The 55,388-nt window shown below is 75.1% G+C and carries 59 protein-coding genes (2 of these 59 only partly in view); 22 read left to right on the top strand and 37 right to left on the bottom strand.

All coding sequences use genetic code 11. The features are described from left to right. A protein-coding gene (locus BD833_RS13755; protein ID WP_166533700.1) for an MFS transporter crosses the window boundary here: on the top strand, positions 1-539 show its 3' portion. 964 nt of this gene lie to the left of the window's left edge; only the last 539 of its 1,503 coding nucleotides appear in the window; its start codon lies beyond the left edge, outside the window; it ends in the stop codon at positions 537-539. A 44-nt stretch (positions 540-583) separates the two neighbouring features. On the opposite strand, the gene BD833_RS13750 is transcribed toward BD833_RS13755, so the two are convergent. The 5 genes from BD833_RS13750 to prfB form a co-directional block, all read right to left on the bottom strand. Then, on the bottom strand, positions 584-1,507 hold the full coding sequence (locus BD833_RS13750) for an NADP-dependent oxidoreductase (protein WP_166533699.1): 924 nt from the start codon (positions 1,505-1,507) through the stop codon (positions 584-586). A gap of 2 nt (positions 1,508-1,509) precedes the next feature. Continuing rightward, entirely contained in the window at positions 1,510-1,986 is a 477-nt protein-coding gene (gene smpB, locus BD833_RS13745; RefSeq protein WP_166533698.1) for an SsrA-binding protein SmpB, read from the bottom strand. Positions 1,987-2,345: 359 nt separating this feature from the next. After that, positions 2,346-3,230 (bottom strand): permease-like cell division protein FtsX, encoded by an 885-nt coding sequence (ftsX, locus tag BD833_RS13740; protein WP_166533697.1) that lies wholly within the window; start codon positions 3,228-3,230, stop codon positions 2,346-2,348. A gap of 60 nt (positions 3,231-3,290) precedes the next feature. Then, positions 3,291-3,971 carry a cell division ATP-binding protein FtsE gene (gene ftsE / locus BD833_RS13735; protein ID WP_208092669.1) on the bottom strand — a complete coding sequence of 227 codons (681 nt, stop codon included), beginning with the start codon at positions 3,969-3,971 and terminating at the stop codon, positions 3,291-3,293. A 205-nt stretch (positions 3,972-4,176) separates the two neighbouring features. Then, the gene (gene prfB, locus BD833_RS13730; RefSeq protein ID WP_166533695.1) at positions 4,177-5,289 is read right to left on the bottom strand and encodes a peptide chain release factor 2; all 1,113 of its coding nucleotides are present in this window, start codon (positions 5,287-5,289) and stop codon (positions 4,177-4,179) included. A gap of 46 nt (positions 5,290-5,335) precedes the next feature. Here prfB and BD833_RS13725 point away from each other — a divergent pair, with 46 nt between their 5' ends. After that, the gene (locus tag BD833_RS13725) at positions 5,336-5,623 is read left to right on the top strand and encodes a DUF6343 family protein (protein ID WP_166533694.1); all 288 of its coding nucleotides are present in this window, start codon (positions 5,336-5,338) and stop codon (positions 5,621-5,623) included. A gap of 7 nt (positions 5,624-5,630) precedes the next feature. Here BD833_RS13725 and BD833_RS13720 read toward each other — a convergent pair whose 3' ends face one another. Then, positions 5,631-7,451, bottom strand: coding sequence for a putative bifunctional diguanylate cyclase/phosphodiesterase (locus BD833_RS13720; RefSeq protein WP_166533693.1), 1,821 nt, complete (start codon positions 7,449-7,451; stop codon positions 5,631-5,633). A gap of 112 nt (positions 7,452-7,563) precedes the next feature. Continuing rightward, positions 7,564-7,890: a divalent-cation tolerance protein CutA gene (gene cutA, locus BD833_RS13715; RefSeq protein WP_166533692.1), complete on the bottom strand. Its 327-nt coding sequence runs from the start codon at positions 7,888-7,890 to the stop codon at positions 7,564-7,566. 90 nt (positions 7,891-7,980) lie between these two features. Here cutA and BD833_RS13710 point away from each other — a divergent pair, with 90 nt between their 5' ends. After that, positions 7,981-8,217, top strand: a complete 237-nt coding sequence (locus BD833_RS13710; RefSeq protein WP_166533691.1) for a hypothetical protein — start codon at positions 7,981-7,983, stop codon at positions 8,215-8,217. Positions 8,218-8,247: 30 nt separating this feature from the next. On the opposite strand, the gene BD833_RS22760 is transcribed toward BD833_RS13710, so the two are convergent. The 8 genes from BD833_RS22760 to BD833_RS13670 form a co-directional block, all read right to left on the bottom strand. Next, the gene (locus BD833_RS22760; protein WP_208092648.1) at positions 8,248-9,339 is read right to left on the bottom strand and encodes a hypothetical protein; all 1,092 of its coding nucleotides are present in this window, start codon (positions 9,337-9,339) and stop codon (positions 8,248-8,250) included. Next, entirely contained in the window at positions 9,336-9,785 is a 450-nt protein-coding gene (locus BD833_RS13700; RefSeq protein ID WP_166533690.1) for a hypothetical protein, read from the bottom strand. The genes BD833_RS22760 and BD833_RS13700 overlap by 4 nt, the downstream gene beginning before the upstream one ends. A 179-nt stretch (positions 9,786-9,964) precedes the next feature. Then, positions 9,965-10,159 carry a hypothetical protein gene (locus tag BD833_RS13695; RefSeq protein WP_166533689.1) on the bottom strand — a complete coding sequence of 65 codons (195 nt, stop codon included), beginning with the start codon at positions 10,157-10,159 and terminating at the stop codon, positions 9,965-9,967. Positions 10,160-10,590: 431 nt separating this feature from the next. After that, the gene (locus BD833_RS13690) at positions 10,591-11,070 is read right to left on the bottom strand and encodes a hypothetical protein (RefSeq protein ID WP_166533688.1); all 480 of its coding nucleotides are present in this window, start codon (positions 11,068-11,070) and stop codon (positions 10,591-10,593) included. Positions 11,071-11,211: 141 nt separating this feature from the next. Then, a complete protein-coding gene (locus tag BD833_RS13685; RefSeq protein WP_166533687.1) occupies positions 11,212-11,466 on the bottom strand; it encodes a hypothetical protein in 255 nt (84 codons plus the stop codon). Between the two features lie 150 nt (positions 11,467-11,616). Next, positions 11,617-14,142, bottom strand: coding sequence for an FtsX-like permease family protein (locus BD833_RS13680; RefSeq protein ID WP_208092647.1), 2,526 nt, complete (start codon positions 14,140-14,142; stop codon positions 11,617-11,619). Beyond that, complete coding sequence (locus tag BD833_RS13675; protein ID WP_166533686.1) at positions 14,139-14,900, bottom strand: ABC transporter ATP-binding protein; 762 nt, start codon at positions 14,898-14,900, stop codon at positions 14,139-14,141. Before BD833_RS13675 ends, BD833_RS13680 begins: the two co-directional genes overlap by 4 nt. Further along, positions 14,897-15,175, bottom strand: a complete 279-nt coding sequence (locus BD833_RS13670; protein WP_166533554.1) for a hypothetical protein — start codon at positions 15,173-15,175, stop codon at positions 14,897-14,899. Before BD833_RS13670 ends, BD833_RS13675 begins: the two co-directional genes overlap by 4 nt. 212 nt (positions 15,176-15,387) lie before the next feature. Here BD833_RS13670 and BD833_RS13665 point away from each other — a divergent pair, with 212 nt between their 5' ends. The 10 genes from BD833_RS13665 (at position 15,388) to BD833_RS13620 (ending at position 25,694) form a co-directional block, all read left to right on the top strand. Then, entirely contained in the window at positions 15,388-16,656 is a 1,269-nt protein-coding gene (locus BD833_RS13665) for a sensor histidine kinase (protein WP_208092646.1), read from the top strand. Next, complete coding sequence (locus BD833_RS13660) at positions 16,644-17,297, top strand: response regulator (protein ID WP_166533685.1); 654 nt, start codon at positions 16,644-16,646, stop codon at positions 17,295-17,297. The genes BD833_RS13665 and BD833_RS13660 overlap by 13 nt, the downstream gene beginning before the upstream one ends. Before the next feature lie 251 nt (positions 17,298-17,548). Then, positions 17,549-17,938 (top strand): helix-turn-helix domain-containing protein, encoded by a 390-nt coding sequence (locus BD833_RS13655; RefSeq protein WP_208092645.1) that lies wholly within the window; start codon positions 17,549-17,551, stop codon positions 17,936-17,938. A gap of 99 nt (positions 17,939-18,037) precedes the next feature. After that, positions 18,038-19,018, top strand: coding sequence for a hypothetical protein (locus BD833_RS13650; RefSeq protein ID WP_166533683.1), 981 nt, complete (start codon positions 18,038-18,040; stop codon positions 19,016-19,018). A 13-nt stretch (positions 19,019-19,031) separates the two neighbouring features. Then, positions 19,032-19,577, top strand: a complete 546-nt coding sequence (locus BD833_RS13645) for a hypothetical protein (RefSeq protein WP_166533682.1) — start codon at positions 19,032-19,034, stop codon at positions 19,575-19,577. A 46-nt stretch (positions 19,578-19,623) separates the two neighbouring features. Continuing rightward, positions 19,624-20,982 (top strand): hypothetical protein, encoded by a 1,359-nt coding sequence (locus tag BD833_RS13640; RefSeq protein WP_208092644.1) that lies wholly within the window; start codon positions 19,624-19,626, stop codon positions 20,980-20,982. A 6-nt stretch (positions 20,983-20,988) separates the two neighbouring features. Beyond that, the gene (locus BD833_RS13635; RefSeq protein WP_166533681.1) at positions 20,989-21,531 is read left to right on the top strand and encodes a hypothetical protein; all 543 of its coding nucleotides are present in this window, start codon (positions 20,989-20,991) and stop codon (positions 21,529-21,531) included. After that, positions 21,531-23,714, top strand: a complete 2,184-nt coding sequence (locus tag BD833_RS13630; protein ID WP_166533680.1) for a PASTA domain-containing protein — start codon at positions 21,531-21,533, stop codon at positions 23,712-23,714. Before BD833_RS13635 ends, BD833_RS13630 begins: the two co-directional genes overlap by 1 nt. A gap of 6 nt (positions 23,715-23,720) precedes the next feature. Next, positions 23,721-24,860, top strand: a complete 1,140-nt coding sequence (locus BD833_RS13625) for a hypothetical protein (protein ID WP_166533679.1) — start codon at positions 23,721-23,723, stop codon at positions 24,858-24,860. Positions 24,861-24,890: 30 nt separating this feature from the next. Further along, a complete protein-coding gene (locus tag BD833_RS13620) occupies positions 24,891-25,694 on the top strand; it encodes a trypsin-like serine peptidase (RefSeq protein ID WP_166533678.1) in 804 nt (267 codons plus the stop codon). Between the two features lie 6 nt (positions 25,695-25,700). Here BD833_RS13620 and BD833_RS13615 read toward each other — a convergent pair whose 3' ends face one another. The 7 genes from BD833_RS13615 to BD833_RS13585 all read right to left on the bottom strand — a co-directional run bounded on the left by BD833_RS13615 (position 25,701) and on the right by BD833_RS13585 (position 30,631). Next, complete coding sequence (locus BD833_RS13615; protein ID WP_166533677.1) at positions 25,701-26,168, bottom strand: hypothetical protein; 468 nt, start codon at positions 26,166-26,168, stop codon at positions 25,701-25,703. Then, on the bottom strand, positions 26,165-26,584 hold the full coding sequence (locus BD833_RS13610) for a TadE family protein (RefSeq protein ID WP_243737655.1): 420 nt from the start codon (positions 26,582-26,584) through the stop codon (positions 26,165-26,167). The genes BD833_RS13615 and BD833_RS13610 overlap by 4 nt, the downstream gene beginning before the upstream one ends. Beyond that, positions 26,577-26,786: a hypothetical protein gene (locus BD833_RS22755; RefSeq protein ID WP_208092643.1), complete on the bottom strand. Its 210-nt coding sequence runs from the start codon at positions 26,784-26,786 to the stop codon at positions 26,577-26,579. The genes BD833_RS13610 and BD833_RS22755 overlap by 8 nt, the downstream gene beginning before the upstream one ends. Positions 26,787-26,815: 29 nt before the next feature. Next, positions 26,816-27,757 carry a type II secretion system F family protein gene (locus tag BD833_RS13600; RefSeq protein WP_166533676.1) on the bottom strand — a complete coding sequence of 314 codons (942 nt, stop codon included), beginning with the start codon at positions 27,755-27,757 and terminating at the stop codon, positions 26,816-26,818. Between the two features lie 13 nt (positions 27,758-27,770). Beyond that, positions 27,771-28,634, bottom strand: a complete 864-nt coding sequence (locus tag BD833_RS13595; protein WP_166533675.1) for a type II secretion system F family protein — start codon at positions 28,632-28,634, stop codon at positions 27,771-27,773. A gap of 13 nt (positions 28,635-28,647) precedes the next feature. Next, complete coding sequence (locus BD833_RS13590; protein ID WP_243737654.1) at positions 28,648-29,868, bottom strand: TadA family conjugal transfer-associated ATPase; 1,221 nt, start codon at positions 29,866-29,868, stop codon at positions 28,648-28,650. Between the two features lie 253 nt (positions 29,869-30,121). Then, positions 30,122-30,631: an OsmC family protein gene (locus tag BD833_RS13585; protein ID WP_166533673.1), complete on the bottom strand. Its 510-nt coding sequence runs from the start codon at positions 30,629-30,631 to the stop codon at positions 30,122-30,124. 169 nt (positions 30,632-30,800) lie between these two features. On the opposite strand from BD833_RS13585, the gene BD833_RS23275 reads away from it, so the two are divergent. Further along, complete coding sequence (locus tag BD833_RS23275) at positions 30,801-30,935, top strand: hypothetical protein (protein WP_279536018.1); 135 nt, start codon at positions 30,801-30,803, stop codon at positions 30,933-30,935. A gap of 145 nt (positions 30,936-31,080) precedes the next feature. Here the strand turns inward: BD833_RS23275 and BD833_RS13580 are convergent, their stop codons facing one another. The 11 genes from BD833_RS13580 to BD833_RS13530 form a co-directional block, all read right to left on the bottom strand. After that, a complete protein-coding gene (locus BD833_RS13580; RefSeq protein ID WP_166533672.1) occupies positions 31,081-31,818 on the bottom strand; it encodes a DUF6572 domain-containing protein in 738 nt (245 codons plus the stop codon). A gap of 90 nt (positions 31,819-31,908) precedes the next feature. Then, positions 31,909-32,640: a hypothetical protein gene (locus BD833_RS13575; RefSeq protein WP_166533671.1), complete on the bottom strand. Its 732-nt coding sequence runs from the start codon at positions 32,638-32,640 to the stop codon at positions 31,909-31,911. 65 nt (positions 32,641-32,705) lie between these two features. Then, the gene (locus BD833_RS13570; RefSeq protein WP_166533670.1) at positions 32,706-33,371 is read right to left on the bottom strand and encodes a hypothetical protein; all 666 of its coding nucleotides are present in this window, start codon (positions 33,369-33,371) and stop codon (positions 32,706-32,708) included. Beyond that, positions 33,368-33,814 (bottom strand): hypothetical protein, encoded by a 447-nt coding sequence (locus BD833_RS13565; protein WP_166533669.1) that lies wholly within the window; start codon positions 33,812-33,814, stop codon positions 33,368-33,370. Before BD833_RS13565 ends, BD833_RS13570 begins: the two co-directional genes overlap by 4 nt. An 85-nt stretch (positions 33,815-33,899) precedes the next feature. Further along, the gene (locus tag BD833_RS13560; RefSeq protein ID WP_166533668.1) at positions 33,900-34,106 is read right to left on the bottom strand and encodes an EsaB/YukD family protein; all 207 of its coding nucleotides are present in this window, start codon (positions 34,104-34,106) and stop codon (positions 33,900-33,902) included. After that, positions 34,103-34,342, bottom strand: a complete 240-nt coding sequence (locus BD833_RS13555; protein WP_166533667.1) for a hypothetical protein — start codon at positions 34,340-34,342, stop codon at positions 34,103-34,105. Before BD833_RS13555 ends, BD833_RS13560 begins: the two co-directional genes overlap by 4 nt. A 405-nt stretch (positions 34,343-34,747) precedes the next feature. Beyond that, entirely contained in the window at positions 34,748-36,964 is a 2,217-nt protein-coding gene (locus BD833_RS13550; RefSeq protein ID WP_166533666.1) for an acyltransferase family protein, read from the bottom strand. A gap of 221 nt (positions 36,965-37,185) precedes the next feature. Then, entirely contained in the window at positions 37,186-38,436 is a 1,251-nt protein-coding gene (locus tag BD833_RS13545; RefSeq protein WP_166533665.1) for an MFS transporter, read from the bottom strand. 249 nt (positions 38,437-38,685) lie between these two features. After that, positions 38,686-40,161, bottom strand: a complete 1,476-nt coding sequence (locus BD833_RS13540; protein ID WP_243737653.1) for an esterase — start codon at positions 40,159-40,161, stop codon at positions 38,686-38,688. An 88-nt stretch (positions 40,162-40,249) separates the two neighbouring features. Continuing rightward, positions 40,250-41,788 carry an acetolactate synthase large subunit gene (locus BD833_RS13535; protein WP_166533664.1) on the bottom strand — a complete coding sequence of 513 codons (1,539 nt, stop codon included), beginning with the start codon at positions 41,786-41,788 and terminating at the stop codon, positions 40,250-40,252. After that, on the bottom strand, positions 41,785-42,102 hold the full coding sequence (locus tag BD833_RS13530; RefSeq protein ID WP_208092642.1) for an EthD family reductase: 318 nt from the start codon (positions 42,100-42,102) through the stop codon (positions 41,785-41,787). The genes BD833_RS13535 and BD833_RS13530 overlap by 4 nt, the downstream gene beginning before the upstream one ends. A gap of 242 nt (positions 42,103-42,344) precedes the next feature. On the opposite strand from BD833_RS13530, the gene BD833_RS13525 reads away from it, so the two are divergent. Next, positions 42,345-42,641 (top strand): WXG100 family type VII secretion target, encoded by a 297-nt coding sequence (locus BD833_RS13525; RefSeq protein ID WP_166533663.1) that lies wholly within the window; start codon positions 42,345-42,347, stop codon positions 42,639-42,641. Between the two features lie 85 nt (positions 42,642-42,726). Here BD833_RS13525 and BD833_RS13520 read toward each other — a convergent pair whose 3' ends face one another. Together BD833_RS13520 and BD833_RS13515 are read right to left on the bottom strand one after the other, a co-directional pair. Then, positions 42,727-47,115, bottom strand: coding sequence for an FtsK/SpoIIIE domain-containing protein (locus BD833_RS13520; protein ID WP_208092641.1), 4,389 nt, complete (start codon positions 47,113-47,115; stop codon positions 42,727-42,729). Between the two features lie 195 nt (positions 47,116-47,310). After that, complete coding sequence (locus BD833_RS13515; protein ID WP_166533661.1) at positions 47,311-48,246, bottom strand: quinone oxidoreductase family protein; 936 nt, start codon at positions 48,244-48,246, stop codon at positions 47,311-47,313. Positions 48,247-48,348: 102 nt separating this feature from the next. Between BD833_RS13515 and BD833_RS13510 the strand changes: the two genes are divergently transcribed. From BD833_RS13510 to BD833_RS13490, 5 genes are all read left to right on the top strand, one after another. After that, the gene (locus tag BD833_RS13510; RefSeq protein WP_166533660.1) at positions 48,349-48,867 is read left to right on the top strand and encodes a toxin-antitoxin system HicB family antitoxin; all 519 of its coding nucleotides are present in this window, start codon (positions 48,349-48,351) and stop codon (positions 48,865-48,867) included. Between the two features lie 95 nt (positions 48,868-48,962). Continuing rightward, complete coding sequence (locus BD833_RS13505) at positions 48,963-49,754, top strand: DUF4097 family beta strand repeat-containing protein (protein ID WP_166533659.1); 792 nt, start codon at positions 48,963-48,965, stop codon at positions 49,752-49,754. 12 nt (positions 49,755-49,766) lie between these two features. Next, positions 49,767-50,708 (top strand): ATP-binding cassette domain-containing protein, encoded by a 942-nt coding sequence (locus BD833_RS13500; protein ID WP_166533658.1) that lies wholly within the window; start codon positions 49,767-49,769, stop codon positions 50,706-50,708. After that, complete coding sequence (locus BD833_RS13495; protein ID WP_166533657.1) at positions 50,705-51,496, top strand: ABC transporter permease; 792 nt, start codon at positions 50,705-50,707, stop codon at positions 51,494-51,496. Before BD833_RS13500 ends, BD833_RS13495 begins: the two co-directional genes overlap by 4 nt. Positions 51,497-51,639: 143 nt before the next feature. Continuing rightward, positions 51,640-52,362 carry a DUF4230 domain-containing protein gene (locus BD833_RS13490; protein WP_166533656.1) on the top strand — a complete coding sequence of 241 codons (723 nt, stop codon included), beginning with the start codon at positions 51,640-51,642 and terminating at the stop codon, positions 52,360-52,362. A 79-nt stretch (positions 52,363-52,441) separates the two neighbouring features. On the opposite strand, the gene BD833_RS13485 is transcribed toward BD833_RS13490, so the two are convergent. Next, positions 52,442-53,641: an acyl-CoA dehydrogenase family protein gene (locus BD833_RS13485; RefSeq protein ID WP_166533655.1), complete on the bottom strand. Its 1,200-nt coding sequence runs from the start codon at positions 53,639-53,641 to the stop codon at positions 52,442-52,444. A gap of 185 nt (positions 53,642-53,826) precedes the next feature. Here BD833_RS13485 and BD833_RS13480 point away from each other — a divergent pair, with 185 nt between their 5' ends. Then, the gene (locus BD833_RS13480) at positions 53,827-54,303 is read left to right on the top strand and encodes a DUF4190 domain-containing protein (RefSeq protein WP_166533654.1); all 477 of its coding nucleotides are present in this window, start codon (positions 53,827-53,829) and stop codon (positions 54,301-54,303) included. A gap of 9 nt (positions 54,304-54,312) precedes the next feature. After that, the gene (locus BD833_RS13475; protein WP_166533653.1) at positions 54,313-54,990 is read left to right on the top strand and encodes a M23 family metallopeptidase; all 678 of its coding nucleotides are present in this window, start codon (positions 54,313-54,315) and stop codon (positions 54,988-54,990) included. A gap of 63 nt (positions 54,991-55,053) precedes the next feature. On the opposite strand, the gene BD833_RS13470 is transcribed toward BD833_RS13475, so the two are convergent. Beyond that, positions 55,054-55,388 carry the 3' end of an HpcH/HpaI aldolase/citrate lyase family protein gene (locus tag BD833_RS13470; RefSeq protein WP_166533652.1) on the bottom strand. It continues 619 nt past the right edge of the window, so the window shows 335 of its 954 coding nt (coding positions 620-954); the start codon falls outside the window, past its right edge — the gene reads right to left on this strand; it ends in the stop codon at positions 55,054-55,056.

Genomic DNA, 55,388 nt, shown 5'->3' with positions numbered 1-55,388 from the left:
TGGAGTCCGGGTTCGCGTTCCTGCCGTTCAGCGGGGGCATCATCATCGGCGCGGGGGTGGTCTCGCAGCTGCTGCCCCGCATCGGCCCGCGGCCGCTGATCGTCGTCGGGCTCGCCCTGAGCGTGGTCGGGATGCTCTGGCTGACCCGGATCGGCGAGACCAGCGCCTTCGTCACCACGGTGCTGCCCGCGGAGATCGCCCTCAGCTTCGGCATGGCGATGGTGTTCGTGCCGACGTCCAGCACCGCGCTGCTGGGGGTGGAGGAGCACGACGCCGGCGTCGCCTCGGCGATCCTGAACACCGCCCAGCAGGTCGGCGGATCGCTCGGCCTGGCGCTGCTGAACACCTTCTTCGCCTCGGCGGTCGCCGACCGGCTGGTGGCCGACCCGGCGGCGGGCCCTGCTGCGGCGCTCGTGCACGGCTACCACGTCGCGTTCGTGTGGGCCGCGGTCTTCCTCGCCCTCGCGCTGGTGATAGGCGCGGCGATGATCCGGGCCCGCCGGGACGAGCTGCCGAGCGAACTGGTGCTGGCGGCCTGACGTCGCGGGCCGGACGCCGATGTGGCGTCCGGCCCGCACACGCGTCAGCCGACGGTGACGACGACCTTGCCGCGCACGTGCCCGCCGGCCACCAGCTCGTGCGCCTCGCCGGTCCGCTCCAGCGGAAACGCCTTGGCGACGGCGACCCGCAGCTGGCCGGCGTCGGCCATGCGGGCGAGCTCCTCCAGGTCGTGCCGCTCCGGACGGACGAACACGTAGCGCCCGCCCATCGCATTCACCGACGGGTCGACGACGCTGACGATGCGGCTGGTGTCGCGCACCTGCTCCGGGGCGTCGGCCAGCGCGTCGCCGCCGTTGAGGTCGAGCACCGCGTCGACCTTCTCGGACAGCTGCGCGCTGATCGGCCCGGCCGAGTAGTCGAGCACCTCCGCGCAGCCGGCGTCGGTGAGGAAGCCGTGGTTGCGCGGGCTGGCGGTGCCGATGACGGTGGCGCCCAGGGCGACGGCGATCTGGACGGCGAAGAACCCGACCCCGCCCGCGGCCCGGTGCACCAGCACCCGGTCGCCCTCGCCGACGTCGAGGGCCTCGGTCAGCGCCTGGTAGGCGGTCAGCCCCGCGAGCGGGAGTGCGCCGGCCTCGGTGAACGACAGCGACTCCGGCTTGTGCGCGATGCACCGCTGCGGGGCGGGCACGAGCTCGGCCGCCGTCCCCCATTGGACGTCGTCGCGCCGCAGGTAGCCGAACACCTCGTCACCCGGGGCGAAGTCGACGATCGCGGGGCCGACCGCCTCGACCACGCCGGCGAGGTCCCAGCCGGGCACGATCGGGAAGCGGTGCGGGAAGAACGCGGAGAGCCCGCCCTCGCGGATGCCGATGTCGACCGGGTTGACCCCGGCGGCACGGGTGCGCACCAGCACGGTGTCCGGGCCGACCGGCGGCTCGGGCAGGTCGTCGCGCAACTGCAGGACCTCCACGCCACCGAACCGGTCGTAGGCGATCCCGCGCATGCTCAGCGACGTCCCTTCACGTACCGCCCGAAGGCCTTCTGGATCTCCCGGCGTGAGTCGCGCTCGGCGAGGTCGTGCCGCTTGTCGTAGGCCTTCTTGCCCTTCGCCAGCGCGAGCGTGGCCTTGACCTTGCCGTCCTTGAAGTACAGGTCCAGCGGGACGAGCGTCAGCCCGCCCTCCTTGGTCTTGCCCAGCAGCTTGTCGATCTCGCTGCGGTGCATGAGCACCTTCCGCTTGCGGCGGGGGGCGTGGTTGGTCCAGGTGCCCTGCACGTACTCGGGGATGTGCACGTGCTGCAGCCACACCTCGCCGTCGTCGATCGAGGCGAACCCGTCGACGAGCGAGGCACGGCCGGCCCGGAGGCTCTTCACCTCCGTGCCGGTGAGCACCAGGCCCACCTCGTAGGTGTCGAGGATCGAGTAGTCGTGCCGCGCCTTCTTGTTCTGGGCGATGAACTTGCGCCCTTGCTCCCGCGGCATGGAAAAAGGATCTCACGGCTCCGGCGGAGGCCGCCCCGCGAGGCGGCCCGAGGAGTGGGGGCCGGAGGCCTCCACGACGGGGGCCGGGATGGGCTCAGCGCCCGTCGGGGATGGCTCCTGGTCGCGGTCGTCGTCCGGAGGACGGCGGTGTCACAGCCGCGGTGTCGGACCCGGCGCGGGGCCCGGAGGGTCCCCGGCGGGTTCGACGGTGGGGCTCCACACCCCCGGGGGACGGCACCTGGCCGTGCCAGGGTCGGGCCCGAGTGGGCCCCGGCGGGGTCCGCGAAGGGTGCGACGGCAGGGCTCAGCACCCGTCGGGGACGGCACCTGGCCGCGGTGTCGTCCGGAGGACGACAGTGTCAGAGCCGCACGTACAACCGCAGGGTCACGTAGGCGGCGATGCCGGCGAGGGCGACGCCGACACCGGAGACGATCACGCTGTTCCAGATGATCGCGTCCCACTCGACCTGCGGGATGATCCCGGCCCGGATCGGCCCGGCCAGGGTGCGGTCGATGAAGAGCACCTTGGTGAGGATCAGGCCACCCGCAGCGAGCAGGCCACCGATGAGCCCGGCGATCGCGGCCTCGAGGATGAACGGCAGCTGGGTGTACCAGCGCGAGGCGCCGACCAGCCGCATGATGTTCGTTTCGTTGCGCCGGTTGAAGGCGGCCAGCTGGATCGTGTTGGAGATCAGCAGCAGGGCCGCGAGCGCCTGGACGACGGCGACGGCGATCGTCGCGTTGCGGGCCCCGTTGAGCAGGCTGAACAGCCGGTCGAGGAACTCGCCCTCGTCCCGCACCTGGTCGACGCCGTTCTCCCCGTTGGGGAACTCCGCGGCGATGACCTCGTAGCGCTCGGGGTTCACCAGCTCCACGCGGAAGCTCTCCGGGAGGGCGTCGGCCGGCGTGTTCTCGACCAGCTCGGGCTGCTGGCTGAACTGCTGCCGGAACCGCTCGTAGGCCTCCGCCTGCGACTCGTAGACGAACGAGGCGACCTCGGTGGAGGACTCCAGCTCCTGCTGGATGGCCGCCCGCTGCTCCTCGGTGACCTCGGGGGCCAGGAAGATGGAGACCTGCACCTTGTCGTAGTAGATCTCCTTCATCTCGGAGATCATCCCGGCGATGAGCAGGCCGGTGCCCATGAGGCCCAGCGAGATGGCCGTGGTCAGGATCATCGCGACCGTCATGGTGAGGTTGCGACGCAGCCCGGTGGCCACCTCGGAGAGCACGAAATTGACGCGCATGGATTCCCTGTCGTGGAGTGCGTGCGGACGCGGTCGGCGGTGTCGGTACGGGGGTCGCTGCTAGCGGCCCACGCCGTAGACACCACGCGACTGGTCGCGGGTCAGGACTCCCCCGTTGAGCTCGATGACGCGGCGGCGCATGGAGTCGACGATGTGGTAGTCGTGCGTCGCCATGATCACCGTGGTGCCGGTCCGGTTGATCCGCTCGAGCAGCAGCATGATGCCCTCGCTGGTCTCCGGGTCGAGGTTTCCGGTCGGCTCGTCGGCCAGCAGCACCAGCGGCCGATTGACGAACGCCCGGGCGATCGCGACCCGCTGCTGCTCACCACCGGAGAGCTCACCGGGCAGCCGGTTGGCCTTGCCCTCCAGGCCGACCATCTCCAGCACCTCGGGGACGACCCGCTTGATCGTCCGGTGCGGCTTGTTGATGACCTCGAGCGCGAAGGCGACGTTCTGGGCGACCGTGCGGTTGCGCAGCAGCCGGAAGTCCTGGAAGACGCAGCCCATGGTGCGGCGCAGCTTCGGCACCTGCCACTTGCTCATGGTGCCCAGCGGCTTGCCGTTGACCGTGACGGTGCCGGAGGTGGGGTCGTCCTCCTTCAGCAGCAGCCGCAGGAAGGTCGACTTGCCCGAGCCCGACGAGCCGATGAGGAAGACGAACTCGCCCTTGTCGATCTCCGTCGAGACGTCGTCCAGAGCCGGCCGGCCGCTCGCCGGGTACAGCTTCGTGACGTGTTGCATTTCGATCACGAGGCGCCACGGTACTAGTCCCGGGCCCCGGTCAGGCCCGTTCGCCACGGAACGCTCCGGACTCGTTCTCGCACTGCGTCACCGCGGCGGGGCAACGACCAGGTCACCCGGTCACGGACGGTTGCGTCCGGCTCCGGAACGCACCGACTGTGAATTGCCTGGCATCTCCCGGTCGACGCCGGCGGGCGGGCGCCGCTCAGCCGGCGTCGACGGTCTCCTGCTGCCGGCGCCACCGGATGCCGGCCTCGATGAAGCCGTCGATGTCCCCGTCGAGGACCGACGCGGTGTTGCCGGTCTCCTGCTCGGTGCGCAGGTCCTTCACCATCTGGTACGGGTGCAGGACGTAGGAACGCATCTGGTTGCCCCAGCTGCTGCCCTCGCCCTTCAGCGCGTCCATCTCCGCCTTCTGCTCCTGCTGGCGGACGACGAGCAGCCGCGCCTGGAGCACCCGCAGCGCCGCCGCGCGGTTCTGGATCTGGCTCTTCTCGTTCTGGCAGGACACCACGATGCCGGTCGGGATGTGCGTCATCCGGACGGCGGAGTCGGTGGTGTTGACGCTCTGGCCGCCGGGACCCGAGGAGCGGAAGACGTCGACCCGGATCTCGTTCTCCGGGATGTCCACGTGGTCGGTCTGCTCCACCACGGGCAGCACCTCGACCCCGGCGAAGGAGGTCTGCCGGCGGCCCTGGTTGTCGAACGGGGAGATCCGCACCAGCCGGTGGGTGCCCTGCTCCACCGAGAGGGTGCCGTAGGCGTAGGGCGCCTTCACCGCGAACGTGGCCGACTTGATGCCGGCCTCCTCCGCGTAGCTGACGTCGTACACCTCCGTCGGGTACTTGTGCCGCTCGGCCCAGCGCAGGTACATCCGCATGAGCATCTCGGCGAAGTCGGCGGCGTCCACGCCGCCGGCCTCCGAGCGGATGGTGACCAGCGCCTCGCGGGAGTCGTAGTCCCCCGAGAGCAGGGTGCGCACCTCGAGCTCGTCGATCGCCTGGCGCAGGCTCTCCAGCTCGCGCTCGGTCTCCGCGGTGGTCGCCGCGTCGTTCTCCTCGGCGGCCATCTCGTGCAGCAGACCCACGTCCTCCAGCCGCGCGCGCAGCTCCTCGACCCGGCGGAGGTCGCCCTGCATGTAGGAGAGCTTGGAGGTGAGCGCCTGCGCGGCCTCGACGTCGTCCCAGAGGTCGGGGGCGGCGGCCTGCTGCTCGAGCTCGACTACCTCCCGTCGGAGGCGGTCGACGTCGAGGACGGCCTCGATCGACGTCAGGGTCGTGTCGAGTTCGTCCAGGACGACGGAGAAGTCAGCGGCCACGTCGACCCAGGGTAGTGGGCTCGGGGCGCGGGTAGGCACGGATGCCATGACCGACCCGAATCGCCCACGCTCCCGCGAGGACTACGCGCGTGGCCTCCCCGACCACCACGACCCCACCGCCGGCCTCGGCGGCGCGGCGCCGGCGCGGTCGGCCCTGACCCTCCGGCTGGTCCTCGCCGCCTTCGGGGCGGTGGTCTGCGTGCTGGGCGGGCTGGGCTGGCTGGGCACCGACCTGCCCACCTGGCCGGCCGTCGTCCTGTTCGTCTTCGGCGCGATCGCCGTGGTCGACCTCGTGGTCATCGCGCGCCGCAAGGCCCGCGGCGAGCCGGGCTGAGCCGGCGTCAGCCGGGCTCGACGGAGGCGGCGAGCCGGCGCGGCCGGTCCGCGGCGCCGGACGGGAGGGTCTCGGCCGCCGCACCACCGGAGCGCGCCGCCATCCAGGCCGGGATCTCCGCGGCGGCCATCGGCCGGGCGATGTGGAAGCCCTGCGCGAACGTGCAGCCCAGGTCCCTGACCATGGTCAGCTGCCGGGCCGTCTCCACCCCTTCGGCGAGCGTGCGCATGCCGAAGGCGTCGGCCAGGCCGATGACCGCCGCGATGGCGGCCGCGGCCTGACCGGCATGGCCACCGGAGCAGGTGACCAGGCTCCGGTCGATCTTCAGCAGCCCGGCGGGCAGCGAGACCAGCTGGCTGATCGAGGAGAAGCCGCAGCCGAAGTCGTCGATGGCGACCTCGACGCCAGTCACCCGCAGCCGCGCCAGCTGCGCCGCCGCGCTCTCCGGGTCCTCCGCCACGCTGGTCTCGGTGAGCTCCACGACGAGCCGGTCCGGCGGGAGGCCGGAGCCCTCCAGCGCGGCGGCGACGTCGTCGGTGAGCGTGCCGGCGGAGAAGTGCTCGGCGCTGATGTTGACGTTCATCACCAGCGGCAGCCCGACGCCGGCCCAGGCGGTGGCCTGCCGGGTGGCGGCGTGCAGCACCCAGCAGGTCAGCTCGGCCATGAGGTCGTGCTGCGCGGCCAGCGGCACGAACTCCGCGGGCGGCAGCAGACCGCGCACCGGGTGCTGCCAGCGGACGAGCGCCTCCACGCCCGAGCAGGCGCCGGTGCCCAGGTGCACGATCGGCTGGTAGTGCAGGACGAGCTCGCCCCTGGAGATGGCGTCGCGCAGCTCGGCGGCCAGCTGCATCCGCTTCTCGGCCGCGGCGCGCAGGTCGGGGCTGAACACGCGCATGCGGCCCCGCCCGGCGGCCTTGGCGGCGTACATGGCCAGGTCGGCGTCGCGCACCAGCTCGGTGGACCGGATGACCGGCCGGTCCTCCCCGTCGGTGCCCGCGATCCCGATGCTCGCGCCCAGCATGATGCTGCGCCCGGCCAGCCGGAAGGGCTCGGCGAACGCGGCCTGGCAGCGGACCGCCATCGCCACCGCCCCGTCGGTGGTGCAGTCCCGGCAGACGACGACGAACTCGTCGCCGCCGAGCCGGCCGACGGTGTCCTGCCCGCGGGTGGCGGCGACCAGCCGCGCGGACATCTGGCGCAGCAGCTCGTCGCCGACCTCGTGGCCGAGGGAGTCGTTGACGTCCTTGAAGCCGTCGATGTCCAGGAAGAGCACCGACACGGCGCGCTGGTCGGGCCGGTGGAGCTCGCGGTCGATCAGCTCGTGCAGGTGGGCGCGGTTGGGCAGCTCGGTGAGGTGGTCGTGACGGGCCTGCCAGGACGACGCCCGTTCGGCGAGCACCCGTGCGGTGACGTCGGTGTGGGTCACGACGACGTGCCCGGCGTCGCCGACGCGGGTGCCCTGCACGTGGAACCAGAGCCGCCCGGTCCCGGCCGGGCTCGGCAGCGAGCGGTCGATGGCCAGCTCCGACCGCGCACCGGCGATCAGCTCGTGGAGCTCGCTGACCAGCGTGCGCCCGTCCGGGTCGTCGGCGAGCCCGATCGCCTCGGCGAAGTAGTCGGCGCCCGGACCGATGGACTGCCCGTGCTTGAGCCCGTCGGCCACCCACGCGGAGTTGACCATCAGGATCACGCCCTGCGGGTCGAGCAGGACCGTGGGCGAAGGCAGCGCGTCGACGACGGCGGCGACCAGTCCGGCGTCCCGGCCACGGGTCGTGGCGCCGTCCCAGGCGTCGAAGGCCAGCCCCGCGTCGCTCCCGCCTGCTGCCACGTCTCCCCCGCCCGTGCCGGGGCGCCCCGGTGGGCACCGTTCGTCCCGTCTATCGGCAGGAGCGATGCCCGCCTCAGGGCACTCTGCCCCTTCTCCTCGAAAAGGGGGAGGGTCAGCGTGGCTCCGTCTCCGCCGCGATCCACCTCAGGTAGCCGGGGTTGCCGCCCACCAGGGGTAGCGCGATGACGCACGGCACGTCGTAGGGGTGCAGCTCGGCGGTGCGCGCGACGATCGCCGGCACCAGCGACCGGCGGGTGTGCAGGGCGACGCGGGCCTCCGTCTCGTCGTGCACCGCACCGTCCCAGCGGTAGACGGCCCGGATCGGCGTTCCCGCGTGCCCGCACGCCGCCAGGCGTTCCTCGACCAGGGTCCGGGTGTACCCGGCCAGCCAGTCCCCGTCGGCAGCGGTGACCACGACCTCGCAGAGCTCCTCGTCCATGCCGCGATCCTCTCCCCGCGGTACACCGGCGCGGAGTGCCCGGCCGGCGGTGTGCGTGGATCCCGGGACCCTGCGGGTAGGGGGGCGGGCATGAGCGACGACATGACGATCAAGCTGGACAGCGAGGAGTACGTGATCCGCCCGGACGGGGACGGTCTGCGGGTCGGCCGCCGGATGGGTGGGGACGTGACCTGGCTGGAGACGGTCGACGGCGACCTGCTGCCCGACCCGGCCCGCGATGCGCTGGCCCGCGGGGACGCCTCGGACGAGGCGCTGCTGCGCGCGGTCCGCGGGATCGTGCAGGCGGAGGTCGAGCGCGGCGGGTGACCGCGCCGGCGGCCGTGGCGGGCGCGGGGCTCAGTCCCCCCAGCGCCCGCCGCGGCCCCAGCCGTTGCCCGTGCCGCGGTCGTGGTCGCGGTCCTGCCACTCCCGCTCCCACCGGTCCTGCAGCTCCTGCAGCCACCGTTCGGCCTCGGTGCGCAGGTCGCGGACGACCGGCGGCGGCGCGGGTGGAGCCGGCGCGGGGGCCGGCGCAGGGACAGGCGCCGGAGCGGGAGCCGGAGCCGGGGCCTGAGCCGGGGCCTGAGCCCGGGCAGCCGGAGGCGGCGGCGGGGCGACCACCGCACGCGGGGCGGCCGGCGGTGCTGCCGGCTCGACGGGGGGCGGCGGCGGGGGCGGCGGCGGGGGCGGAGCTGCCTGCTGGACGAGCCGCACCTGCCCGGTGAGACCGGTGGGGCCGGTGGCGGAGGCGTCCGCCGGCCGCGGATCGTCCTCGGGACCCGCCGGCGCCGTCCACTGCTGCCAGCGTGCGGGGTCCAGGGCGACGTCGGCCACGGCGCCGACCGTGCCGGGCGGCAGCTGCCCGGCGAGCGCGCTCCCCACCCCGTCGGCCGCCCGCAGGTCGCAGGCCACCCGGCCGATGACGCTCGCCCCGTCGGTGCAGGCCGCCCACTCGTCCACGGCCGGACCGATCCCGGTGGCCACGGCCGCCAGCTGCTGTGCGGAGAGCACCCCGGGACCGCCGCCCGCCCCGGCCAGGAACACCTCGAGCCCTTCGACGGTCCGGACCGCGGTCACCGGCTCCAGCGCGGCCACCACGAGCTCCGCCGCTCCGGCGCCCCGCGGCCACCGGAGCACGTCGCCGGGCGCGAGGACCTGTGCGTCCGCACCCAGCAGGCGCATCGTCCCGGCCGCCGTCTCCTCGCTCAGGTCGATCGGCTCGGCGGATGCGAGATCGCCGCTCGCCGCGACCGTCACCGGGACGTCCAGGGGGTTGCGCAGCACGACCGCGCCACCGTCGACGCAGGCGTCGAGCACGAAGTCGGCCGGGACGGTGCCCCGCTGCTCGTCGGGCACGCAGAGATCGGCCGCCGGGCCGGCCACCGCCGGGGCGGGCACCGCCAGGGTGCCGGCGAACACCGCGACCGCGAGCGCGACGGCGCGCCTCACGCGGGGAACCCGCAGGCCGGCTCGAGCTCGGCGACGAGGTCGTCCATCCCGTCGAGCAGGGCCTCGCGGGCCTGCTGGGTGAGCGGCTCGTCCAGCACGCCCAGCAGCGCGGCGACGACGGCCTCGGTCGCACCGCGCAGCTCCGCGGCCTCGCCGTCGGGCAGCTCGGCCACGATGGCCCGCAGCTCGCGGCGCGCGGCGGCGAGCGCGGTCCGCGCCTCCACCACCTGGGTGCCCGCGGCCAGCCGGCCGGCGGCCTGCGGTATCCCGACGAAGTGGGTGGAACCGGCCAGCCGCGCGCAGATGTCCGGCGCCCCCGGTGGGGAGGTGTAGCCGGGCACCGCGGCGGCGGTCTCCGCGGGCGGTGGCGCGCTGGAGCTGCACGCCGTGGTGGCCGCCAGCAGGAACACCAGCAGACCGGGGATCGGAGGTCTGCCGGTGATCACGGGGGTCAACCTAGGGGTGCGGTGACGCCGCGTGACACCGCCGATCCCCCGACCAGGCGAACCGATCGTGCACACCGTTACTGCCGGTGATCACGAGCGCGGCGGGGAGCCATCCCTCGGCGTTGGGTCGGCGCGCGACCTCACGGCGGTCGCTGGGTCAGCACGCAGGGACGACCCGTTCACGCGCACTCCGGCCTCGTGGGCTCGTCCGTCCCCGTGTACACCCAGGCGTCCGGGATGAAGCCGGCCGGGCCCAGGTCGGTGGGGGCGATGTAGTTCCAGAGGTCGCTGCCGCGCCCGTCGGGCGAGACGACCACGTCGCCGCGGGTCGTGCAGACGATGAGCACCGCCGTTCCGTGGGGCAGATTCGCCACGACCTCCGACGACAGGCCGGGCAGCTCGCGGACGTAGGCGTATCCGCCAGGTCCCCCGGCTTCGACGAAGCCCGGCGCGGGTCCAGGTCCCCCGGGTGGCAGAGCCGTGGTCGGGGAGGTGGACGGGCTGGGGGCCGTCGGGCCGCCCGCTGCGCCGCCGTCCCCCGGCTCGTCCGGCGACGTGGTCGTCGGCGCGGTCCCGGTAGGCATGGACGTCGCCGGCGGCGGAGCGGTCGCGCCGATGTCGCCGCCGCGGTCCTGGAGGACCAGGCCGGTCCCCGCCACGATGGCCGCTGCGGTGGCCAGCCCACCTCCCACGGCCGCCCACCTGCGCGTCTGCCGCGGCGGCTGGGCGTTGAGACCGCTCCGCATCCAGTCGCCCTGGTCCGAGGTCTCCCCGTCGCCTCGCCCGCCCCCGCTGGACATGCCGATCAGCCCTGCGCCTGGATCATCGCGAGGACGAGCAGCACCAGCTGTGCCATGAGGACGACGACCGAGGCGCGGTAGGCGGTCATCCGCCGCTCGAGCCGACGGTCGTTGGACGCCATCCCCGCGATCATGGCTCTGGTCGCCGCCTGCATGACCACGTCGGTCTCTGCTCCCACGCTGTCCAGCAACTTCCGTGCGCTGGGGCCGAAGTTCCAGTCGGGCGCCGGCCAGAGGACGACCATGACCCCCACCCCGATCAGCGCGACGGAGAACAGCAGCACCCACCCGGCCCAGGTGGGGAGGACGCCGCCGCGAGCCGGATCGACGTTCAACAGCCCCACGGTGGTCGAGAAGGACGTGGCCACCGCGGCCGCGCCCAGCAGACCCGTGGCGCGGTTGCGCACGCTGGTCAGGGTGGCGTCCTGCTCGCGCAGGGCGGCACGAGCCTCGTCGTACGCCAGTTGCGTCAGCTCGCCGGCCATGACGCATTGTCCCGTCGGGCCGACCTCTGCGCCGATCTCCGATCGTGGGCCGTCGCGCCCAAGGTCGGGGCGCCGTCGCCCACCGGCGGGTCGCTCACCGGGCGGGGACCGCGCCCCCGGATCAGCTCCTGCCGCGGCGGTTCACCGGAGGTAGCCGTCCCCACCGGCGAGCATGGTCAGCACGACCATCGCCGTGAAGGCCACCGCCACCGTGACGAACACGCCGAGGGCGATCAGCCAGCTGCGCATCCGGGCGTCCGCGGCCGGCGTCGGCTGCTCGGCGGGCGGGGCGTCCGGCGGCGCCGGGGGTGCATCCGCGGCCGGCTCCGCGGCTGCGCGAGGTCGGGGAACGGGCTGCCGGACGGTGCCCGGACGGGGGTCGAGGTGGATACGCATGACCACTCCCTGTGCGATGTCGGCGGGCGCGGGGGGCGCTCGCACCGGGCTCGACGAGGGCCCGGGACCATGGTCCCGCCGATCCGGTCCCGGGAGCAGGGCCGACGGTCCCGGTTCGCGGGCCGCAGGCCCCTCCTCGCCGGCCGCCGCTCAGGCGGCCCCGGCCAGGGCCACCGTCGGCGGCGTCCGCAGCGCGGTCCGGGTGGTCAGCCCGATGGCGGCGAAGGCGAGCGCGGTGACGACGGCGGCCGAGGCCGGCAGCAGCCACCAGGGGCCGGCCGGCCAGGGCCGGCCCAGGAACCCCGCACCCAGCAGCGCGAGCGGCACGGCGGACACCAGGACGCCGGCGAGCACGGCGGCGGCGGAGATGAACCCGGCCTCCCACCGCACCATGGCCCGCAGCTGGGCCGGCGTGGTGCCGCTGAGCCGGAGGGTGGCCAGCTCCTCGCGTCGCTGTGCGGTGGCGGCGACCAGCGAGTTGGCGACGCCGAGCAGCACGTAGCCGAGCAGCACGCCGACCACCGCGAGATTGACCCACGTCTCCGGCGGCACCCCGCGCGCCGGCCCGGCGTCCGCGTCGGCCAGGACCAGACCGGGCCGGGCGGCGACCGCGGCGGCGAGGGCCCGGTCTGCCCCGGCGCTGCCGTCGGTGCGCACGAGCAGCTGGTCGGCGAGGTCGCTGGTGGTGTGCCCGGCGGCCAGGTCCGGAGAGAGGACGACGGAGCCGAGGCCCAACGCGCGGTCGTAGACGGCGACCACCCGCGCCGGCACCTCCGCACCGTCGCCGAGGGTGAGCCGCACCCGGCTGCCGACGCCGGCGTCGCGGGCGCGGGCGGCCTCGGCGCCGAGCGCGACGGTGTCGCCGGTGAGCCCGGCCAGGCTGCCGGCCCGCACGTCGAGATCGAGCACCTCGGACGCGGCCGGGGGAAGCACCAGCGCCGGCTCCGTCTCGACGGTGACCTCGCCGAGCATGCTCTCCGACCACAGCACCGCGGTGGTGCGCACGGGCACGGCCGCCTCGACCCCCGCGGCAGCCCGCACGGTGGCGAGCGCGTCGTCGGGGATCCCGCCGAGCGCCGGGGCGGTGACCTGCGCGGTGGCCAGCGTGGCCTCCTCGGCCTCCCCGGAGACGGCGGCTGCCACCGTGGTGTGCGCGGAGGTGTAGGTGAGCGCGAGCACCACGGCCATCGCCAGCGTGGTGACCGCACCGGCCGAGCGCAGCGCGTAGCCGTGCAGGTTGGCCACCGCCAGGCAGGTCGGCGCCGAGGCGCCCGACGGCAGTCGCCGGGCCAGCCCGCCGGTCACCCTGCGCAGCAGGACGGGGCCGGCCAGCGCGAGCCCGATGGCACCGACGATGCCGGCCAGCGAGGTGCCCGCCGCGCCCATCTGGGAACGCAGCAGGAGCGGCAGCAGCGCGAGCGGGACGGCGGCGACCAGCAGCCCGAGGCCGATCCGCGTGCGCACCGCCGACGGCACCGCCGGTCCGGTGCGGCTCTCCCCCAGGGCGGCGGTGACCGGCGCCCGCGAGACCCGCCACGCCGCGCTCCGGGCGGCGACCTGGACGACCAGGAGCAGCAGCAGGGCGGCGGCCAGCGCCGGCAGCGGGCTCCAGGTGAGCGGCAGCTGCTCGGGCACCAGACCGATGCCGACGAGCAGCCGGCGGAACCGGTCGGCGAGCAGGTAGCCCAGCGCGATCCCGGGGACCAGCGCCACGGCGGCGGCCAGCGTCGCCTGGCTCGCGACCAGCCCGCGCACCTGACGCGGGGTGGTGCCGACCGCACGCAGCAGCGCGAGCTCGCGCCGCTGGCCGGCGATCGACACCGACAGCGCGCCGGCGATGACGAACCCGACCACGAGCAGCGGCACCCCGGCCAGCGAGGAGGCCAGCACCACCAGGAGGGAGCGGGCGGCGGCCGCCTCGGGCAGCACCAGCGCGCCCCGGTCGGCCCCGGTCGCCACCACCAGGTCGCTGCCGGCCACCTCCGCCCGCACCGCGTCGGCGACCCGGTCGGCCGTCCCGGGCTCGATCCGCAGGCCGATGAGGTGGACGGTGCCGGTGCGCCCGGCCAGCGCCGCTGCGACGTCGTCGGCGAACAGCAGGCCCGCCCGGGCCGGCCCGGCCACCGCGGTGACCCGGTACTCCGCCGTCCGCCCGGCGGCGACGACGCGGGTCGTGTCCCCGGGCCCCAGCCCGGCGGCCGCGGCCAGGGCCGGGTCGACGGCCACCTCACCGGGGCCGGTCGGCGGGCTGCCCTCCACCTGCCGGTCGGGCAGCAGCTGCAGCGAGCTCCAGCCGTGGCCGGCCGCGGCGGGGTCGTCGGCGGCGACCACGTCGCCGCCGGCGGTCAGCACGGCGGCCGGGAAGGCCAGGTCGCCGGCGGCGGCGACGACGCCGGGGATCCCGGCGAGCCGATCGGCCAGGTCGGCGGGCACGCCGACCCGCTCCGGCAGCGCGACCGGCAGGTCCTCGGCCTGCCGCACGGTCTGGTCCGCGGAGACCAGCACGTCGGCGCCGGCCAGCCGGCCGGCCGGGAGCTCCGAGCGCAGGCCGGACTCGGCCAGCACCCCGGTACCGGTGACGATCGCGGCCCCGCCGAGCACCGCGCAGACCACCGCGACCAGCGCGGCGAGCCGGGACCGGGTCATCCGGACGGCGAGCGCGAACACGGCGCTCACCGCCCCAGCTCGGCGAGGCGGGCGGCCAGCTCGGCGGCGACCGGGACCTCGTGCGTCTCGACGACCCGCCCGTCGGCCATCACCACCGCGCGGTGCGCGCGGGCGGCGGCGACCGGGTCGTGGGTGACCATGACGACGGTCTGGCCCAGCTCGTCGACCAGGTCGCGCAGCAGGCCGAGCACCTCACCGGCGCTGCGCAGGTCCAGGGCCCCGGTGGGCTCGTCGGCGAAGACGACGGCGGGCCGGGCCACCAGGGCCCGCGCGATCGCCGCGCGCTGCTGCTGGCCCCCGGAGAGCTCGGACGGGCGGTGCTCGAGCCGGCCGGTGAGCCCGACCCGCTCGACGAGGGAGCGCACCCAGTCGCGCTCCAGTGGGCGGCCGGCCAGCCGCAGCGGGAGGGTGATGTTGTCGGCGACGGTCAGCGCGGGCACCAGGTTGTAGGCCTGGAAGACGAAGCCGATCCGGTCGCGGCGCAGCTCGGTGCGGCGGGTCTCGTCCAGCCGGCCGATCTCCGTGCCGTCGAGCAGCACGTCGCCCGCCGTGGGGCTGTCCAGGCCGGCCGCGCAGTGCAGCAGGGTGCTCTTGCCCGAGCCGGACGGGCCCATGACCGCGAGGAAGGAGCCGCGCGGCACCTCGAGCGTGACGTCGTCGAGGGCCCGGACGCCGTTGTCGTGCACCTTGGTGACCCCGTGCAGGGCCACCGCCGGTGCCGGCGGGCCGGCCGGGCCGGCGCCCGGCCGGCGCAGCGCGGCGGTCATCGCCGGCGGACGTGCAGGGTGATCAGCGCGGCGACGCAGGCCAGGGTGACCACTCCGGACCCGATGCTGACCGCCAGCGGCAGCACGCCGAACGACGCGAGCGCGTTGACGGCGACGCTCAGGGCCAGCAGCACCCACAGCGCGGTGCGCAGGCCCCCGCGGTCGGCGGCGGACCGGTGCGGCGGGAACGGTGGGGTGTCGTAGCGCGGCGGGGTGGGGTGGCCGTCGGTGGACAGCGACGGCGGGGTGTCCTCGATGCGGTAGGGGTCGGGCACGACGGGCTCCTGGCTTCTCGGGATCGGCTTCTCGGGATCGGCTTCTCGGGATCGGCTTCTCGGGATCGGCTTCTCGGGATCGGTACACCTCGATCCTCGGGACGGCGCGGCCCCCTGCCGATCCCCCGACCTGCCCAATCGGGGGTACAGCAGGCTGTACTCCTGCGGCCCGGGGGCTGACGGGACGGCCTCCGGCCTCCTAGCGTTCGGGCGTGCCTCTCGCTCCCCCGTCGCTCGCGCCGGCCCCCGCCGGCGCGTCCCGCGGGCTCCGCCCGGCGGCGGTGCGGGCCGGCCGGGACACCCTGAACGCGCTCGAGCAGCTCGGCGGCGGGCTCGGTACCGCCCTGCTGGCGCTGGCGCTGCTGCTCTGGGTGCTGGTCGTCACCCTGGCCTGCCTGGTCGGCGTCGGCGTGCTGCTGGTCCCGGGAGCCCTGCGGCTGGTGCACGGGCTGGCCGACCGCGAGCGCGCCCGGCTCGGCCGCTGGGGCCCCGACGTGCTCGGCCCCGACGCGGCGCCCACATCGCTGCGTGACCCGGCCGCGCGGCGGGAGCTGACCTGGCTGGCCGGCGCGGCGACGGGCGGCCTGGCATGGACCTTCGCCGGCGTCGCCCTGCCCGTCTACGCGGTGCGCGACCTGACCTTCCCGCTGTGGTGGCCGCTGCTGCCGCCGGGCGAGGACAGCCGGCCGTGGTGGTGGTCGGTCGACACGTGGACCGGTGTCGCCGCCGTCGCGCTGCTCGGGCTGGGGTGGGCGGCGCTGACCGTCGGCGCGACGCCGGGGATGGCCCGGCTGCACGCGCGGGCCGCGCGGCGGCTGCTGTCCCCGCCGCCGGGCACCGACCTGTCGCTGCGGGTGGCCGAGCTGACCGCCACCCGGGCCGCGGCGCTGGACGCGCACGTGGCCGAGCTGCGCCGCATCGAGCGGTCGCTGCACGACGGCACGCAGAACCGGCTGGTGACGACCACCGTGCTGCTCGGGGCGGCCCGCCGTTCGCTCGCCCGCGACCCGGCGGCCACCGACGAGCTGCTGGAGCGGGCGCAGGACGCCGCCGAGCAGGCGCTGGCCGAGCTGCGATCGGTGGCCCGCGGGATCCTCCCGCCGGTGCTGGTCGACCGCGGGCTGGCCGGCGCGCTGAGCGGCCTGGCGGCGTCCAGCCCGGTGCCCTGCACCGTGGACGTCGACGTCCCGGTGCGCTGCCCGGCCTCGGTGGAGGCCACCGCCTGGTTCGTGGCGGCCGAGGCGATGACCAACGTGGCGCGGCACAGCGGCGCCACCGCGGCGCGGGTGACGGTGCGCCTGCGCGCCGGCCGGTTGCACCTGGCCGTGACCGACGACGGGCGGGGCGGGGCGGTCGAGGGCGGCGGCTCGGGGCTGACCGGGGTGCGCCGGCGGGTGCAGGCGCACGACGGCGAGCTCACGCTGACCAGCCCCCCGGGCGGGCCGACGACGCTGGAGGTGGCGCTGTCGTGCGGATCGTGATCGCCGAGGACGACGCCCTGCTGCGGGAGGGCCTGGCGCTGCTGCTGCGCGCCGAGTCGCTGGACGTCGTGGCCACCGCGGACGGGCCGGACGGGTTCCTGGCCGCCGTCGACGAGCACCGCCCGGACGTGGCGATCGTGGACGTCCGGATGCCGCCGACGCACACCGACGAGGGGGTGCGGGCGGCGGTCGAGGCGCGGCGCCGGCAGCCGGAGCTCGCCGTGCTGGTGCTGTCGGCCTACGTCGAGCAGGCGTTCGCCACCGAGCTGCTGGCCGGCGGCGCGCGCGGGCTGGGCTACCTGCTCAAGGAGCGGGTGGGGCGGGTGGAGGAGTTCCTCGGGGCGCTGCACCGGGTCGCCGGCGGCGGGACGGCGATCGACCCGGAGGTGGTGGCCCAGCTGCTCACCCGGTCGCGGCCGGACGCCGGGCTGGACCGGCTGAGTGCCCGCGAGCGGGAGGTGCTGGCGCTCATGGCCGAGGGGCTCGGCAACGCCGCGATCGCCGCCCGGCTGGTGGTCACCGACGGGGCGGTGCACAAGCACATCCGCAGCATCTTCGCCAAGCTCGACCTGCCGCCCACCGACGCCGCCGACCGGCGGGTGACCGCGGTGCTCCGCTACCTGGACGCCGTCCGCCGCTGAGCTCCGGCCGGTGCCCGACCGGCCGCGCGGATCGCCGCTCGACGACCTCCTCGGGGCGCGTCACGTATTCGCACGACTGGCTGCTGCTGTAACCGCGCCTCTACCGTGAGGTAGCGCCGGTTGGCGTCCTTCCCAGCCCCCGGGGGGCATCGATGACAACCGTGGAGAAGACCGCGCCTCCGACCCCCACCGCCGGAAGCCCCGTCTCCCGCTCCGCCCCTGCGCGGCCGGTCCGGCCGACGACCGGCGGCGTGCTCGACGACCTCGTGCGCTCCCTGGGCCAGCTCCTCGACGCCGTCCTGTCCGGCAGCGCCGTGCGACCGGCGGACCAGGGTGGTGTCGTCCTGGACATCGAGCTCGGCGGCTTCCGTTGGATCGCGGTCCAGCAGCACCCGTGTCCCGATGCGGTGAACCTGAGTCCACGGGAGTCGGAGATCGCCCGCATGGTGGCCGCGGGGCTGACCAACCGGGCGATCGCCACGGTGCTCGACATCAGCCCGTGGACGGTCGGCACCTACCTCCGGCGCATCTTCGTCAAGCTGGACGTCAACTCGCGAGCGGCGATGACCGCCGCCGTCGCCCAGCGGCGGGCGGCCGACCCCCTGCCCCCGGCCGGCCCGCGGCGGGACGTGGATGCGTGACGCACGCCCACGCGTCCTGAGAACGTGCGAGTACCGCCGCACCGAGGTCGCTCCTAGCGTTTCCGCATCTGCTTCACCGCGAGATTCGGAGGTGCCGTGGTGGACGGGATGCGCGAAGCGGAGTGGGAGTGGGAAGCCCGCGACGGAGAGTCCGAGCGGGAGGCCGGCGACGGCGAGTACGAGGGCGAGGAGTTCCTCGGCGGCCTGATCCAGGGCATCGGCAGCGCGCTCGGCCTCGGCGAGGGCGAGGGCGAGGCCGACGGCGAGTACGAGTGGGAAGCCGGCGACGGCGAGTACGAGTGGGAGTCCGGCGACGGCGAGTACGAGTGGGAGTCCGGCGACGGCGAGTACGAGTGGGAGTCCGGCGACGGCGAGTACGAGGGCGAGGAGTTCCTCCCCGCGCTCCTGCCGCTGGCCAAGATGGCGCTCCCGCTCCTCGGTGGCCTGTTCCGGAAGAAGAAGCGCCGCCGGCCGGCCCGCGAGTTCGAGGACGAGTTCGAGTACGAGGGCGAGTTCGAGGACGAGTTCGAGTACGAGGGCGAGGGCGAGGACGAGCAGTTCCTCGGTGGCCTCATCCAGGGCATCGGCAGCGCGCTCGGCCTCGGCGAGGGCGAGCAGCCCGCCCAGGGCGTGCCCGCCACGGCGGAGGTCATGGCCGCGATGGCTGCCGACACACCGTCCGCGGCGGAGGCCGACGCGTTGGTCGGCGCGGCGACGGTGATGGTGCTGACCCCGCGGGAGCGCCGGGTCCTCGAGCAGCTCATCCCCCAGCTGGTCCAGGCGACCACGGTGCTGTCCCGGTTGATGCGCCGGCGGCGGGTCACCCGGCCGGCCATCCGGGTCATCCCCACGGTGGTCAAGGCCACCGCCCGGCCGCTCGTGGCGGCCGCCGTCCGGGGCCACCCGCCGACGACGAGCGTCGCCGGTCGCGTGCTGACCCAGCAGACCCGCACCGTGCTCACCCGCCCGGCTGTGACGCGCGCGGTGATGAAGCGCAACGCCGCCGCGGTGCGCAAGGTGGCGGGCCGCCGCACCCCTCCGGGGATCGTCCGGCCCCGTCGTCCGCAGCCGGTCCGCTGATCCGGAGGGCACCATGTCCACCAGCACCGACTTCGAGTACTTCACCGCCGACGGCGAGTACGAGCTGGAGACCGCCCTCGGCCTGGCCGGGCCACCGGCGGCGTCCTCTCCCGCGCTCCTCATGGAGCACCTGGGTGCGCTCGCCGCCAACGCGGAGAGCGAGGCGGAGGCCGAGGCCTTCCTCGGCGCCCTGGTCCCGCTCGCCACCAGGCTGGCGCCGGCGATCGCCCGCGCCACCCCGCAGCTGGTCCGCGGGGTGGCGAAGGTGGGACGGCAGCTGTGGCGCAACCCGAGCACCCGGCGCCTGGTGGCGGCGGTGCCGCAGGTGGTGCAGCGGACCGCCGCCGACCTCGCCCGCCAGCACGGACGCGGGGCACCGCTGACGACCCAGGCCGCGACGCGGAGCCTGGCCAAGCAGGTGGCCAACGTCCTCGACGATCCGGCGAAGCGCCGCCGGGCCGTCCAGCGGTGCCGCGCCCTGGACCGCCGGTGGCACGCCACGCGGAAGAACGCGGGCGGCGTCCCGGCACCCGGCTCCCGCCGCTGCACCTGTCGCTGATCCGGCGGGCCGCTCCGGCGGCCCGCCCTGCTCCTGGGACCGCACCATGACCACCAGCCTGTCTCCCCGGACCGCGCCCGGCCGGGCCGGCGGGGCGGCATCGCCGGCCCGGCCGACCGGCCGCCCGCCGGCACGGCCGCCCGCCGCCCCACCGCCCCGGGTGCTGCGGTCGTGGCTGCGGGCCCAGACCCTGAACGTGACCCGGCACGCCGCCGCGCTGCGGCCGTTCGGACCCACCGAGTTCGGCACCGGCCCGCAGGCTCCGTCACCGGGGCACGTCGCGGCGGTGAACCGGCTGCTGGCGCAGCTGGGCACCGAGCTCGACTCCCGGACGTCGGCGGTGGTGCAGGCGGCGCGGCGGGCGTCGTCCGCACCGACCGGCCCCGCCCTGCGCGAGCTGGTGACCCGCACCGAGGAGGCGCACGGCGCCGTCCGGGCCACCGAGGCGGTGTGGGACTGGTACTTCGAGTTCTTCGGCCAGCGGCAGAGTCGCTACGGGCCGTGGCTGCTGGCCTGCGACCGGATCGCCCTCGACGTCTACCAGGACGTCTACATGGGCCTGGGCCGGGCGAAGTCCGTGCCCGCCCCGCCGCCGATGAGCTACATGCGGACCGGCTTCTCCCCCGCGACCTTCCGCCGTGACGTGCGGCTGCAGCGCCTCGGGTCGCAGCCGAACCCGTTCCCGATCGTGCAGCTGCCCTACCACCGGCTGGTCAACCCGTGGACCCTCGGCGCGATCCTGCACGAGATCAGCCACAACCTGCACACGGAGCTGGGCCTGTCGCGCGCGGTGCCCGAGGCGCTGCACGCCCGGCTGCGGGAGGCGGGCGCGCCGCCGGCGGTCGCGGGAACCTGGGCCCGGTGGAACCGGGAGACCTTCGCCGACCTGCTCGGGCTGCTCCTCGGTGGCCCGGCGATCGTCGCCTCGCTGATCGACATCCTCGCCCGGTCGCCGGCCAGCGTGACGACCTACAGCCCGGCGGGCGTGCACCCCCTGCCGTTGCTGCGCACGCGGGTCAGCACCGTCCTGCTCGCCCGCATGGGGTTCCCCGAGCAGGCCCGGGCCTTCCAGGCCGTCTGGGACCGCACCTACGGCGGCGTCCGCCCGGCGGCGCCGGAGGCGCTCATCCGGACGGCGCCCCGCGTCGTCCCGCTGGTCGTGGACACGCTCTGCTACCGGCCGTTCGAGGCGCTGGGCAGGCGGTCGCTGGCGCAGGTCTTCTCCTTCGACCAGCGGCACGAGGCGATGGTCCAGGAGGCCGGCGCGCGCCTGGCCCGCGGGATCGACCCGGGGATCGTGCCCGAGCGCTTCCTGATCGGCGCGGCCCGGCACGCGCTGGACCGCCGCCTGGCCCCGCCCGACGTCATCGCCCGCCACTTCTACCGCGACCTCGGGCGGCGGTGACCGGCGATGGCCGTGCACGCGGCGGTGACCCACCTCCAGCAGGCGGTCCGGGAGCTCCAGGAGCGGGTGCAGCTGCTCGCCCGGGTGACCGACGACCACCCGGGGGACGGCGAGAGCGTGGTCGTGGACCTGGTCCGGGACGCCTGCGACGACGTCCAGGGCTGGCTCGCCGGCCTGGCTGAGGCGGCCCAGCGCGCCGCCACCGCGGCCGCCCGCCGCGACAGGGTGCGGCTGGCCGAGCAGCTCGCCGCCTGCGCGACCGCCTGCGAGACCACCGTGCAGCGCTTCGTCACGGGGCTGGCGGGGGTGGAGTCCCTCACCCGGCTGCGCCGGCTGGCGCACGACCGGCCCGGTGGGTGGCAGGAGTGGTCCTGGCAGGTCCAGGACGGCATCGGTGAGACGTGGCCCCGGATGTGGGCGCTGCGGAGCCATCTCGACGGCTGCTGGATGGAGCTGGTCGAGCGGTTGCAGGACGAACCCGTGCTGGTGCGCGCGCAGGTCGAAGAGGCCGGCCGGACCAGCGAAGACGCGGCAGCAGGAGGCCGATGATGGCGACGAGCACCAAGGACCTGGCCCAGGCGCTGCACGACGCCAGCGCCTATCCGCTGCAGGTCACCGACGCGCTGGCCGGCGGCGGCGGGCGCGGAGAGGCGGGCGACGACCTCGACCGCCTCGTCGACGGCGCGCTGCGCGCCGTCATCGGCACCCGGACCCGGGTCGAGGACGTCGACCGGTTCCGCGCCGCGCTCGCCTCGTCGTTCGTGGCGGAGGAGGTCGACGGGCACCGGCGGTACGTCCCGGCCGCGCCGGGGCTGGTGCTCCAGAGCGCCGACGACGCGGCGGTGACCGGTGCGCAGGCCGTCCTGCTCACCCAGGCCAGGGACGTCGTCGACCGGGGCCTCCCGCTGCTCGGGCGGATCACCAGCCTCCGGCCGGCCGGCGACCAGCAGGACCACGAGGCGCTCGCCGTCGTCATCCGCACCGCCGTGCAGCAGCTGCGGGACGAGTTCGGGCGGGCCGACGGCCCCCGGGCGCCCCTGGTGGAGCAGCAGCTCCGGGTGCTCCTCGGGAGCACCGCCGACGGCACGGCGCTGGTCGACCCCGACGAGGTGCGGGGCGCGCTCGGCGCCCTGCGCGACCTGTCGGGGCTGGCCAGCCGGCCGGTCCTGCCGCTGGCCGGGCGCAACGGCCACGTGGGCAACCGCGCCAACACCCCGGTGGAGGAGGAGAGCCTCACCCACTTCCGGGTCCTCGCCGAGTACGTGCTGCGGCTCTGGCAATCGTGGCACACCTACGCCCGGTCCCTGGACGGCGACGGCGGCGGGTACTCGTTCATCGGGAGCCGGCTGGGGCACCTGGACCTGACCTTCCAGACCATCGGCGAGGCCGTCGACCGGGTGCGGGACGCGCTGGACTCGGTCTACGTCGGCCCCGCCGAACGGCAGATCCTGGTGCTGCCGCTCCCCTCCCGCCCGCGGGACCGGCTCAGCGTCGAGCAGCTGCTCGACTGGGCCGGGCAGGCGGTGGGCCGGCAGACGGCCAACCTGGCCCGCGACCACGGCCGGATCGCCCTGGCCGAGTACGTGCTGCCCAACGCCGCCGCCGTCGCGGCCCTGCTGCGGGAGGCGAGCGAGGCGAAAGTGGGGGGCGGCTTCGGCACCCCCCGGGTGCGGTCCGCGCTGGCGGAGCTCGTCACCCAGTACGACCAGCTCGTCGACGAGCTGGAGCTCCTGGTCCCCCCGCCCGGCCAGGCGCCGGGAGCACCGCGCACGGAGTCCACCACGGTGCCCGACGTCATCGACCGCTCGCTCGACGAGGCGACCGAGCTGCTCCGGCAGAGCCGCCTGCGCCTGCGGCTGGGTGAGGGCCGGGCGGTGCGCAGGGGCGCGGTCGACCGGGTGCTCGCGACGTCCCCGCCGGGAGGGACCGAGGTGGCGCGCGGCAGCGAGGTCGTCGTCGACTACGCCGCCGGTCTGGCGCAGACCGCGGTGCCGCGCACCCGCGGCACGACGGTCACGGAGGCCGAGCGCCGGCTGCGGGACGCCGACCTGCGAGTGGGTGAGCTGCGGCCGGTGGACGATCCGGACATCGCGTTCGGCCGCGTGGTCGACTCCGATCCCGGCGAGGGCACCGTCCTGCCGGTCGACGAAAAGGTGTGCCTGCGCGTCTCCTGCGGCGACGGGAGCGGCGACCTCGTCGACCAGTTGTGCGCGATCGCACCGGCGGTCGGTGACGCCGTCCGCCAGGTGCTGGGCGCCGGCGGTCAGCTGTGGCGCACCGCGTCCGGCTCGGAGGACGACTGCCCCGACGACATCAGGCAGGCGGTTGCCGCCGTGGGCAGCGTGGTCACCCTCCTGCGCCGTTTCGCACCGGCGAGGCGGGGAGCGTCGTCCGGTGACCCGGTGTTCGACCGCGGCGACGCGCTGGACCTGGCGGCGCTGCGCATCAAGCAGGTGGTGGCCGAGTTCCAGCGCCAGGCGGCCGAGAACAGGGCCGAGGAGGCGAGTGCCGAGGGCCCGACTCAGGCCGCTGCCGGCGATCAGCACGGGTACGTGTTCGGCACGGTGCCGCTGCTCGACGAGGACCCCTACGTGGCCTGGCGATCGCGGGCGACCGCGGCCTCGGCCGACGCCGACGACGACGCCGACGACCACGACGCCGATGGCGACGCCACCGACGCCGACGACGACGGCCGCTCCCGCAGTGACCAGGACGACCCGGGAAAGGAGTGACCAGCCATGGCCACCGCCGGAGACGAACAGCGCCTGCAGGATCTGCAGGCCTCGGTGATCGACGCGCTCACCGGCCGCCTGGCCTCCCGGCTCGCCGGGCAGCCGGAGCTGGCCGACGTCATCGCCTCGGCGGTCGAGAGCCGGTTCGAGGCGCTGGACTCGGCCGACTCCGACGGGCACCCGGTCGACCCGGGGCTCAACGCCCTCATCGGGTTCGGCGCCGAGGCGCCGCCGGTGATCGACCGGATCCCGCTGCCCCGGGGCGTGCAGCCCTACGACGAGCAGGTCACCTCGGAGCGGATCACCGGCATCGCCGACCTGTACTACCTCTACCAGCACGAGCGGATCGGGGTGTTCCGCGTCGTCCAGAAGCTCAAGGAGCTGTTCGACGCCGGCTCCGTCCGGCTGAGCGCGGGCGAGGGGGCGACCGGGCTCTACCGGTTCGACCGCCGTGACGTGCTGCGCTACACCGAGCGCGACCGGCGCGCGGCCTACCTGCGCGCCTTCGGCTACGGCCGCGGGCCGCTGGCCCCGGGAGCCCGGCGCAACGGCGACTTCCACCCGCTGTTCGTCACCTTCAACGATCAGGTGGCCCAGTTCTGGCGGGACCGGCGGATCTCGGAGGTCATGCGCGACCGGGCGCAGGACCCCAGCTTCGGCAGCATCGCGATCGTCCGGCGGGCCGGGCTGGACCTGCGCAACAACCTGAAGTTCACCTCGTACGGCAACGTCGCGGTGATGCGGATCGAGGTCATGCAGCTGCTCGACGAGGCCTTCCGCATCGTCGGCGCCGAGGACGTGAAGCGGCTGTTCGGCGCGGACAACGCGTGGGACGTGATCGAGGAGGTGCTGACCCGCTACTTCGGGATCACGCCGGTGACCTCACCGCGGCAGCGCATGGCGGTGACCGGACGGCGCATCCTGCGGTGGCTCGGGCAGCAGTTCGTGCTCGAGGAGTCCCGGCCGCAGTTCGAGGCGAAGCTGAAGCTGATCGCCGACGACGCCGAGGAGTGGCGGACCAGCGCCCAGTCCATCGGCATCGTGGCGGCCGACCCGGGCCGGCGGGTCACCCTCCGGCCCAGCCCGGCCGTCCCCGCGCCGTCACCGGCCCGGCCACCGCGGCAGCCCGCGGCGCGGTTCATGTAGCACCCCCAGCACCGAGAGAGGACGCCGGCGATGACCCTCCCCGCCCTGCTGCCCGCCGCCCCACCGGAGCCGTCCCTGGAGGCCGAGGTGCTCGGCCGGGACACCCGCGTGCTGGTGCGGGACACCACCGCGGCACCGTTCCGCTACATCTGCCACCTGCACAACCGGCCGGCCGGGGGCGGCGGCTGGATGGGGACCGGCACCCTGATCGGGCCCCGGACCATCCTCACGGCGGCGCACAACCTGGTCGGCGCCGATCCGGCGGACATCGTGGTGACGCCCGCCCGCAACGGCCCGGCGGCGCCGTTCGGGACGACCCGCGGCAGCGCGGCGCTGCTCTGGCACGCCGGCTTCGGCCCCGCCGACGAGGGCGGCCCGCCGGACGTCGCCCTGCTGCGGCTGCGCACGCCGATCGGCACCCGCTCGGGGGTCTGGAGCATCCGGCACAGCGCCGGCCGGCTGGATCCCGTCGGCCGCAGCATCGACGGCCGGCTCCCCCAGGCCACCGGCGTGCTGAAGGTCAACATCAGCGGCTATCCCGGCGACAAGTGCGGCACCGCGGCGCGTCCGCTGCCCTGCGGCAGCTCGCAGTGGCGCACCTACTCCGCGACGGTGCGCGCGAAGGGACTGCTGCTGCACTACCTGAACGACACCAAGCCCGGACACAGCGGCAGCCCGGTGTGGGTGCGCCGGCACCCCTCCATGGGCGGTCGGGTGCTCATCGCCGTCCACGTCGCGCGCGGGCCGCGGAACCGGAGCGGTGCGGTGACCTCGAACGTCGCGGCGCGGCTGACCCCGCAGCTCATGGCGTGGATCCGGGCGAACACCCGCTGACCGGGCTCAGCCGTCGACGTAGCGGTTGCGCTCGACGACGAACTGGCCGGTGGCGGTGTTGGCGTCGATGAACTCCGGCAGCAGCGGGATCCGCACGGTCACGGTGATGCAGACGGAGAACTCCTCCCCCGGCGCGAGCGTCGGCGAGTAGGAGCCGGCCGCGTCGCAGGTCGACCCCGCCGCGGCGTAGGCCAGCCGCATGTCGGTGGCCGCCACCGACTGGTCCTCCACCGCCAGCTGCGCGGCCCGCAGCGCCCGCTCGTGCCCGGTCACCGGATCCGGCGCGGTGCCCATCGCCCGGCCGGCCTCCCGCGCGGCGGCCTGCGAGGCGAACACCCCGCGCTGCACCGCGGAGAACCCGGCGACGATGTAGACCAGCGGCACGAACACGACCAGCGCGATGAACACGAACTCCACCAGCGCCGACCCGCGCTCCTCGGCGACCATGCCCAGCCGCCGGCGCAGCCAACTCACGGCGACTCCTTCATCGCCCGGCCGGTGACCTCCAGCGGCAGCAGGTTCCCCAGCGACGCCAGCAGCGCCGGCACCGACCCCGAGCAGCGCACCACCACCAGCGTCGCCCCGCCGGTGTCCAGCTCCTCCCCCGACGTGCAGGCCAGCCCACGGGCGGTCTGCTCCGACGTCGCCCGCGCCACGATCTCCACCGTCCGGCCGGCACCGGCCGAGGAGTCGACGTCGGCGTTCGCCGCGTACCGGGCGCCCTCCTGGGCGCTGGCGGTGACCACGTTGCGCACGTGCACGTAGACCGCCACCTGCAGCACCGCCAGCAGCAGCGTCATGATCAGCATCGAGACCATGACGAAGTCGACGACGGCGCTGCCCCGCTCGCCGTCGTCGCGAGAAACCTCGTGCGGTCCGTGCTCAGCCACCAGCGCCGGTGACCGAGTTCAGCGCGTTCTGCACCGCGGTGACGATCGCCTCCTGGAACACCGCCAGGATCGCCAGCACCAGCGCCGCCGTCATCACCGTCACCATCACCCAGCCCGGCACGTCGCCCCTCTCCGGGTCCTCGCCCCGCAGGCGGGCCGCCAGCGCGGTCAGCGCGGTGTCCAGGTACGCGAGATAGCGCATCGTCGTCCTTCCTGTTGGTCGTCCGCGGCTCATTGCGAGAGCGAGACGATGCTGATCAGCCCCGGGAACAGGGCGAAGAGAACGGTCACCGGCAGCACCAGGAAGACGACCGGCACCATCATGGCGATCTCCTTGCGGCCGCCGGCCTCCAGCAGCCGGCGCTTGCCGGCCTCGCGGACGTCGGCGGCCTGGGCGCGCAGCACCTCGGCCAGCGGGGTGCCGCGCTCGATGGCCACGAGCAGCCCGTCGACGAACCGGGCCAGGGCGTCCAGCGAGGTGTGGTCGGCGACCTGCTGCAGCGCGTCCACGAGGGGGACGCCGGCCCGCGCCCGGCCCAGCGCGGCGCCGAGCTCGCGGGCCAGCTCGCCGCCGGAGAGCCGGGTGACGCGGGCGATGGCGGCGGTCGGGCTCTCCCCCGCGGTCACGGCCAGGGCCAGCAGCTCGGCGACCACCGGGAACTCGGCGAGCAGCAGCTCCTCCCGCCGGGTCACCTGCTGGGTCAGCCACCAGTCGCGGCCGAGCAGCCCGCCGACCAGACCGGCGACGCAGAGCAGCCCGGCCGAGAGCACGTTCAGGCCGCCGGCGGCGACCGAGCCGACCACCACGACGCCCGCGGCGGCCAGCAGGCCCAGACCGCCCCACACCACCTGCTCGATGCGGAAGTCCTCGACCGTCATCTGCCCACCGAGGGCGTCCAGCCGGCGGCGCACCGCGGCCCGCCCGCCGAGCACGCGGTCGATCACCCGCGCGCCGTTGGCGACCGAGGGGCCGGCGATCCGGCGGACCGCCGTCAGCATCCCCGGCGCGGTCGCGGTGCCCAGCAGCCGGGACGGCGGCGGGGTGTCGTGCACGTAGGGCGCCAGCCGGTCCACCAGGCGCACCGACCGGAACGGCGGCGCGTAGGTGATCAGCAGGACCAGCCCGGTGGCGGCCAGCAGACCGAGCAGCATGCCCAGCACGGCGGCGGTCACCGGAGGACCCCGCTCACTGGAGCACCCGCACGTCCTCGGGCAGCCGCCCGATCCGCAGCATCAGCCGGTAGGCGACCAGGCACACCGCTCCGCCACCCAGCAGGATCGCCGTGCCCAGCGCGGAGTCGTAGGCCGCCAGCGTCGTCGACTGCGTGGCCAGCAGCAGGAGCACCACCCACGGAGCCGCGACCGCCAGCCGGGCGGCCGACACCACCCAGCCCTGGCGGGTCTCCAGCTCGGCGCGGGCGCGGGCGTCCTCGCGCAGGAAGGTCGACAGGGTGCGCAGCACCCGGCCGAGGTCCGTGCCGCCCACCTCGCGGGCGACCCGCAGGGTCTCCACGATCCGGTCGCCGACCGGGTCGGCGAGGTCGTCCTTGAGCCGGTCCAGCGCGGTGCCGAACCGGCCGCTGGACCGGTACTCGGCGGCGAACCGGGCGAACGGCGGGCGCAGCACCTCGGGCCCTCGGGTGGACAGCGCCGTCAGCGCCTCGGGCAGCGACAGCCCGGCGCGGACGGCGGAGGCCAGGTTGTCGACGACCTCGGGCCACACCTCGCGCAGGTCGGCCCGCCGCTTGCCGGCCAGCCGCTGCACCTGCACGTGCGGCAGCAGGAAGCCGAACAGCCCGAACACCAGGCTGACCGTCACCGTGCCGGTGGCCAGCAGGACGACGACGGTGACCAGCAGCGCGAGCCCCACCTGCAGCGCGACCAGCTGCGCGCCGTTGATGCCGGTGAGCCCGGCGGCGGCCAGCAGCTGCTCGCGCTTGCCGGGCCGGCGCGGGTCGGTGCGCCCCCTCGGTGCGCGCGGGCCGCTGCGCCAGATCAGCAGCAGCCCCACGCCGAGGAGCAGCCCCAGGATGGCCCCGGACTCCGTCATCTCAGGTGCCGTGTCATGCGAGCAGCGCGGGCAGGTCGAAGCCCGCGGCGGCGAACCGCTCGGGGTGCGGCGGGTAGCCGTCGGCCCGCACCAGCCGGCCGTCGCGGCTGGTGAACACGTCGGCGGTCTCGACGACGCCGTCCTCGGCCCGGCCGGGCAGCGCGACGATCTCCCGCACCCGGCGCCGCCCGTCGGCGTCGGTGCCCGCGTGCACCACCAGGTCGACGCTCGAGGCGACGGTCGGGACGACGAACGAGGTGCCGATGTTCTCCCCCGCCAGCAGCGGCAGCGTGCACATCTTCACCACGGCCTCGCGCGCGCTGTTGGCGTGCAGCGTGCACATGCCGGGCAGCCCGGAGTTCAGCGCGATCAGCAGGTCCAGGCACTCTTCCTGCCGGACCTCGCCGACCACGATCCGGGAGGGCCGCATGCGCAGCGCCTCCTTGACCAGCCGGCGCAGCGGGATCTCCCCGGCGCCCTCGAGGTTGGGCTGGCGGGTCTGCATGGAGACGACGTCGGGCAGCGGCACCCGCAGCTCGAACACCTCCTCGCAGGTGATCACCCGCTCCCGGGCGGGCACCGCCGCGCACAGGCAGTTGAGCAGCGTCGTCTTCCCGGCCTGGGTGCCGCCGGAGACCAGGATGTTCAGCCCGGAGGCGACGGCGGCCTCCAGGAACCGGGCCGCCGGCGTGGTCAGCGTGCCGAGTGCGACCAGCTCGTCGAGGGAGTGCGCCTGCAGCACGAACTTGCGGATGTTCACCGCCATGTGCCGGCGGGTGATGTCGGGGATGACCACGTGCAGCCGGGAGCCGTCGGGCATCATCGCGTCGACGAACGGGGTCGACATGTCGATCCGTCGACCCGAGGTGCGCAGCATCCGCTCCACCAGGTCGGCCAGCTCGCCCGGCGCCAGGATCGTGGTGGTCAGCTCGCTGCGGCCGCGCCGGGCGATGAACACCCGCCCGGGCTCGTTGACCCAGATCTCCTCGATGTCGGGGTCGTCGAGGTAGCGCTGCAGCGGACCGAAGCCGGCCACCCGGTCCAGCACGTCCCGGACCACCGACTCCGCATCGCCGATCGGTGGCAGCGCCGACGTCAGCGACCGCTCGGAGTAGTCGGCGACGACGTCGCGCACCAGCAGCCGCACCGGGCCGGGATCGGTGAACGGGTCCAGCCCACGCCGCCGGATCAGCTCGCGGACCTCACCGTCCACGACGTCCAGAGCAGTCGGCACGCCCATCCCCCGTCGAGCCCGTTGATCAACCGACCGGACTGTAAGGAAACGGATCAGTCCGCGGGGGCGTCGTCAGTCGATCTGTGGACAGGAAAGGGCCCGTGCGGCGTCATGAGCACCCGGCCGGGTGAACGCACACGTCGGATCGCCCGGACCACCCGCATGCGCCTGAGCGCCGTTGTCGAGCCCGCCGTGACCGCCGGCATGCGCCTGGTCGCGGTCGACGTGGTCGGGCCGCGACCAGCGGAACGGGTCAGCCGGCGGCGCGGCGCACGGTGAGCTGTGGCGCGCCGGCCAGCGACTGCGCCACCACGCAGTACCGCTCGGTGAGCTGGGCGAGCTTCGCGAGCGTCGCATCGTCGGCGTCGGTGTCCAGCTCGGCGTCGACGGTGATCGGGCCGAGGCCGACCGGCACCTCCCGCGAGACGCCGAGCGTGCCCCGGGCGTCCATGGTGGCGCGCGCGGTGAGCGATGCCGACCGGATCTCGACGCCCATCGCCGTCGCCACGCTGCGCATCGTCACACCCGCGCAGGCCAGCAGCGCCTGCAGCAGCATGTCGCCCGAGCAGGCGTCCGAGCCGTCGCCACCGGTGGCGGGGTGGAACCCGGCGCGGGCCGGCCCCGCCCACGTCTGCACCGTGCACGTGATGCCCGGGTCGGCGAAGTCCGCGTGCGCCGCCATCTCCGCGCACGCCGACGACGGGTCGTCGCGGTAGCGCTGCTTGAGCGGGGCCTGCACTTCGCGCAGTCGTACGGCGTCCATCGGACCTCCCGGTGCGTTCCCGACCTCGGCGGGCGGCGCCCCCCATGGTCGCGGGTGGGGACGTGCTCCGCCAGGCGCGGCGTGGAGCGGCACGGCGTCGGAGGGCATGACAGGGCGTAGCGTCCGGCCCCACGGAGCCGGCCAGGCTCCCGATGAGGGAGCGCGCACCATGGGTGACAAGTCCCCGCGACAGTCGATGACCAAGGCCGCCGGAAAGTCGATCAAGGAGAAGCGGCTCGACAAGAAGGCGAAGGGTGCCCCGACTCCTCCGCCGGAGATCGTGGCCCGCAGCAAGAAGCACTGACGTCCCGCTCCGGTCGCCGACCCGGCGGCCGAGGTGCGGACGCCGGGTCGACGAGACCGGTCGCCGTCAGCTGCGCGCGAGCTCCCGACCGATCGGGTGACCCGCTGGACGACGCAGGCCCCGGACGGGCCGGAGCGGTGTCCGATCAGCCCTGCTCGCCGATCCGCTCCGCCCACCAGTCGGGCAGCGCACCCGGCGGCCGCGGGAAGTGCCGCAGCTCCTCGGTGAGCACCTCGGCCGCCAGCGGCTCGCCGACGGGCTCGATGGAGTAGTTGAAGCCGGGCTCCAGCTGACCGCTCTCCCGGTCCAGCACCAGCTGCACGCCGATCCAGGCGCCCTTCTCGGGCGTCCACATCAGCCGCTTGAGCTCGTCGAGGGCGTTGCGGACGTCCTCCGGACCGCCTGGCAACCGCACGTTCCCACTGGGCGTGGTGACGTCGAACGAGTCGCGCCGCTTGGGCCCGATGACGGTGGCGTAGTAGGTCAGCGACGTCCAGTCCGCCGGCGCGGCCTGCCGCAGCGAGGCCGCCATCTCCTGGAGGACGTCGACGTACGTGCGCTCCGGCATCTCCAGCAGCCGCCAGTCGACACCCACGCCGTCCTCGGCGAGTACCTGGCCGGCGACCTCGAGGATCTGCAGCACCTCGGCCGGCGGGTGGCTGGCGGTGTAGAGGACGACCGACATCGGCTCGCCGGGACGGCGCTCGTGGATCTGCCCGCTCTTCACCCCGTAGATGTAGGTGTTGAGCTTGACCCGCAGCTCCTCGGCGAGGGCGGGCGCCGCCTCCGGCGTGTAGGGCCGGTCCTCGGTGGCGATGAGGACGAGCAGCCCCTCCGGGGACCGGGCGATCTGGTCGACGGTGTGCGCTTCGCGGACGGACATGGGTCCATCCTGCGGGAGCCGTCCGGCCGACGCCCAGGCCCTGTGGACGACATAGCGACAGGTCACCCGATGGTGGACCGCCCGCGCCGGTCAGTCGAGGCGCATCGGCTGGACGGTGTGCAGCCAGCGGAGGAAGGCCTGCACCTGTTCGGGGCTGTCGACCTTCTCCTCCGGTCGCGCGGCGTAGCGCCGCAGGCGTTCGACCCCGCGGCCGGGCTCGCCGAGGAGCGCGTCCAGGACGCTCGCCGTGCGGACGACCGACCCGTTGCTCTCGTCCTCACCGCCGGGGTCGACCGCCGCGCGGACGAGTGCGACCGACGACCTGCTGTCCAGCCACGTCCGCACGGGCCCGTCGACGAAGGTCAGCAGGTCCTGCAGCGCCCGATCACCCTGCTCCTCGTCGTCGGCAGTCCACTCCAGCGGCTCGCTCCGCGCCGGGTTCTCCAGCCGGCCGAAGGTGCGCGTCGCCACCCGGTTGCCGAGACGGCCACGGTAGATCCACTGCCCCCTGGTGAGGGCGTCGTCCGGAGCGGAGGCGAACACCTCGTCGACGGCCGGGCAGACCACCTGGGCGACGCCGGACATCCGCACGGTCCCGTAGCGGTGCGTGTCGACGCCCACCACCAGCTGGGCCACCAGGGGCGGCTCCGCGAGCTCGCCGGACTGGAAGTACTGCTTCGTGCGCAGCCGCCGGAACCCACGTTCGGCCAGCGCCGTCCTGAGCCGCGCCTCGAGACTCTTTCGGAGTTCGCTGCCTCCGGTCATCGGCGGGAAACGTGCGGCGGCGATCCAGTCGTTGTTCTGCGGCTCGCGGACGGCCATGGGGTCATCCTCCGTGAGTCGTCGGGACGACGCCCAGGCCCTGCGGACGGCGTGGCGCCACCCGGTCAGCCGTCACGCGGCTCCACCGACTCCAACCAGCGCTCGAATGCCTGGACCCGTTCAGCGGTGTCGTGTCGCTGCGGATGCACTGCGTAGACCTGCAACCGCTGCCGAGCCGAAGGCAGGTCCCCGAGCACGGCATCCAGCGTCGCGACCGCGCGCACGAGGGCACCGTCGTCCGCACCCGGTCTCCCAGGGGCGACGTCTGCCCGCAGGGCGTCGCTGCCGGAACGGGCCTCGATCCATCGAGCGACGGGTCCGTCCACGAATGCCAGGAACTGCGCGACCGCCTCCTCGCCCTGCTCCGGTGACTCCGCCCGCCACGCCAGCGGCGAGCGGTGCTCGACCTCGTCCATGGCCCCGAACGTCTCCCGGGCCAGTGCGAAGGACAATCCGCCGGCGTTGATCTCCTGCACCGGGCTGAGGGCGGCCGGCGGCACGGAGCCGAGGAGCTCCTCCACCCACGGGCACACCAGCTCTCCCAGGCCGGCGACCCGGACATCGCCGTAACGGTCCACCTCGACGGTGACGAAGAGCCGCGCCTGGAGGGGCGGTCGACCGGTCAGCTCCTTCGTGAAGGGATCGTCCCCACGGGGCGGTGCGAACGAGCGTTCGGCGAGGCCCCTCCGCACTTCCGCTGACATCTGCCTGCTGAGGTCGCGGGGTTTCACCGTCGCGCCGCCCGCTCCAGGTTGGCCCGTGCCTCGGCCAGGAGATCGGCGTCCGGGACGACGCGGGTGTTCCACCGGTAGGTCATGACGCCGTCAACCTTCACGATGCCGGCCCGTGCGAGCTCCGCACGCGTCTGCTGTGTCACGCCGACCACGGGCTTGTCGTCGGCCAGGTGCGCATACCCGATCTCCTGGTTGGGGGTGTACCGGGCGCCAGGTCCGAACTTCGACTCGACCGCGAGGATCTGCCCTGTCTCCTGGTGCTTCACGATGAAGTCCGGGATGAAGTATCCCTTCGGGGTCTCGATCGCGACCCGCTCGACGATGACCTCGTACCCTTGCCGCTCCAGGTCGAGGCGGGTGAGCTCCTCGCCCAGCTTGCCCCGCGCGTGGGGCGTGGCACCGCCGTCGATCGGCCGGTGCTCGGCGTCCACCCCGTGCACCGCGTCGCTCGTCGTGAGATCGCTCTCGAAATCCTGCCTCGGCGCGCCGCCGAGGTTCTGCCCCGGCGCCTCCGGCGACGGCCCGTCACCGGGCGGCGGAGGCCCGTGCCCGAGGGAGGGCGCGGCCGTCGGGCAGGGTGAGGACGAATCCCTCCGGGGCGGCGCCGGCGGGCTCGTCGAGCACCTCCAGCACGTCGGGCAGGAGCACGCCGACGGCGGTGGTGGAGTCGACGGCGAGATCGACCCGGCGGCGGGTGCCGGCGAGGGTGATCCGGCTGGTGCGCGCGGTCACGGTGCCGCCCTGCTCATGCTGGCCGCCTCGCGGTCGGCGAGGACGCTCTCCAGGAAGCTCCACCCGACGCACCCCGCGCACCCGACCGCGGAGAGCACCAGGCCGACGACAAAGAGCTTGAGCGTGTCCCCGGCCGACCGCCGGCGACGCTCGCGTCCCCACAGCAGCGACTCGCGCAGCCGGCCGCGGCGGACGGCGACCGCCTCCAGCAGCTGCACGTCCAGGTCGCGGGTCATGATCGGAGCGTAAGGAACCGTCGCGTTCCGCGACCGGAAACGTGCTGCGTCCCCTCCACCCGAGGCAGGCACATCCCCTGAACGGGGGACACCGGCGTGGAGCGCCGGGCCGGCCGGCACGCAGCGCCGTTGCCCCGCGCCGGTCAGCGCACCCTGCGGGCAGCGTCACCGAGCCCCCGACGGGTCAGGTGCGGGAGTGCGCGGTCCAGCCACCGCTGCAGCCTGGCGGGCCGGGCTCGTGCCGACGGGTACGGACCGGCGCGTCCATCGACGGCTCGCCCTGGCGGGCACGGCGCGCCGCCCGCCACGGAGATCGTGGCCCGCGGCAAGAAGCACTGACGTCCCGCCCCCGTCGCCGACCCGGCGGCCAGGGTGCGGCCGCCGGGTCGACGAGACCGGTCGCCGTCAGCTGCGCGCGAGCTCCCGCTCGATCAGGGCCGCCATCACCGGCTGGAGGAACGACGCGTAGCCGTACGTCAGGTGGTTGTCGTCGCGGAACACCAGCTGGTTGCCCACGATGAGCGGGCACTCGGCCTCGGTGCAGAACAGCGGGGCGAGGTCGGCGTAGCTGCCACCGCCGGCCGCCGTGGCCTGCTGCTCCCCCGCGACGCCGCCGGCGTTCACCGCCGTGGCCCGGTCAGGGGTGCAGGCCGGCACCGACGACACGTTGGACGACAGGCAGGTCGGCACCACCGCGTGCGGATCGGGCACCCCGCCCAGCACGAGCACCCTGGAGCCGGCGGCCGTCAGGTCGGCGGCGAAGCGCCGGATGCTGTCCTGCCAGGCCGCGTCGTAGGTCGCGTAGCCGAAGTCGGCGCCGTAGCGGCGCGACATGGCGATGACCACCAGCGTCGGCGGCGCGGCCTTCAGCTCCTCGACGAGCGTCGTCCGCCAGCTCACGCACTCGGTGTAGGCCCGGCCCAGGTAGGGGCTGACGATCGGCAGGTCGAGCACCGGGCAGGTGACCTTGGACGCGAGGCGGAGGCGCCAGCCGTGCTCCTCGGCGGCCGGCTGGAGGGCCGGCACCCACTGCGCGGCGTGCGAGTCGCCGACCAGGGCGATCGACACCGGGGACGCCGGGTCGCCGTACTCGCAGTCGGGCTGGTCCGTCGCGGTCCAGGTGAGGAAGCAGCCGTTGTTGAAGACCTTCGGCACGTCGGCGCGGGCCTCGTCCAGGGCGGGCGTGAGGTTGGAGGGCACCTCGGTCATCCCGACGGAGCCGGCGACGACGGACTGCACCTGGGCGGTCAGATCCGCCAGGGCGACCTCGGTCGGGTCGGGCGCCTCGGCGACCGGCACGGCCGGCGGGGCTCCCGCGTCGGCGGGGACGTCCAGCTCCACCGCCGCCACCGCGACGCCCGTCCCCTCCGTCGACGGCACGGCCGCCAGGATCACCAGGGCGGCCACCACCCCGGCGGCGGTGGCCGCCCCACCCAGCGCCAGGCTGCGCCCTGCCGATCGACGCAGCGCCCGGGCGAACCGGACCGGGTCCTCGACGAAGTGCAGCGTGCCGATGGCCAGCCCGAAGGCGCCCACCGCGGCCCACAACCGGGCCGCCAGCGGCAGCTCCGCCCCCACCAGGTGCGGGGTGAGCACCAGCACCGGCCAGTGCCACAGGTACCAGGCGTAGGAGAGCCGCCCCACGTAGCGCAGCGGGGAGACCGACAGCAGGCCGCCCGCTCCCCGGCCGGGTGCCGCGCAGCCGGCGACGAGGACCAGGGCGGTGCCGAGCACCGGGATCAGCGCCGCCGTCCCGGGGAAGGGTGTCGATTCGTCCAGCACCGCGCAGCCGGCGACGACGGCGGCGAGCCCACCGAGCCCGGCGACGACGGCGGCCCCCTCGTGCAGCCGGCGCCACAGCGGCACGCCGAGGGCGACCAGTCCGCCGACGCCGAGCTCCCAGGCCCGGGACGGCAGCGAGAAGTAGGCCCACGGCGGCGATCCGGCGGTCAGCACCTGGGCGACGGCGAAGGAGACCAGGACGAGCGCCGCCAGCACGGCGACGAACGGGGTCGCCGACCGCCGGCCCGGGGTGCGGTGCCCCCCGAGGCGCCACGCCGCGGCCGCCGTCGCGATGAGCAGCGCCGGCCACAGCAGGTAGAACTGCTCCTCCACCCCGAGCGACCAGAAGTGCTGGAACGGCGAGGGCAGCGCGTCCTCGGCCAGGTAGTCGGTGCCCCGGACGGCCAGCACGTAGTTCGCGCCGTAGACCGACGCGGCCATGGCATCGACCAGGGCGGTGCGTGCCTCCAGCGGGGGCAGCAGCCACGCGGCCGCCGCCGCGCTGCTCACGAGGACCAGCAGGCCCGCCGGGAGCAGCCGCCGGGCGCGCGCACCGTAGAAGGCCGCCAGCCGCACCGTCCCGGTGGCCTGCACCTCCCGCCACAGCGTCCCGGTGATGAGGAAGCCGGAGATGACGAAGAAGACGTCGACGCCCACGAACCCGCCGGTGATCCCCGGCAGCCCGACGTGGAAGAGGACGACGGCGAGCACGGCGACCGCGCGCAGCCCTTCGATGTCGGGCCGGAAGTCCCGACGGGAGTGTCCCGCACCGGCCGGCGGATGCTGCACCTCCCGACCCGGGCGGACGAGAGCGGGCAGCGGTGGTGCGGGCGACGGCATGCGGGCGGCTCCTCGGGACGGCGCGGCGGGACGTGGGGCCGCACCGCACCCTCCCGGCCGACGCCCCGAGTGCACGCCATGGCGCCCGCACATGATCTTCCGGGACTTCCTCGCCGGCGCCGCCCGCGACTCGAGCCGCACGGCACGTCCGCACCACCGGTCCCACCCGCCCCCGAGGGCGACGTGCGGGCGGCCGGCCCGACGTCGCCGGGAGCCGTCGCCTACGCCTCCGGTGCCGCCCGCCGCAGCACCGCGGGCCGGCACACCGCGGCCGCCCCCGCCAGCACGACCGCCGTCGTCAGCAGGGCGGCACCGACCGAGACGAGGTCGGTCAGCGCCCCGTTGAGCGTCGCGGCCAGCGGCCGGGAGCCGACGAAGCCGACCAGCCAGAGCGCCATGATCCGGCCGATGTACGCCCGCGGGACGCGGGCGTAGAGCAGCGTGGTGACACCGTTCATGGCCAGCGTCAGACCGACGCCGCCCACCACGAAGGCGGTCACGGCCACCGGCACGTTCCAGCTCAGCGCCAGCCCCACCGCCGAGATCCCGAGCAGCACCAGACCGCTGGTGGCCAGCCAGGCGTGGTCCAGGTACCGCACCAGGCCCACCTGGACGAAGAAGCCCAGGAACGCCCCGGCGCCGAACGCCGACGCCAGCACCCCGACCAGCTCTGGGCCGCCCCCGAGGACGTCGGCCAGCGACGGACCGAGCGTGACGGCCGGATCGGCCCCGATGCCGACCGCGGTGACGCCGAGCAGCAGGACGCCCACCACCGGATCGGTGCGGAGGTAGCGGACGCCGTCGACGACCGACAGCCGCGGCCCCGGGGCGGTGGCGGCACCCGGCGTCCGGAGCCGGAACACCGCGCCCAGGAAGACGAGGTGGCCGATCGCGGCGAGCAGGAAGGCGACCCCGTAGCCGGCGCTCGCGGCCACCACCCCGCCGACGGCCGGGCCGACGGCGCGGCCGACGGAGAACGTCAGGTTGTCCAGCGCGACGGCCCGGGCGACCTCGCCGTCGCGCACCAGCGACGGGAGCAGCGCCTGCATCGCCGGCCCGCCGACGGAGAAGCCGAGGCCGACGACGAGCGCGGTCGCCATCACCACCCAGGGCGGCACGTCGGCCACGTCGGCGGTCAGCAGCACCCAGCCGGCGAGCACCGCCGCGCCCAGCGTGCACAGCGTGCGGCCGAGCAGGATCTGCCGGCGCGGGCTGCCCCGGTCGGCCATCGCCCCGCTCAGCGGGGTCAGCACGAGCTGCGGCACGAACTGGGCGAAGCTCACCAGCCCGACGAGGAAGGCCGAGGAGGTCAGCTGCCAGACCAGGGACGCGCTGGCGATGTTCTGGATCCAGATGCCGACGTTGGCCAGCAGTTTGCCCGCCCAGTAGGGCCCGAAGAGGGGGTCGGTGATCAGCCGCCGGGAGGGACGGGGGACGGCGGGCCCGGGTTCGGGTCCTCCTCCGCCGTCCACTGCCCCGCAATGTAGGCAGCGCCGCCGAGCGCCGCCCACCCGGGTCGGCAGCTGGCCGCCGGGCGCGCAGGTCGCATTCCCGCCGATATGCGCCTGCCGGCGGTGATGGGGGCCCGGATTACCGCCGGGAGACGCATCTCGGCGGAAACCGCCGCCGGACCGCGGCCACCCGGGACGGCCGAGAGCCCTCCTCCCCGGGTGGGGAGGAGGGCCCTCAGGTCATGCGGAAGTGCGGTGCGTCAGCGGGACCTACGGGGTCGGGCACTCCGCGTAGAACGCCCGCGTGCCGGTGCGCACCGGCGTGGTGAACTCGCAGCCGTAGTCCGGGTCGGCGACGACCTCGGGGTCGAGCACCGAGGCGCCGGCCGGCTTCACGCCGTTGTCCACCCAGTCCACCAGGTCGAGGAACTGGCTGGCCGCCTCCTCCGGGGTGTACTCGCAGTGCCCGGCGGCCCGGATCGGCCGCGTCACGAGCAGGTCGGCGTTGCCCTGGGCGGCGACGTCCCGCGCGTAGTACTGCTCCATCGAGAACGGGACGTAGTAGTCGCCGAGGGTGTGCGAGGAGAGCACCGGGACGTCGATGTCGCCGGTGATCGCCGGGACGGGGACCGACAGGTAGCGCGACCGCGTGCCGGGTGCCGGCGCGACCCGCTCCACCCGCTGGTCGAGGGTGGAGCCGTCCTCGAACGTGTAGTCGACCGGGTAGTCGGTGTCCTCGTTCGACCAGAGGGCGCCCTGCGTCACGCCGTCGAGGCCACCGGGCTCGCCGGTGACGACGCCGTAGACGAAGTTCTGCCCCTCCCAGTACCCGAAGGCCTCGTCGTCACCGGGGCGCTCGCCGCCGGTGATCGCGGTGATCAGGTCGCGGAAGGTCTCGCCCTCCTCGGTGAGACCCGAGTACACCGGGGTCGGCGTGGTCGGGGTGCCGAGCGCGGCCTTGAACTGCGGCACGGCCTGCGAGAAGTACTCCGCCTGCGACGGGAACGGGTAGGCGTCGACCTCGGACAGCGTCTGCGCCAGCAGGTTGTAGTCGAGGAAGAAGTCGTAGAGCTCGTAGTCGCCCATGACGCCGCACATGGGGGCCGCGCCGTCCCACTCGACGCCGCGGTCGCGCTCGAGCAGCGTGCCGATCACGTGGCCGCCCATCGAGACGCCCTGCAGGAAGCGCTGGTCGGCCCGCGCGACGCGCGCGTCGAAGATCTGCGCCAGCCGCTCGGTGGCGAGGGCACCGGCCTCGATGTCGTAGCGGTTCTCCCCGTAGGAGGACGCCGCCCACGCGTAGCCGTTCTCGATGTAGGTGCGCCGCAGGTCGTAGCTCGGGTCGCTGACGTAGACGGTGGTGCCCGTACCGCGGTACCCGTGCTCCCAGAAGACGACGTCGCCGTTCCAGTCGATCGGCACCTCGATGCGGTAGGCCGAACCGCGGTCCTTGCCGTAGAGCACCTTGCTGATCGGGTTGCCGGCCTCGTCGGTCAGCGGCACGAACTCCTGCCCCTGCTGGCCGTTGACGTAGTCGTACCTCGGGTCGGCGACGGTCCAGCGCAGGTTGTAGGCCTGCTCCTTCGGGGAGACCTGGACCGGCTGCCAGTCCGGGTGGGCCTCGTCAGTGGATCCCGCGGCGGCGGGACCGGCGGCGGCGAACACGCCGAGGCCCACGCCCGCCGCGACGGCGAGCGGGACCAGGCGGTTGCGGTGCAGGGACAAGAGCGACTCCTTCGTCGGCACTGTGGGGCTCCTCACAGGAAGCAGGCCTTGTCTACCCCATCCGCGGAACGGACGGGTACCCCGCCCTCGGTCCCGCCGACGGCACCGGTCAGCGCAGGACGGCGTCGATCAGGTGCGGCCCCGGCTCGGCCAGGGCCGCCCGCAGCTGGTCGGCCAGCTCCTCGGCGGTCGTCGCCCGCGAGGCCGGCACCCCCATCCCCTGCGCGAGGGCCACGAAGTCCAGCCCGGGGCCGCCGAGGTCGAGCAGCTTCGCCGCCCGCTCGCCGTCCCCGGCCGCACCCACCCGCGACAGCTCGTGCTGCAGGATCGCGTAGGAGCCGTTGTCGCAGACGATCGTGGTGATGTCGGCCTCCTCGCGGGCGTGGCTCCACAGCGCCGAGATCGTGTACATCGCGCTCCCGTCGGCCTGGATGCCGATCACCGGCCGGTCGGGGCAGGCCACCGCGGCGCCCAGGGCCATCGGCAACCCGTCGCCGATCGCGCCGCCGGTCAGCGCCAGCCAGTCGTGCCGGGGCGCACCGGAGGTGAGCTCCATCAGGCCCACCCCCGAGGTCAGCGCCTCGTCGACGACGATCGCCCGCTCGGGCAGCAGCGCGCCGATGACCGCGGCCATCGCGCGCGGGGTGAGCTCCCCGGTGGGCAGCTCGGGACGCGAGGCCTCCAGCAGCTCCGGCCGCGCATCCGGGGCGGCGAGCTCGGCCAGGGCCCGCAGCGCCGCGCCGCCGTCCTCCCCCGGCTCGCTCAGCACGTGCACGGTGCAGTCCTCGGGCACCGGGTGGCCGGGCACGCCCGGGTAGCCGAAGAAGTGCACCGGGGCGGTCGCCCCGGCGAGCACCAGGTGCTTCGTGCCGGCCAGCGCCGCCATGGCCATCTCCGGCGGGTAGGGCAGCCGGGCGACGTCGGGCAGACCCGCGCCCCGCGCGGTGCGCGCGGGGAACGTCTCGGTCATGAGGCGGGCGCCGGTCCCGGCGCTCACCTGCCCGGCGGCCAGCAGGCCGTCCTCGGTCACCGCGTCGGCGCCGAGGAACAGCACCGCGGGCTCGCTCCCGGCCAGCACGGCGGCCACCTCCTCGACGACCGAGGGGGCCACCCGCGGGCGCGGGCGGGCGGGGAGCGGCCGGGCGACCTCCGCGCCCTCCTCCCACGACACGTCGGCCGGGAGCACCAGCGTCGCGATCCCGCCGTTGGCGATCGCGGCGACGGCCTCGGCGGCGTCGGCGGCCACGTCGGCCGGCGCCAGCGACCGGCGCACCCACGAGGAGAAGGTGCCGGCGACCGCGTCGATGTCGGACTCCAGCGGCGCGTCCAGCCGCTTGTGCGAGCGGGCGTGGTCGCCGACCACGTTGACCATCGGCGCCCGGCCGCGCCGCGCGTTGTGCAGGTTGGCCAGCCCGTTGCCCATGCCCGGCCCCAGGTGCAGGAGGGTCGCGGCGGGCCGGCCGGTCATGCGCGCGTAGCCGTCGGCGGCACCGGTGGCGACACCCTCGAAGAGGGTCAGCACCGCGCGCATCTCCGGGACGTCGTCGAGCGCGGCGACGAAGTGCATCTCCGACGTGCCGGGGTTGGCGAAGCAGACGTCGACGCCGGCGTCGACGAGGGTGCGGATCAGTGCCTGCGCGCCGTTCACGCGCCGCTCGCCTGCTGCACGTCGAAGTGCACCAGGGTGACGCCCCCGGTGGCGAAATTGGCGAGGTCGGCGCCCGCGGCGCGCCCCTCCGGGGAGGCCATCGACTCCCCCATCGCCGCCTCGGAGTCGAAGTCCAGCTCCGCCACGAGGTAGGGGCCCTCCTGCCGGGGGTCCAGGGGCCGGGCGTGGCCGTAGGTGAGCCGCACGAGCCCGGGCTGCCGCAGCGCCAGCGGTGCGTGCACCTCCCGGTAGTACGTGTCGAACGCCGCCGGGTCGGCCGGCTGTCCGTAGCTGACCACGAGCCTGTGCACCATCGCGCCGAACCTCCCGGAAGCGGCCGGGCCCGCTGCCCGGAGCCGCCCCTGCACCCAAGCAGGTGCCCGGTGGGGTCCGCGACCCCGACGGGTCCGGCCGGTGCGACGACGCCGGCGCACCGTTGTCCACAGGCAGCCGGCGGAGCCCAGCGGGCCGCGCCGCCGGGTGGCTACGGTCCCGCGCAGACCCACTCACCCCCGGTGCGACGTCCGCTACCGGGCCTGTTCGGATTGGATGCGCCATGGCGAACGTGAACGTCACCTACCAGCAGATGGAGGACGCGGCCGGCCGGCTGCAGGCCGGCCGTACCGAGATCGACGGCATGCTCGGGCGGCTGAAGAGCCTGGTCGACCAGCTGGTCGCCGAGGGCTACGTCACCGACAGCTCGAGCCGGAGCTTCCAGGCCTCCTACGAGGAGTTCGACTCCGGCGCGAAGAACACGATCGCCGGCCTCGACGGCATGGCGCAGTACCTGAACCAGGCCGCCGCCACCTTCCGCGACGCCGACACCCAGCTGGCCGGTGCCCTCGGCCGCTGACCCGGCACCGCACCGCGGAGGCCGCCTCGCACCCGCGAGGCGGCCTCTGTCGTTCCCGGCCGCGGTCGCCGCGCCGGGACCGGGGTCAGCGGTCGCCCGGCGGGGCGGGCACGGCCACCGTGCGCAGCGCGCCGTCGCCCAGGTGCAGCAGCCCGCGCCCGGGCTGCACCGGCCCGCCGACGGCGCCGCGCGGCACGCGGATCCCGATCAGGTCGCCGTCGGTGCTGCCCTGCGGGGACAGCAGCACGCCCTGCCGGGCCCGGCGCACGTCCACCTGCCACCCCGACAGCCCGGTGCAGATGCCGTCGGCGCTGCCGGCGAGCACCAGGCTGCGCCGCGGCCCGGCGTAACCCCGGGCCACCTCCCGGAAGACCTCGCCCGCCGGGCAGTCGCGCAGCACGTCGCCGTCGTCGAGCAGCAGCACGAGCGGCCGGCCGGGCTCGGCCGCGAGCAGCTCGCGCCAGCGGTCGGCCGGCGTGGCGGGGTCCTCGACCACCGCGACCACACCGGGACGTCCGGCCAGTGCCCGCAGCGGTGAGGCCTTCGGCGCGCAGACGGCGACCCGCGTCCCCCGGCGCAGCAGCGACTCGGCCATGACGGCCAGGACCGAGCTCCGGCCCGACCGCCCGGGGCCGGCCACCACGAACGCCGGGGCGCCCCCGACCAGGTCCGGCCCGACGGCGGCGAGCTCGTCGCCGCCGACCCCCACGAGGGCGAAGCCGGCCCCCGCCCCGGCCGGGCGCAGGTCCTCCGCCGCGTCGAAGGTGATCCGCGCGGGCAGCACGTCCACCCGGAAGGGGCGGGCCGGTCGCGGCACCAGCGCGTCGCGCACGTGCGCCGCCTTGGCGATCTCGGCGATCGCGGCGGCCTGCCCCTGACCGGACTCGTCGTCGGCGAGCAGCGCCACCTGCGTCTCCACGGCGCCGTCGACCGCGACCGCCCGGCCCGGCGGCATGGCGTCGGGCACCTGGCGGCCGGGAACGCCGACGAGCGGGTAGTCGCCGCGGTCGGCCAGCCGCATCACCAGCTTGCCGTCGGTGAGCGATGCCAGCCGGGCGGTGCCCAGCGACCGGTCGCCGGTGATCACCACCGAGACCCCCACCGACGCGCCCTCGCGGACGATCGACAGGAGGACGTCGGTGAGCCGGCCGCCCTCCACCTCGCCGAGCGTGGGGGTGAACCCCTCCCAGCGGTCGAGCAGCAGGAGGACGTGCGGCAGCCGCTCGCCGGCGGCCGTCCGCCGGCGCTGCTCGGCGATGTCGGCGAACCCGCCGTCGGCGAGCACCTGCTGACGCCGTTCCAGCTCCCGGGAGAGCCGGTCCAGGAGTCGCACCGCACGCTCGGTCTGGGTGCGGGTCACCACCGCGCCGCACTGCGGCAGGTCCGCCAGCGGCAGGAGCGCGCCGTTCCCGCAGTCCAGCGCGTACAGGTGCACGTCGCCGGTCGAGCAGCGCGTTCCGACGGCCCCGGCCAGGGTCCGGAGCAGCTGGGACCGCCCGCTCTTCGGCGAGCCGATGACCAGCAGGTGCCCGTCGGCGGCGGGGTCGAAGACGGCGATCCGGCGCTCCTGCCGGGCGGGCAGGTCCTGCACGCCGTAGGGCAGCCGCACCGGTGCCGGGGCGTCGGTGGGCGGGGCGTGGGCGGGCGGGGCGTCCAGGTCGGCAGCGAGCACCCGGTCCGGCAGCGGGTCCAGCCAGGGGCTGCGCTGCGCGGGCACCTGCTCGGCGGTGGCGGCGCCGCGCACCGCCTCGACGAGCACCGACAGGTCGGTGAGCTCGACGTCGGCGGGCCGGTCCGCCGCCCGCGGCGTCGCGGGCGGGGCGTAGCCCACCTGGTGCCAGCCCAGCGGGACGACGAACGGCACCGCCGCCGCCACCGCGCCCTGGCCCGGCCGGCGCCCGCCGATGCGGCCGGCCTGGAAGGGGACGAGCGCGCCGTGCCCGAGCCGGGCGAACCCGCGGCCGGGCGCCGACTTGGGGATGCGGACGGCGTCGGGGGCGTCGAGCACGTCGGTGCTGTCGGCGGCGTCGGTGACCCGCAGCGAGATGCGCAGGTTGGTGTTGGCCCGGATCTCCGGCGAGACCACGCCGCTGGGCCGCTGGGTGGCCAGGACCAGGTGGATGCCCAGCGACCGGCCGCGCTGCGCGATGCCGACCAGGCCGCTCACGAAGTCGGGCAGCTCGCGCGCCATGGAGGCGAACTCGTCGATCACGATGAGCAGCCGGGGCAGCGGCGGGAGCCCGGGCTCCCGGGCCCGGAGCTCGAGGTGGTCGTCGATGTCCTTGACCCCCGCGCCGGCCAGGACGTGCTCGCGGTAGGTCAGCTCGGCGGCGAGCGAGGTGAGCGCCCGCTCCACGAGGTGGGCGTCGAGGTCGGTGACCATGCCGACGGTGTGCGGCAGGCGCACGCAGTCCTTGAACGCGCTGCCGCCCTTGTAGTCGACGAGCACGAAGTTCAGCGCGTCCGGGCGGTTGCCCACCGCGAGCGAGGCGATCATCGTCTGCAGCAGCTCGGACTTGCCGGCACCGGTCGTGCCGGCGACCAGGGCGTGCGGGCCGTCGGTGCGCAGGTCGAGGGCGAAGCTCCCGTGCAGGCCCGCGCCGGCGACCAGCCGGGTCGTGCGCCCCTCCAGCTGCCAGCGCGCCCGGATCCCGTCCACCGTGGGCGGCTCCAGGCCGAGGACGTCGAGCAGCCGCACGCTGTCGGGGAGCACCTCGTCGTCGTCGGCGAGGCTGACGTCGCGCAGCGGGGCGAGGGCGCGGGCCGCGGCCTCGGCCAGGTCGGCCGCCACCGGCTCGGCCAGCACCCCGTGGACCGCGTCGGAACCGCTGCGCCGCACCGAGAGCAGCGCCTCCTCCGCCGGGTCGAACACCGCCGTGGCGGTCGCCGCCTCGGGCAGGAAGCGCTCCTCCTCGTCCGCGCAGACGGCGTAGACCCCGACGGCCGGCCCGTCCTGCAGCACCTGGGCCAGCCCGGGCGTCGTCCGCAGCGGGCGGTAGCCGTGGACGACCAGCACGTGCGCGGGGAACGACTCCGGCTGCGCCCGCCCTCCGCCGGAGGCGGCGGCGTCCCGGCGGGCCTTGACCAGGGCGACGAGCTCGGCGACGCGCGTGGAGACCGTCTCGGGGTCGTTGCCGACGAGGGCCACCGGGCCCTCGCCGCCGGCCGGGCGGGCGTGCGGCAGCCAGCGCACCCAGTTCCAGTCGTCGCGCCCCCGCGGGGCGAGCACGGTCAGCGCGAGGTCGCGCGGCGGGTGGTGGACGGCGAGCTGCAGCACCACCCAGCGGAGCAGCCCGGCCAGCGGCCCGGCGGGCCCCGCGAGGCCGAGGACGCCGGCCTCCCGCAGCGGGACGACGGCCGGAACCGCCGGCACCGTGCGCTGCTCCGACGGCTCGCCCCGGCCCGAGCGCTCGGTGACCACGACCCGGGCCGGCAGGTCCGCGGCGCCCAGGCGCAGGTCGAGGGCGTCGGGATCGTCCCGCCGCCGCTCCCACAGCCGGCGACCGGGCAGGACGGCGGTCAGCAGCGCCTCGGGCGGATCGGGGTGGGCGACCCGGCGGCGGGCGGTCTCCTCGCGCAGCGCCGTCTCGATGCGCGCGAGCGCGCGGGCCAGCTCCCGCTGGTGCTCCTCGCGCGCGCGGCGGTCCTCGCGGGCACCCTGCCGGCGGTCGGCCACGGTGTTGCCCACCATCATCAGCGGCCCGGCGACGGCGAACACCAGGTACAGCGGCGAGCGCATGACGGCCGCCAGCACGACGCCGACGACCACCGGCGCCAGGATCATCACCAGCGGGAAGCGGCGGGGCTCCCGGGCCCTGGGCTCCTGCGGCAGCTCGATGCGCACCTCGCGCTCCGCCGGCAGCAGGCGCGGCGCCCGCACGAAGGCGCGGGCGCCGGGCCCGGCGGGCTCGACCGCGGCGTCGGAGGTCCGTGCCGGGCCGATCTCCAGCTGGGTGTCGCCGAGCCGCACGAGCTGCCCCGGCCGCACCTCGACGCCGTCCTCGTCCCCGGTCACCGGCTCGCCGTCGAGCAGGGTGCCGTTGGCCGAGCCGAGGTCGCGCAGGGTCGCGCCGTCGGGGCCCATGCGCAGCAGCGCGTGCCGGCGGGACATCGACCGGTCGGCGAACCCGAGGTCGCTGCTGCGGCCGAGCACGTGCTCGCCGACGGGGAGGTCGGCGACCAGCCCGCTACCGGGCCCGCTTCCCACCCGCAGCTGCCAGCCGCGGGCCGTCGGGCCGGCCGGCGCGGCGGGCGCCGCCGACAGGTGCACGACCGCGCCGTCGACCAGCGCGCTCTCCCCGACCGGCTGGTCGTCGTCCTGCCGGACGCCGGACAGCCACAGCCCCTCGGCGGGCACTCCCGCCACCCGGCCCAGCTCGGTGGCCACCCGGCGGACCGGCAGGTCCTCGTCCACGTCGACGGCGACGTCGAGCAGCGTGCCGTCGGCCTGGCCGACGCTGAGCTGGACGCGCACCGCACTCCTCCCGACCGCCCCCGTCCCCGTCCCCGTCCGCCGGACGCTCCCGGGCGGCCCGGTCCGCCGCGGCCGATGTCGCCGAGACGGTAGACCGGCAGCTCGGACCGGGGCCATCGGCGGCTGTGGAAAACCCCCGGTCGCGGGTCACCCGCACGGGCGCCGCGCGCACGCGCGCGGCGCGGGAGGCATCGGTCAGAAGGTGAGGACCAGCCGCCCCCGTACCCCGCCGGCCGCCAGCACCCGGTGCGCCTCGGCGGCCTGCTCGGCCGGGAACGTCCGGGCCACCCGGAGGGTCACCGCGCCGTCCTCCACCTGCTGGCGGAGCCGGTCGAGCGCCGGCCGGTCGGTGGCCACCCGTCGCACGAGGGTCGGGAAGAAGCGCAGCCCGCGCTCGCCGTTGCCGCGGTAGCCACGGACCGTGGCCACCGCTCCCCCGTCCCGGACGGCGGGCAGCACCTGCTCGTCCTGCACCGAGCCGTCGGCCAGCCCGTCGACGCCCTCGGGGACGTGCTCGCGGATCCGCGCCGCGACGTCCTCCCCCCGGCGGACCACGAGATCCGCGCCCAGGCCGCGGACGAGCTCCTCGTCCGCCTCCGACGCGTCCGCGACGACGGTCAGCCCGTCGGCCTTGGCCAGCTGCACCACGTAGCCGCCGTAGGCGCCGGCCGCGCCGGTGACCGCGAGCACCTGCCCCGGCCGCAGGCCCATGAGGTCCAGCGAGAGCCGCGCGGTGAGCCCGTTCATCGGCAGGGTCGACGCCTCGGCCGCGGTCGCGCCCGCGGGCGCCCGCACCACCGAGTCGCCCGGCAGCACCTTGTCCTCGCGGTAGCCGCCGTAGGGCCCGAAGGGCACGACGATCCCCATGGCGAGGTCCCCGACGGCGAGGTGGTCCACACCCTCGCCGACCTCTGCGACGGTGCCGGCGACGTCCATGCCGGGCACCCACGGCGGGGTCTTCACCGGGTCGCGGTCGGCGTAGGCGCCCGAGCGGGCGTGCGTGTCGGTCGGGCTGACCGCGGCCGCCCGCACCCGCAGCCGCACCTGCCCCGGCCCGAGGGGCTCGGGCTCCACGTCGACGAGGTGCAGGGCCTCGGGCCCACCGAACTCGGTCACTCCCACGGCACGCATGGCCCCCTGCCTACACCTCCACGGACGCCGTGCACGGTCGTGACATCACCCTGACGTCACTGCTGCTTGCGCGTGACGCCATCGTGGTGTCATAGTGACGCCATGGACCTCACACCCTTCGTCGACCAGCTCCGCCGCGACCTGCTGACCGCGGCCGATGCCGGCGGAGAGGAGGCCCGCGCACTGGCGGAGCGGCTCACCGCCCCGCTGGAGTCCTCGGTCCGCCTGGCGCTGCTCAGCGCGCTGTCCCAGGCGGCCGAGGAGATCACCGCCCAGCTCGCCCCCGGAACCGTCGACGTCCGGCTCCGCGGCAGCGACCTGGGCTTCGCCGTCACCACACCCCCGACCGAATCGTCCGCCGGCCCCGCCGCCGGGGCGGCCCCGAAGGCCGAGACCCCGACGGTCGATCTCGACGAGGGCGGCACGCTGCGCATCACGCTGCGGCTGCCCGAGCAGCTCAAGGCCCGGGTCGACGAGGCGGCCACCCGCCTCGGCGTCTCGGTGAACACCTGGTTGGTCCGCGCCGTCGCCGACGCCGTCGTCCCCGGGCCGGGTCCCTCGGCCGAGCCGCGTCGCGGTCGCCGCTCCTCCGGCTCCCAGTACACCGGCTGGGCGCGCTAGCGCCCGGCCCCGCACCGCGCACCTCGCACCTCGCACCTCCGACCCCGGCCGACCGGTCCGGGGGCGATCCCCCCTGCCCCGAGGAGGGCGCAGCCATGCCCACGTTCGACACCCCCGAGCCCATCGCGGCCCGCATCGAGGTCGTCCACGGCGCCGTGCAGGTCCGCGCGGAGGACCGGCACGACACCACCGTCACCGTCCGCCCGCGCAACGCCGCCAAGCCCGGCGACGTCGCCGCCGCCGAGCAGACCCGGGTGACCTTCCGCGACGGCGAGCTGCTCGTCCGGTCCACCACCCGGCCGCGGCTGCCCTTCTTCGGGTCGAGCCCGGAGATCGAGGTCGACGTCGTCCTGCCCGCGGGCTCCTCGCTCGACGTCCGCACGACCGCCGGCGACATCACCTGCACCGGGCGGCTCGGCGCCGCCGAGCTGGAGAGCAAGTACGGCGCGGTCCGCATCGACCAGGCGAGCAGCCTGCGCGCCCGCTGCGCCAGCGGCAACATCTCCGCCGCCACCGTCGACGGCGAGACCGACGCGACCACCGCCTACGGCGACGTCCGGGTGGGCGAGACCGCCGGCCCGGCCCGGCTGGAGACCGCCTACGGCAACGTCACCGTCGACCGGGCGCTCGGGTCGCTCACCGGCACCACCAAGTACGGCCAGCTGCGCGTGGGCCAGGCCGTCCGCGGCACGGTGGTCCTGGAGACCGCGTACGGCGAGGTCGAGGCGGGCGTGCGCGAGGGGACGGCGGCCTGGCTCGACGTCTCGGCCGGTGCCGGCCGCGTCCGCAACCTGCTGACCGAGACCGAAGGCCCCGAGGGGTCCACCGAGACCGTCGAGATCCACGCCCGCACGTCCTACGGCGACATCCTGATCCGCCGGGCCTGAGAGGAGCGGACCGTGAACCCCGCCATCGCCGTCACCGGCCTGCGCAAGTCCTTCGGGCCGAAGGTCGTCCTCGACGCCCTGGACCTGACCGTGCCGGAAGGAACCGTCTTCGCCCTTCTGGGCCCGAACGGTGCCGGCAAGACCACCACCGTCGACATCCTGTCCACCCTCACCCCGGCCGACGGCGGCGAGGTCCGCATCGCCGGGCACGACCTGCACCGCGACCCCGCCGCCGTGCGCTCCGCCATCGCCCTGACCGGCCAGTTCTCCGCCGTCGACACCCTGCTCACCGGCAGGGAGAACCTGCGGCTCATGTCCGACCTGAACCACCTCGGCCGCAAGGAGGGCCAGCGCCGCGCCGACGACCTGCTCGAGCGGTTCGACCTCGTGGAGGCAGCGGACAAGGTGCCGGCCATGTACTCCGGCGGCATGCGACGCCGGCTCGACCTGGCCATGGGCCTCATGGCCGATCCGCGCGTGGTCTTCCTCGACGAGCCGACCACCGGCCTGGACCCGCGCAGCCGCCGGGCCATGTGGGACATCGTCCGCGGGCTCGTGGCCGACGGGGGAACGATCCTGCTCACCACCCAGTACCTGGAGGAGGCCGACCAGCTGGCCGACCGGATCGGCGTCCTGGACGCCGGGCGGCTGGTCGCCGAGGGCACCGCCGACGAGCTCAAGCGGATGGTCCCGGGCAGCCACGTCCGGCTGGAGTTCGCCGGGCCGGAGCCGCTGCGCCGTGCGGCGCACGCGCTCGGGATCGCCCCGGCCGACGAGGGCTCCCTCGCCCTCGAGGTGCCCGGGGACGGCAGCGTCGCCGCCCTGAAGTCCCTGCTCGCACGGTTGGACGACGCCGGCGTCGACGTCGCCGGGCTCACCGTGCACACCCCCGACCTGGACGACGTCTTCCTGGCCCTCACCGGCCGCCCGACCCCCGCAGAGGTGACCGCATGACCGCGCTCGCACTCACCGTGAACGACTCGGCGACGATGCTGCGCCGCAACCTGAAGCGCGCCGTGCGCTACCCGGGCCTGACGGTGATCGTCGCCGCGCTGCCCATCGTGTTCCTGCTGCTGTTCGTCTTCGTCTTCGGCGGGACGCTCGGCGCCGGGCTGGGCCTCCCGGCCGGTGGCCGGGCGGAGTACCTCGCCTACGTCGTCCCCGGCATCCTGGTCCTGGCCATCACCGGAGGCGCGCAGGGGACGGCGATCGGGATCGCCATGGACATGACCGAGGGCATCATCGCGCGGTTCCGCACGATGTCGATCGCCCGTGCGTCGGTGCTCACCGGGCACGTCGTGGGCGCGGTGATCCAGACGATGGTCGGGCTGGCGCTCGTCGTCGCCGTGGCGCTGCTCATCGGCTTCCGGCCGGAGGCGAACGCGGTCGAGTGGCTCGCGGTGATCGGCGTCCTGGGCATGACCAGCTTCGCGCTGTCCTGGCTGTCGGTGGCGATGGGGCTGTGGACCAGGACCGTCGAGGCGGCCAGCAACGTGCCGATGCCGCTGATGCTCCTGCCGTTCTTCGGCAGCGGTTTCGTGCCGGTGGAGTCGATGCCGGCCGGGCTGCGCTGGTTCGCCGAGCACCAGCCGTTCACCCCGATCATCGAGACGGTGCGCGGCCTGCTCACCGGGACGGCGATCGGCTCCAGCGGCCTGGTCGCGACCGCGTGGTGCGCCGGGATCGCGCTGGTCGGCTACCTGTGGGCGCGCCGGAACTACGAGCGGCGCCCCGCCCGCTGATCCACTGCACCGGCCCCCTCCCCTTCCGCCTCGCGCGGGAGCGGGCAGGGGGCCGTCCGGCGTGTCGCGCGTGTCGCCGGAATAGCCCGGCGGACCGGGCCGCTGCACCGCACATCCCCCGGCACGACCCCGAGAGGCTGCGCATGCCCGGACTGCTGCAGGACCCCGCCCGCTCCCCCCGCACCGACGAGCCGGTCCGCGCCGCCCGGCCCCGCCGGCGGGTGCCGGTGAAGTTGATCGCCGCCGGCGTCGGCGTCGCGATGGTCGTCCCGGTGGCCGGTGGGCTGGCCGGCTGGATCACCGGCCTGGAGAACCCGCTGGAGCAGCGCGTGGTCGACCGCAGCACCCCGCCGCTCCTGCTGGCGCTGGAGGACCTGCACGAGTACCACGCCGCGACCGGCCGGTTCCAGGTCGTCATCGACCGGGAGAAGGACACCCCGTTCGTGCCGTCGGTGATCAGCGGTGAGCGGGTCAGCTTCCTGGCCACCGGCACGGTCGACGCCTACGTCGACCTGGAGGGCCTGACCGCCGACGCCGTCACGCTGGCACCCGACGGCTCGTCCGCGGAGATCGTGCTGCCGGCGCCGAGCATCGGCGAGGCGCGGATCGAAGCCGACAGCAGCCGGGTGCTCGACCGCGACCGCGGCGCGCTCGACCGGGTCGGCGGGGTGTTCGTGGAGAACCCCTCCGACGACGGCGAGCTCTACGCGCTGGCCGAGCGCCGGCTGGCCACCGCGGCAGCCGACAGCGACCTCGCCGACCGCGCGGAGCGGAACACCCGCAGCATGCTCACCGTCCTCGCCCGGTCCCTCGGCGTCGACCGGGTCGAGGTGCGGTTCGAGCCGGCCCCGGCCGACGGCAGCTGAACCGCCGCCGGCGACCGCACCCGGAACGACCCGGCCTCCCGCTCGCGGAGCGGGGGGCCGAGTCGTCCGCGGGGCAGGATCAGCGCTTGAGCTGGTAGGTCTTGAGCAGACCCCGACTGATGATCGTCTTCTGGATCTCGCTGGTGCCCTCGCCGATGAGCAGGAACGGCGCCTCGCGCATCAGCCGCTCGATCTCGTACTCCTTGGAGTAGCCGTAGCCACCGTGGATGCGGAAGGACTGGGTGGTCACCTCGGCGCAGTACTCGCTGGCGATCAGCTTGGCCATGCCGGCCTCGACGTCGTTGCGCTTGCCGGCGTCCTTGAGGCGGGCGGCGTTGACCATCATCAGGTGGGCGGCCTCGACCTTGGTCGCCATCTCGGCCAGCTGGAAGGCGATCGCCTGGTGCTGGGCGATCGGCTTGCCGAAGGTCTCCCGCTGCTGGGCGTAGGCGACGGCCAGCTCGAAGGCCCGGATGGAGATGCCGCAGGCGCGGGCGGCGACGTTCACCCGGCCGACCTCGACGCCGTCCATCATCTGGCTGAAGCCGCGGCCCGGGTCGCCGCCCAGGATGTCGGCGGCCTCGGCCCGGTAGCCGTCGAACACCAGCTCGGTGGTGTCGACGCCCTTGTAGCCCATCTTGTCGATCTTCCCGGGGATGGTGAGCCCGGGCTTGACCTCGCCGAACCCGGCCGGCTTCTCGACGAGGAACGTCGTGAGGTTCTGGTGGGCCTTCTCGGCGCCCTCGTCGGTGCGCACCAGCGCCGCGACCAGGGTGGAGCTGCCGCCGTTGGTCAGCCACATCTTCTGGCCGTCGATGACGTAGCCGCCGTCGGCCTGCTTCACGGCCTTGGTGCGGATACCGGCGACGTCGGAGCCCAGCCCCGGCTCGGACATCGAGAAGGCGCCGCGCACCTCGCCGGTGGCCATGCGCGGGAGGTAGTGCTCCTTCTGCTGCTGCGTGCCGTGCTGCTTGATCATGTACGCGACGATGAAGTGGGTGTTGATGACACCCGACACGCTCATCCAGCCGCGGGCGATCTCCTCCACGACCAGGGCGTAGGTGAGCAGCGACTCGCCGAGACCGCCGTACTCCTCCGGGATCATCAGGCCGAAGATGCCGAGCTCCTTGAGCCCGTCGACGATCTCCTGCGGGTAGACGTCGCCGTGCTCGAGCTCCTGGGCGTGGGGGATGATCTCGCGGTCGACGAAGCTCCTGACCGTCGAGAGGATCTCGCGCTGGATGTCGGTCAGGTCAGCGGTCTGGGCCAAGCGGGTCAACGGTCCACTCCTCGGGGGCTCCGGCGTCCGGGTTACCGGCGAGTATGGGGCACCGTGGCCGGAGCGTCGGAGTGCGCCTGGTCACTCCCCCGGCCGGGTTCCGGCTCGGGCACGCAGGCGTGGCGGCGCGGGCACCGGTGCCGGCCACGTGGTGGAGTACCCCGTCCCGGCACAGGAGGAGCTCCATGACCAACGACGACGACGGGCTGTACCGCGGCGACCCGCCGCCCACCCACGGCACGCCGCCCGGCTCCGGCTCGACCCCCGGCTACGGCCCGCATTCCGGCTCCAGCTGGCCCTCCGGCTCCGGCCCGCGTTCTCCCTTCGGCCCCCCGCCCGGCTACGGCCCACCGCCCGGCTACGGCCCACCGCCCGGCTACGGCCCGCCGCCCGGCTACGGCCCCGGGCATCCGGGCGCCTGGCCCCGGCAGACCAACACCATGGCCATCCTCGCGCTGGTCATGGCCTTCGTCTTCGCCCCGGCCGGGCTGGTGCTGGGCGTCGTCGCGCGCAGGCAGATCCGGGCCACCGGCGAGGAGGGTGCGGGGCTCGCGCTGGCCGGGATCGTGGTCGGCGGCATCGTGACCGGCCTCTACGTCCTGCTCATCGTGTTCTGGATCGCCGCCTTCGCGACGCTGACCAGCACCGGCTTCGGCCCCTAGGCTCCCGGCATGGCGGTGGAGCTCGTCCTCCCCTTCACCGGCCGCTGGCTGACCCAGAACAGCCCGGCCCGGCGGGTACCGAGCCACGGCACCGACCTGCTCGGCGAGCGCTACGCCATCGACTTCGTCGCGGTGGACGAGCGCGGCCGGACGTCGGGGACCCACGACTGGCGGACCCTCCTCGCCACCGAGCCACCGGAGCGGTTCGTCGGGTTCGGCCGGCCGGTCCTCGCCCCCGCCGGCGGCACCGTCGTCACCGTGCACGACGGCGAGCCCGACCACGAGGCGCGGCGCTCGCAGCTGGCGCTGGTGCCGTACGCGCTGGGCCAGGCCGGCCGGCTCCGGTCGGGAGTGCCCGCCATCGCCGGCAACCACGTCGTCATCGCGCTGCCCGGGGGGCAGGGCTTCGTCGCGCTGGTGCACCTGCGGCGCGGCTCGATCGGGGTCGCCACCGGCGATGCGGTCACCACCGGGCAGCCGATCGCCACCTGCGGGAACTCCGGCAACTCCACCGAGCCGCACGTGCACCTGCAGGTCATGGACAGCGCCGACCTCGCCGTGGCCCGCGGGGTGCCGATGGTGTTCCGCCGGTACCGCGAGGAGCTCCGGGGCGGCGAGGTGCGGGTCCGGGACCAGGGGCTGCCCGCAGAGCGCGCCGTGGTGGAACCCTTGCCCGCCACGGCATAGGAAGCTTTACCTGCGGAATCGAGGTCGAATCCGCAGGTAAAGCTTCCTATGCCCGGGGTGGGGTCAGCTCTCCGGCGGCGTGAACGACGACGTCCGGGACATCCCGGCGGCGCGCCCCTTGCCCGCGATGACCAGCGCCATCTTGCGGCTGGCCTCGTCGATCATCTCGTCGCCGAGCATCGCCGAGCCCTTCTTGCCGCCGGCCTCCGACGTCGCCCAGTCGTAGGCGTCGAGGATCAGCTCGGCGTGGTCGTAGTCCTCCTGCGACGGCGCGTAGATCTCGTTCGCCGCGTCGATCTGGCCGGGGTGCAGCACCCACTTGCCGTCGAAGCCCAGCATCGCCGAGCGCTTGGCGACCTCCTCGAACGCGGGCACGTCGCGCACCTGCAGGAAGGGAC

Origin of the sequence: Blastococcus xanthinilyticus, from assembly GCF_008124835.1 — a bacterium.
Taxonomy (GTDB): Bacteria; Actinomycetota; Actinomycetes; order Mycobacteriales; family Geodermatophilaceae; genus Blastococcus; species Blastococcus xanthinilyticus.
Note: the sequence above shows the minus strand (reverse complement) of the source record. Positions and strands in the feature narration are given on the sequence as shown.

Excerpts from the sequence above, each read along its gene's own strand:
- ftsE (WP_208092669.1), bottom strand. The coding sequence starts at position 3,971 with ATGCAACACGTCACGAAGCTGTACCCGGCGAGCGGCCGGCCGGCTCTG.
- cutA (WP_166533692.1), bottom strand. The coding sequence starts at position 7,890 with ATGGACGAGGAGCTCTGCGAGGTCGTGGTCACCGCTGCCGACGGGGAC.
- BD833_RS13635 (WP_166533681.1), top strand. The coding sequence starts at position 20,989 with ATGGCCGTGCACGCGGCGGTGACCCACCTCCAGCAGGCGGTCCGGGAG.
- BD833_RS13550 (WP_166533666.1), bottom strand. The coding sequence starts at position 36,964 with ATGCCGTCGCCCGCACCACCGCTGCCCGCTCTCGTCCGCCCGGGTCGG.
- BD833_RS13725 (WP_166533694.1), top strand. The coding sequence starts at position 5,336 with ATGACCGACCCGAATCGCCCACGCTCCCGCGAGGACTACGCGCGTGGC.
- BD833_RS13530 (WP_208092642.1), bottom strand. The coding sequence starts at position 42,102 with ATGGTGCACAGGCTCGTGGTCAGCTACGGACAGCCGGCCGACCCGGCG.
- ftsX (WP_166533697.1), bottom strand. The coding sequence starts at position 3,230 with ATGCGCGTCAATTTCGTGCTCTCCGAGGTGGCCACCGGGCTGCGTCGC.
- BD833_RS13595 (WP_166533675.1), bottom strand. The coding sequence starts at position 28,634 with ATGACGGAGTCCGGGGCCATCCTGGGGCTGCTCCTCGGCGTGGGGCTG.
- BD833_RS13475 (WP_166533653.1), top strand. The coding sequence starts at position 54,313 with ATGGCGGTGGAGCTCGTCCTCCCCTTCACCGGCCGCTGGCTGACCCAG.
- BD833_RS13690 (WP_166533688.1), bottom strand. The coding sequence starts at position 11,070 with ATGGCCGGCGAGCTGACGCAACTGGCGTACGACGAGGCTCGTGCCGCC.
- BD833_RS13640 (WP_208092644.1), top strand. The coding sequence starts at position 19,624 with ATGACCACCAGCCTGTCTCCCCGGACCGCGCCCGGCCGGGCCGGCGGG.
- BD833_RS13585 (WP_166533673.1), bottom strand. The coding sequence starts at position 30,631 with ATGGACGCCGTACGACTGCGCGAAGTGCAGGCCCCGCTCAAGCAGCGC.
- BD833_RS13710 (WP_166533691.1), top strand. The coding sequence starts at position 7,981 with ATGAGCGACGACATGACGATCAAGCTGGACAGCGAGGAGTACGTGATC.
- BD833_RS13495 (WP_166533657.1), top strand. The coding sequence starts at position 50,705 with ATGACCGCGCTCGCACTCACCGTGAACGACTCGGCGACGATGCTGCGC.
- BD833_RS13645 (WP_166533682.1), top strand. The coding sequence starts at position 19,032 with ATGTCCACCAGCACCGACTTCGAGTACTTCACCGCCGACGGCGAGTAC.
- BD833_RS13575 (WP_166533671.1), bottom strand. The coding sequence starts at position 32,640 with ATGGCCGTCCGCGAGCCGCAGAACAACGACTGGATCGCCGCCGCACGT.
- BD833_RS13620 (WP_166533678.1), top strand. The coding sequence starts at position 24,891 with ATGACCCTCCCCGCCCTGCTGCCCGCCGCCCCACCGGAGCCGTCCCTG.
- BD833_RS13515 (WP_166533661.1), bottom strand. The coding sequence starts at position 48,246 with ATGCGTGCCGTGGGAGTGACCGAGTTCGGTGGGCCCGAGGCCCTGCAC.
- BD833_RS13750 (WP_166533699.1), bottom strand. The coding sequence starts at position 1,507 with ATGCGCGGGATCGCCTACGACCGGTTCGGTGGCGTGGAGGTCCTGCAG.
- BD833_RS13625 (WP_166533679.1), top strand. The coding sequence starts at position 23,721 with ATGGCCACCGCCGGAGACGAACAGCGCCTGCAGGATCTGCAGGCCTCG.
- BD833_RS23275 (WP_279536018.1), top strand. The coding sequence starts at position 30,801 with ATGGGTGACAAGTCCCCGCGACAGTCGATGACCAAGGCCGCCGGAAAG.
- BD833_RS13580 (WP_166533672.1), bottom strand. The coding sequence starts at position 31,818 with ATGTCCGTCCGCGAAGCGCACACCGTCGACCAGATCGCCCGGTCCCCG.
- BD833_RS13555 (WP_166533667.1), bottom strand. The coding sequence starts at position 34,342 with ATGACCCGCGACCTGGACGTGCAGCTGCTGGAGGCGGTCGCCGTCCGC.
- BD833_RS13490 (WP_166533656.1), top strand. The coding sequence starts at position 51,640 with ATGCCCGGACTGCTGCAGGACCCCGCCCGCTCCCCCCGCACCGACGAG.
- BD833_RS13505 (WP_166533659.1), top strand. The coding sequence starts at position 48,963 with ATGCCCACGTTCGACACCCCCGAGCCCATCGCGGCCCGCATCGAGGTC.
- BD833_RS13525 (WP_166533663.1), top strand. The coding sequence starts at position 42,345 with ATGGCGAACGTGAACGTCACCTACCAGCAGATGGAGGACGCGGCCGGC.
- BD833_RS13480 (WP_166533654.1), top strand. The coding sequence starts at position 53,827 with ATGACCAACGACGACGACGGGCTGTACCGCGGCGACCCGCCGCCCACC.
- BD833_RS13630 (WP_166533680.1), top strand. The coding sequence starts at position 21,531 with ATGGCGACGAGCACCAAGGACCTGGCCCAGGCGCTGCACGACGCCAGC.
- BD833_RS22755 (WP_208092643.1), bottom strand. The coding sequence starts at position 26,786 with ATGCGCTATCTCGCGTACCTGGACACCGCGCTGACCGCGCTGGCGGCC.
- smpB (WP_166533698.1), bottom strand. The coding sequence starts at position 1,986 with ATGCCGCGGGAGCAAGGGCGCAAGTTCATCGCCCAGAACAAGAAGGCG.
- BD833_RS13510 (WP_166533660.1), top strand. The coding sequence starts at position 48,349 with ATGGACCTCACACCCTTCGTCGACCAGCTCCGCCGCGACCTGCTGACC.
- BD833_RS13685 (WP_166533687.1), bottom strand. The coding sequence starts at position 11,466 with ATGCGTATCCACCTCGACCCCCGTCCGGGCACCGTCCGGCAGCCCGTT.
- BD833_RS13675 (WP_166533686.1), bottom strand. The coding sequence starts at position 14,900 with ATGACCGCCGCGCTGCGCCGGCCGGGCGCCGGCCCGGCCGGCCCGCCG.